This window comes from Actibacterium ureilyticum, assembly GCF_002285435.1.
Taxonomy (GTDB): Bacteria; Pseudomonadota; Alphaproteobacteria; order Rhodobacterales; family Rhodobacteraceae; genus Actibacterium_C; species Actibacterium_C ureilyticum.
The window spans coordinates 556,300-610,987 of sequence record NZ_NSBT01000026.1 but is presented as its reverse complement, the minus strand read 5'-3'; the positions used below and the strand labels follow the sequence as shown (position 1 = coordinate 610,987).

The following is a 54,688-nucleotide window of genomic DNA, read 5'->3' as shown; positions in this document are numbered from 1 at the left end:
CTTTTTCGGAAGTCGAAGTCGATGGCGGCGATTGGCTCTGGACAAAGTACTGACACGAGGGGGCAAGGCCCCCCTCAACTCCCTTAGAATTCTCAAGGTGACCCATGCGACAGCAATTTCGCGTGTCAAAACTGATGCGCTCTCAAAAGACCCTGACGGCCGCCAAGGCACAGATAGGCGCAGGTCGGAAGGTCGTCCTGACATACGGCATTGGAAAAGACGGGCGCTGCTCCTGCAAGCGGAAAGATTGCGCATCTCCGGGCAAGCACCCCTTGTCCAAGTTTTTTCCAAACGGCGTCCACAGTTCGACCGATGACATCGATCTAGTTCTGAAAGCTCTGCGCAGACATCCAGATGCTAATCTCGCGATATCTCTCGCCGGACTGACGGTGGTCGATGTTGACGGCGATGACGGGCGTGCAGCCGTAGAGCAACTTGGGTTGGGCGCAACCGTCAAGGTGTTCACCGGGCGCGGCTACCACTTGTACTACCAAGGCGAATGTTCTGGTGGTGCGTTCAAAGGTGACGAGATTGACGTCCTGACCGGCGCGAACAGGATGGCGATGGTGCCGCCCAGCATGCACCCGACGGGCAAGCGCTATCGATACTCCGCGAGGTCTCCTTCCGGTATGGCCCATTTGCCCAACAATCTGAGCAAACTCAGACCGGATCGAACGCAGAAAAGGAATGAGCGGTCGCAAACCGAGTCGTCTGACCTCGTCATAAAAAGTGGGAAACGCAACGATTTCTTCTTTCACACGGCCTGCTTCCTGCGCCGAAGGTTCGATGACGAAGATGCGGTTGAGGCCATGCTGGAAGCTCTGAACGACGATTTCACAGAAGCACCTTTGTCGCCAAGCGAATTGCGCTCCGTGATCCAGAGCAGCGGGAACTACGTCGAGGACATAGATGCGCTTTTCGGCCCGCCCAAGACGACCGAACCCCTTCCAATGGAGTTCCTGTACTACCCATACATCCCATTTTTCGGCGTGACCCTTCTCGCGGGCAATCCCGGTATGGGCAAGTCGCTGTTGGTGACCAAGCTGATCGCAGCGGTGACCTCAGGTGGCCCATGGCCGCTTACCGATGAACGTGCGCCGAAGGGCAAAGTGCTCATGCTGTCGGCTGAGGATAATTGGCAAAGGGTGACATTGCCCAGATTATTGGAGAGCGGCGCGGACATCAGCCAAATCCGGGTCATGACACGGTTCAAAATCCTATCCCCAGAGAACCTTGAAGCGATGGCACGCTACATTGAACAGGAGCGGCCCAAGCTGGTCGTGATCGACACGCTGACCGCCTATATGGGCAGTGGGCGTGACATGAACCGGCAAAACGAGGTCGGGGAATTCTTAGGGCGTTTGACGGAAATCGCCGAGGATGCCGGGTGCGCGGTACTGGCCATTGGTCACTTGAACAAGCAGTCGGCGGAGCACCCCCTGTTCCGGATTGTCGGTTCAATCGGCTTCGCCGCCAGCATCCGATCCGCGCTTTTCTACGGTACGGACCCGACAGACCGAACGCGCTTCGCATTGGCGCACGGCAAGGCCAATACCAGCGAACTCGGCAAGACGATCATTTTCCAGCGTTTCGGTGGCGGGCGTGACGGGACGCCGGTTCTGCACCCAGTCGAGTTCTCGGACGCGAACGAGGCCGAGGTTTGCAGAGTCGAGACAAATTCCGTCGGCAGGCCCGCGTCAGCGACCGACGCCGCGCGAGAGTTCATTCTCGAATTTCTATCCGAGCAGCCGGTCAGGTGGGAGAAAGTCGAAAGCGCTGTGACGAGCCGCAGCCTCGCGTCTGTCGGCACTTTGAACGCGCTTCGGGCGGAAATGGCGAAAACCGGCGAGATCGTGCAGGTCGGCAAGGGGAAAAGCGCTCGCTGGAAACTCGGACAGCCCCAAGCTGACGAATGATCGTTATAATAATTCGTGTACTAAAATTTTTATATCGAATGAGAGGCGGGCTTCGGCCCGTCTTTCGCTTTTCCGGCGGTCGGCACGCGGTCGGACTGCGGAGCGGCTAGGGGCCAAAAACTTCGGCGGTACGTATGCCCGCTTGTCTGCCTGCGAGGCAGGCGCCGTTAAAAAAACGCTTCCCCCATCCCCCTGTTGTCGCCTTACGCCTGCACCCCGGCGAGACCATCTAGGGCGACACGGTGACTATCTATCAGTCTGTCGGATGCGAGCCGGGCATGAATTGCCGAGTGATTTCATACGGTCCGCATTCGCTAGGGGTTTCGGTATCGCGCGCCGGGTTCCACTCGGGTGGCAAACTGCTCGGGCGGTCATTTTTTCACCCATCCCTTGCGATGGTAATGGCGCAACACGATGGCGCGGTTGAACAGTGGGAAGCCGATCCACAGGCCGTTGGCCGTGATCAGCGACAAGATCGCCCACAGGAACATGCCCTTGAACAGGTAGTACAGCGGGCCGAACAGCAGGCACCACAGGCGATGCCAGTTGCCCAAGATGGTTTTCGTCTGGCCGTTGAAGGCCCACGTTGCGCGTATCGTCATTGCCGATTTCCTCGCTGGCTGGTTTCGATGCCAGCGGCGCAGCGCGCGAACCAGCCTTGAGTTCCGTCCACCGTCTCTGTGTCGCCGATCAGCCCCACCCGAACGGCTGTCGGGGCCCCGGTCTGCCCAGCGTCTAGTGGGCCGTAGTCCATCAGGCCAAACCGAATGTCGATGTGGCGATGCGCCTGCCCGAACTCCAACTCAGGTTCCGGAAGGTGGGACAGCTTCATCACAGCAGCAGGCCCTCCGTATCCGACGGGGTGGCGCGCACGGGTTTCCACAGGTCGTCGGGCACTCCGAAGTCTGCCACGAGCTTGTCTGCCGGGGCGAGGGTCAGGTACGGATATGCCTGTCGGAACAAGTCCTCCTGCTCGTCGGCGCAGAGATAAGCCCGCCACATGCCGAATTGGCGGCGCACGTCCGGGTTCCATTCCATGCGTTTGATCTTGGAAAGGTGCTCCCCTCCGAACTTGTCCTTTTGCCTACCGTCCCAAGTGAAGTGGTAGGTCGGAGTAATCTGCACGAACCACTCGTCGCCGATGCGGATGAACTGCCACTTGAACGCAGAGTGCCGCCAGAATTTCGTCTGCCCATCCTGCTTCTTGTACCGCTTGGCGACGAAACGGCCGGGGCTGTTCTTCTTCTCAGCGAAGTACGTTATCTTGCGGTCCCGCCGGCCGGGGTTCGGGAGGAAGTACAGGGCATGGTGGTTGCGGTCATAGCTCATATCGCGACGCACCATCTCCTTCATGGCACGGTTAAGCAGGTCCACGAAATCTCTTTCCCTGTCCGGGTCGCCCGACAGCGCCCATTCCTCAGTGTCGAACTCTTCCATAGCGCCCGTGTCACAGGCTTCTCGCCACGGCGCCTCGTCTAGATTGCGGAAAGACAGGACCGCCCCGCCGCGAAGGATTGCTTCGCCAGGCGGATAAGGGTCGTGTTCCTTCACCCTGCGCCAGAACTCGGCCGCGCTCTTGGCGTCGGTCGGTGCCCAGTAGAGCTTCGTCGCCATAGCCGAGACGCGCAGCAGATTGGTCGTCAATTCTTCGGTTCGACGTGGGGCCGAGTAGTAGCTGCCCGGGCGTGCAGTGGCAGCCACCTCGCGCAGCGCCCTCGCGGCGTCGGCGGTGAACAGGTCGGCTGACTTGTCGAACTGCACCTTGCGGCTGGCTCTGTTCTGCGCGTCGCTGAACCAAGTGCGCACATCCTTCCAGTAGGCACGGTCTGCGGTCAGATCGACTACGATCAGGACCACCGGCGCGGTGCCGAACGTCCAATAGTCGATGTCGCGCTCGTCGCAGGGCCAGTGAAATCCGCCGCTGCTATTCCCGGGCAACCGATTGCCGGTTGCCTTGCTCTGAAACTGGACAATCTGGTTGGCAACCTCACCCGTTTCCGGGTCGCGGATTTCAATGGAACCGTCAATACCAGCTTCGACCCCACCGGATTCGTAGAACAGGTACTCCATCGCGGCCACAACCTTGCGGATGTGCGCTATCCCTTGTTCACCTTTTATCCCCGACGCATGGATTTTCTTGACCAAGACACGGCACCACTAGTTCTCGTTGTTGCTAGACAGGTGAGCACCATAGGCTGTGCTCCCGACAATTTCAATCTCATCAGTCGGCCACCGTCAAATCAAGGCTACACCAAGAGCGCGCTCGCAACTACTGCAACTCACTGATATTCATTCTATTTCGAGTTGAATGTCACAAACTATTGCGCAACGATGCTCTCACGAGGTTTCCCCTCGCAAACGCGCTGTCGTAACTGCGGCGTAAGAGCAAATGTCTGCACAAGAATCGTGCGCCCCACATGAGCTTCGTGCACATGGGGTGATTGGAGGGGGAGCCTCGTGCCTAGCGCTTTCTATTTATTCGGCGGCACGAGCCGGACAATAATCCCGGCTGAACTGTCAACAAAGAGTGAACTTCTCAAGCACCTTGGCGTTTCCCCAGCAGAGCTAAAGAAGATCTGGTGGTTTCGCGGCCGGATGTACTCCCACTTCAACATCTCAAAGAGGTCTGGAAAAGTTCGACTAATCAGTGCCCCTGATTACCGCTTGAAAATGCTGCAACAGAAGATCGCTCGCAGCCTTTCTGGACTATACAATCCACGCAATCCTGTTCATGGGTTTGTCCCCGATAGGTCCGTAAGGTCAAATGCCGAAGCGCATTTGCGTCGCCGGTTCATCCTCAACGTTGACATAAAGAATTTTTTCCCGGCGATCACAGAAGCGCGCGTGCAAGGTTTGCTTGAGAGTATTGGCGTTGATACAGACGTGGCGGAAACTATTACCCGAATTTGCACGAATAACGGCTGCCTGCCGCAAGGAGCGCCCTCTAGCCCGGTGATCTCCAACATGATCTGCTTCCGGCTTGATAAGTCCCTAATGAATTTCTCCAAAGAACATCGACTGCTCTATACACGATACGCTGACGACATCACGCTTTCGAGTTTTCAACCTCCGACGGCTTTGTTCGAGGGCGACCGCCCCGACTCCGGAAGATTGCCACCCGAAAAGTTGTCGGGCGAGCTTCTTTCGATACTCGGAAACAACGGGTTTGAGTTGAACCCTGAGAAGATTCACTACGCTGACAAAAACTCGCGTAGGATGGTGACTGGGATCAAGATCAATGAAGGTCTCAACGTGGACCGAAGATATGTCCGCAAAATCCGTTCAGCGTTGTTCAAGGTTGAAAGCGCTAGTGTGGCCGCCGCAGAGGCCGAGCTAAAGACGCGCTTCGGAAAGTCATGCAAAATTCAAGCACACCTTCAGGGCAAGATTTCGTGGGTTGGCTTTGTAAAGGGGCAGTCCGATCCTGTTTTCCGTGGCTTAGCAGAGCGCTACAACGCTTGCTTTCCCGCAAGTCCGATTAAGGTGCATCCCACCCAAGCTGAACTCTTGGACAGGTCGGTTTGGGTGCTGGAAACCGAGAAAAATACGGGAACGGCGTTCTTCCTAAGGGGCGTTGGTCTTGTAACCGCCGCGCACTGCGTCAATGGCGCATCCAGCATTGAAGTCTTCCACCCCGGAAAGCCAGCCAACACTTTCATGGTAGGTGTCCAACACATATGCACGCATCGAGACCTAGCGCTGCTCAGCCACTCGATCCCTTCAACAGATTATTTTGAACTTGAGGAGTTCGGTGGTTTTCCTGCCACGGGAGCCAACACTATCGCGGCTGGGTTCCCGTCCTACGGGCCGGGCGATAGGCTGAACATAAGACCCGGAACGATCAGCAGCTTGACTATCAAACATGCGGTCAACCTGATTGAAGTGACCCAGAAGCTGAGCCAAGGGATGTCTGGTGGGCCATTGATGACTCAGGACCATGCTGTGATGGGTGTCATCCACAAAGGCGGCCCGGACGAACCACGGGACTTTGCTGTCACGCTTTCCGAGATGAAGAGCTGGATCGCCACCCTCCCATAGCCGCTGCAGGGTGCCAACATGAAACAGGTGACGATGGCGGGTGTAGCATTCTGAATGCTACCCAAATGATACCCAGGTGCTACTTCGCGCGCTTCGCAAAGTTGAGATAATCACTCAAACAACTGTTTTTATTAGGTTTTTGTGGTGCCCGGGGGCGGAATCGAACCACCGACACGAGGATTTTCAATCCACTGCTCTACCCCTGAGCTACCCGGGCACGGGTGAACGTCTGACGTTCGGGTTGCGGTGTTCTAGGCGGAAGGTGGGGCGGTGTCCAGAGGCATTTGAAAGATTTTTAATGCGGTTTCGCGGGGGGCTCGGACAGGGCCTCGGCGGCCTTTTCCAGATCCTCGGGATCGTCCGACGGAATGGCGTAATTGCCCGACATCCAGCGGCCCAGATCGATGTCGGCGCAGCGCTTCGAACAGAAGGGCCGGTATTTCGCATCGCTCTTGCGGGAACAGATCGGGCAGCTCATGCGGACAGGCTTTCGCTCAACGGTTGGCGTTCGCGTTTGCGGGTCAGTTCATAGTGCCCCAGCGGCGTCCAGCCCAGCAGGGTGCTGTCGATGCTGTCGGACTTGAACGCCGCGCGCAGCACCTGTTCCAGCTGGCGGCGGTCCTTTTTCGCCATCGGCGCGAAATCCACCACGATCTGCCCACCCAAGCCCCGCAGCCGCAGCTGGCGCGGCAGGTCACGCGCCGCGGCAATATTCGCCTTCAGCCCCGCGGCGGGCGAGGTATCGGCGCCGGTATTCACATCCACGGCAACCAGCGCGCGGGTGGGTTCCACGAACATCGCCCCACCCCCGGGCAGCGGCGCGGGGTCCTGCAAGGCGTCGATGGCATCCAGCACGCCCAGATCCTCGAAACAGCCGGGGTGATCGGCCACCTGATCGGGCGCGGGATCGGCCCAGTCGCGCCAGGCCATCAGATGCGGATCGGGCGCATCGACCAGCAGTTCGGGCACGCCCGCGACCTCGGCCATCACATGGCCCGCCAGATCGCGCATCGCCTCGATATCGGCGAAAACTTCGTCCGGGTCCGCCTGCCCCGCGGCGGATCGCAGGATCAGGCCGAACCGCTCGGGCACATCGGCCATTGCCTCATGCGCGATCTCCAGCAGCCCGTCGCGCAGATCCTCATCGCGGATCCGGCGCGAGATGTTCAGCCCCGGCGCATCGGGCGTGACGATCGCATGGCGGCTCTTGAACAGCACGCGCGACGTGACCGGCACCGCCTTGCCCGGCTCGGCATACCCCGTGACCTGCACCAGCAGCGCCTGCCCCGGCGCCAGCCCCTTGGCCTGACGCAGGAACCCGCTCTGCCCCTCGGGCAGCTTCAGGAACACGCCCCCCTGCCCCTTGACCGGCCGATCCACCACGGCGCGAAAGATCGCACCGGGGGCCGGCGGGCCATCGGCGGGGTGCAGCAACAGATCCTCCAGCCGGCCATCCTGCATCAGGGCGGCGGCGGGCTGACCTTCGATGTGGTCCAGAACGATGATACGGCCTTTCATGCGCCCACGCGGTACACCGGATACCCGGCCGCGTCCAGCAATGCCGCGGTTTCCGCCACCGGCAGGCCGACAACCCCGGTGAAAGAGCCGTTGATCCACGGGATGAACGCCCCGGCAGGCCCCTGAATGGCATAGGCCCCGGCCTTGCCCTGCCAATCGCCGCTGTCCAAATAGAATTCCAGCTCGGGGTGCGACAGGCGCTTCATCCGCACCGTGGTCACCACATCACGCTCCCACACCCGGTCGCCCAGGCGCAGCGCCACGGCGGTGATCACCTTGTGCCGCCGCCCCGACAGCGCCGTCAGAAACCGCGCGGCCTCGGCCCGGTCGGCGGGCTTGCCCAGAATGCGCCGCCCCAGGGCGACGGTCGTATCGGCGCACAGCACCAATTCATCCGGCGCGGCGGGCACCGCGCGGGCCTTCTCGATCGCCATCCGGGCACAATAGGGGCGCGGCAATTCCCCCTTGGCGGGGGTTTCATCGATATCGGGCGGCCTGATGTCATCGGCCACAACGCCGATCTGCGCCAGAAGCTCTTTCCGGCGCGGGCTGCCCGAGCCCAGAACCAGCCGCATGGGCGGGCCTTACTTGAAACGATAGTTGATCCGACCCTTGGTCAGATCATAGGGGGTCATCTCGACCTGCACCTTGTCGCCGGCAAGAACACGAATCCGGTTCTTGCGCATCTTTCCTGCCGTATGTGCGATGATCTCATGGCCGTTCTCAAGCTCGACCCGGAATGTCGCATTGGGCAGGAGTTCCTTCACGACGCCGGGAAATTCGAGCAGTTCTTCCTTGGCCATGGTCACTCCATCATTGATTACCCGCCAAAGTGCGGGCGTGCCCTTAAATGGCCTCATGCCTTGGGATTTTCAAGGGCAGATCGGCGTTTTCGCCGCAAACTGACGTATTGTTGCACAGCAGGTTCCCGGCCCCCTGCCCCGCATGCCCCCTTCATCTTGGCATTAAATACCTCCGCCGGAGGCACCCTGAGGCCAGCCCCCGGGGCTGGCCGAGATATGCAGCGCGCGCGCCAGCGCGCACCGCTTGAAAACACCTCAGACCGATACCGCCTCTAGCAAGGCCTCGCGCGACACCTCGCCCTTGGAACCCGAAAGCATGATCTGCCCACGCCGCATGGCGTAAAACCGGTCGGCCAATCCGAAAGCGAAATCGAAATACTGCTCGACCAGGATGATCGCCATGGTCTTGCGGTCGCGCAGATGTTCGATCACCCGGCCGATCTGCTGGATGATATTAGGTTGGATGCCCTCGGTCGGCTCGTCCAGCAGCAACAGGCTCGGGCCCGTCACCAGCGCGCGGCCGATGGCCAATTGCTGCTGCTGCCCGCCCGACAGGTCACCGCCCCGCCGCCCGCGCATTTCCTTCAATACCGGGAACAGTTCGAAAATCTCGTCCGGCACCATCCGCGCCCCGTCGGAAATGCAGTTGAAGCCGGTTTCCAGGTTTTCCTGCACCGTCAGCAGCGGAAAGATCTCGCGCCCCTGCGGGACATAGGCAATGCCGCGTTTGGCCAGCGCATGGGCGTGCAACCGGCCCAGACTGTCGCCGTCCAGCGTTACCTCGCCCTCGCTGCGCGGATGTACCCCGGCCAACGCCTTCAGAAGCGAGGTCTTGCCGACCCCGTTCATCCCCATCAGACAGGTGATCTGCCCGGTCTCGGCCCGCAGCGACACGTCATAGAGAATCTGGCTTTGGCCGTAATGCAGGCTCAGGTCTTTAACTTCCAGCATCGCTTACCGCCCCAGATAGACGTCGATGACGTCCTGATTGCTTGTCACATGGTCCAGGCTACCCTCGGCCAGGACCGAGCCTTCGTGCAGCACCGTGACCTTGCAGTTCAGCCGCCGCACGAATTCCATGTCATGTTCCACCACCACGACCGCGCGGGTCTTGGCGGCCTCGACCAGAATATCGGTCGTATGCTCGCGTTCCTCGGGCGTCATGCCCGCGGCGGGTTCGTCGACCAGCAAAAGCTTCGGCTCCTGCGCCAGCAGCATGCCGATTTCCAGCCATTGCTTCTGGCCATGGCTCAGCTCGCCCGCGATGCGCGGCAGCTGATCGGTCAGGCCGATCTCTTCGGCAATCGCCTCGAGCCGGGCCGCGCCATCGGCGTTGCGCTTGTAAAACAGAACATCGAACGGCCCGCGCTTGTTCTTCAGCGCCATCGACAGGTTTTCGCGCACGGTCTGGGTTTCGAACACCGTGGGGCGCTGGAACTTGCGGCCCACCCCCGCCCGCGCGATCTGGCTTTCCGACAGTTTCAGCAACGACACCGATTTGTCGCCCCAGATCACGCGGCCCTCATCGGGTCGCGTCTTGCCGGTGACGATATCCATGAAGGTCGTCTTGCCCGCGCCATTGGGGCCGATGATCGCCCGCATCTCGGCCGGGCCGATCTGGAACGACAGGTTGTTGATCGCCTTGAACCCGTCAAAGCTGACCGAAACGCCCGAAACCTCCAGCAGCGTGCTCATGATTTCCTCACCAGCTTGTCGATCAGCCCGCCGATGCCCTGCGGCGCAAAGAGCGTGACCGCGACGAAGGACAGCCCCAGCAGCACCAGCCACCAGTCGGTCCATTTGATCGTGTAAAAGCCCAACGGCACATCGGGCGCGCCGCCTCCGGTGAACCACGACGACAGAAGCGACACGAAGGCCGCGCCGATCACGGCCCCATAGATCCGCCCCCGGCCCCCGATGGCGACCCAGACCGCCAGATAGATCGAGGCAATCGGCGCGATCTCGGCCGGGTTTATGATGCCCGCTTGCGGATAATAGAGCGCGCCCGCGATGGCGGCGATGACGGCGGTGCCGGTGAAGACGACCAGCTTGTAGCCTTCGACGTTATAGCCCAGGAAGCGCACCCGCGCCTCGTCATCGCGGATGCCGCGGATGACGCTGCCGAACTTGCCATTGGTGACGAAGACCGCCAGCAGATATCCCAGCGCCAGCGCCACGGCCGAGGCCCAGAAGAACCAGATCGACAGGGTGGCCTGGCTGATGTGGGACAGGCCCGGGATATTCTGCAGCCCCGACAGGCCGTTATTGCCGCGCAATCCGCTGTCGTTCTGGAACAGGTAGAGCGACAGCGCCAGCGTCATTGCCTGGGTCAGAATCGACAGGTAAACGCCGGTCACGCGCGAGCGGAAGGCCAGCCAGCCGAAGACCAGCGCCAGAAGCCCCGGCACCAGCACCACCAGTGCCAGTTGGGCAAACAGGCTGTCGGCAAAAAGCCAGATCGGCGGGATCTCGGCCCCGCCCACGACGCCGAAGATCTGGGTGCCGATGGCGTCGCGCACCTCGTCCGCAGTCGGCGGCAGCGTCGCATTTTCCAGCGAATTGGTGACGATGGTCTTGGTGCGTTCATACATCAGCCACATGCCGATCATGTAGCCACCCAAACCGAAGAAGGCGAAATGGCCCAGCGACAGGATCCCGCAATAGCCCCAGACCAGATCCATCGCGATGGCGATCAGGCACAGGCACAATGTCTTGCCCAGGGTCTTGACGAACGAGGTCGAGATGAAGGTGGCGCCCGTCGCCTCGGACAGAAGCGTCACGGCCAGGGTGAAGGCCGCAAGGCAGCCGATGAAGATCAGCACCGAGGGGTTGCGGGCCAGGAAGGATTTCTGCATCAGCCCGCCCCCGCCGTTGCGCCGCGGGGGGCCAGCCCCCCGCACCCCCCGGAGTATTTGTACCAAGAAGAAAGGGTCATTTTTGATCAATCCCCCGCCGCGCGGCCCTTGAGCGCGATGATGCCGCGCGGCCGGATCTGGATAAACAGGATGATGAAGAGGATCATGTAGGTCTGTGCCGCCAGCGTGTTGGACGGGTTGAACCATTCGATCCCCTTTTGCAGCGAACCGACCAGCCCCGCGCCCAGAAGCGTGCCCCAGATATTGCCCACCCCGCCCACGACGACGGTCATGAAGCTTTGCACGATATAGTCGGCGCCAAGCTCCGACGTGACCTTGGCGTAAAGACCGATGGCCACGCCCGCGATGCCCGCGATGCCCGAGCCCAGGCCGAAGGTCAGCATGTTGATGCGGTCTGGGTTGATGCCCATGGAGGCCGCCATGCGCGGGTTCTGGGTGACGGCGCGCACCTCGAGCCCCAGCCGTGTGCGGTTGAGGATGAAGAGCAGCAGCGCCAGGAAGATGAGCGACAGCACGAAGATCGCGATGCGGATATAGCTGATCGAGACCACGTCATTCAGCACCCAGGCGCCATCGAGCCAGCCGGGGCTGGTCAGCGGGCGGGCCTGGGTGCCGAAGATGTTCTTGGCCAGCTGTTGCAGCGCGATGGAAATCCCGAAGGTCGCCAGCAGGGTTTCCAGCGGCCGGTTGTAAAGCCAGCGGATCACCAGCCGTTCCATCGCCACGCCCGCGGCAAAGGTCACGGCAAAGGCCACCGGCACCGCCACCAGGATCGAGACCGTGTAATCGGGGATGATCTGCTGGATCACATAGCCGGTATAGGCGCCCATCATGATGAACTCGCCATGCGCCATATTGATCACGCCCATCACGCCGAACGTGATCGCCAGCCCGATGGCCGCCAGGAAATAGATCGACGCGAGCGACAGCGCGTCGAGCGACAGATCGAGCATCTGGTTCAGCCCCACCGCCCGGTTGATCGAGGCCAGCGTCGCGGCGGCGGCATCGGTGATCGCGGGATCGGGTTCTGCATAGACCTCGGTGAAGGTCAGATCGGCGATGGCGGCGGCCTTGGTCAGGCCGGGCTGCCAATCGGGGACGGTGCCTGCATGGGACAGCGCGGCATAGGCGCGGTCGCGCCCCTCTTGCGTGTTCAGCAGATCCAGCCGCACACCGCCCACGGTGCCGTCGGTGATATTGGCCTCGAGCGCGGCCTTGCGTTCGGCGACGGACGGGATCGGCGCAACCTTGTCGGCGGCCAGGGCCAGGTCGAAAGCGGTGTCGATATCCAGATCGTCGCCGGGTTTCAACGCCCGCGCGATATTGGCGCCATCGGGCGCGTCCAGCACCGGGGTGCTGGCCAGGATCGGGTTCAGCACGCTGCGCGCATCGACGCCCAGATCGCCCGCGAAGCTTTCGATGGCGGCAATGCGCGTTGCCGGATCGGGCGCGTATTGCACCGCCAGCAGCCGCACCAGCCGTTCCTTGCGCGCGCGCAGGGTGGCGTCCCCCTCGTCCGCGACCGAGGCTTGCAGCGGCGCGTAATGGCTTTCGTCAGGCGCGCGCTCGATGGCGGTCAGCGCATCGGCGCGGCGGGCGGGATCGGGATCCGACAGCTGGAACTGCACCAGATAGCTGGCCAGCACGCTGCGCACGCCGGAATTGGGTTTGAGCTGTTTCAGCGCCCGTTTGTCGGCGGTGCCGGCGGGGTCGCGTGTGGCGAGGTCCAGCAGCGTATAGGTCTGGTTGTCGTCGGTCACGACATAGAAGAACAGCTTGTCGTCCTTGCGCATCCAGACCCGTTTGTCGCCCCAGGCTTCGATGAATTCAAGCGTGCCGGGGGCCTGGGCGTCGACCAGCGCCGCAAGCACCTGATCGACGGTCTTGCGCGAGGCTTTCTCGACCGCATCCTGCTGGGTTTGCAGCACATCCTGCAGCGAGGGCGCCTGTGCGAAGGCGGCCAGGGGCAGCAGGCACAGCAGCGAGAGCAGTCGTCGAAACATCGGGGGAATTCCAAGTGGTCAGAGGGGGGAACCCGGCGCGCCGCTAGCGCCGGGTTCCAAGATCGGGATCAGTAGTTCGACTTGATCTGGACGCAAGTGCTGGTTTCGGTGTTGTACATACCGCAGCCCAGGTCCTTCCAATCCGATTTCAGCACCGCCGATTCCGGCAGGAAGTCGGTCCAGGCGTCGCCCGGGACCTCTTCGGTCTGGCTGATGATGTCGAACTGGCCGTCTTCCTGAATCTCGCCGATCAGCACCGGCTTGGCCAGGTGGTGGTTCGGCAGCATGACGGCGGTGCCGCCGGTCAGGTTCGGGAATTCCTGGCCATACATGGCGGCGCGCACGGCGTCGACATCGGTGGACCCTGCGGCCTCGACCGCGTTCACCCACATGTTGAAGCCGATATAATGCGCCTCCATCGGGTCGTTGGTAACGCGCTCGTCGCCCATCTTGGCCTTCCACGCGGCGATGAATTCCTCGTTGGCATCCGATTCAGCCGACTGGAAATAGTTCCAGGCCGCCAGGTGCCCCACCAGGTTCGCGGTATCGAGGCCCGAGAGTTCCTCTTCCCCGACCGAGAAGGCCACGACCGGGATATCGTCGGCCGAGATACCGGCCGCGGCCAGTTCCTTGTAAAAGCCGATATTGGCGTCGCCATTGATGGTGCTGATCACGCCGACCTTCTTGCCATCGGCGCCAAGCGCCACGACATCGGCCACGATCTTGGACCAGTCGGAATGGCCGAAGGGGGTATAGTTGACGAAGATGTCGCTTTCCGCGATGCCCTTGCCCTTCAGATACTGCTCAAGGATCTTGTTCGTGGTCCGGGGATAGACATAGTCGGTGCCCAGCAGCGCGAATTTCTCGACCCCCAACTCGTCCAGGAAATAATCCGTGGCCGGGATCGCCTGTTGGTTGGGCGCGGCACCGGTATAGAACACGTTTTTCGAGCTTTCCTCGCCCTCGTACTGGACCGGATAGAACAGCAGGCCGTTCAGCTCCTCGATCACCGGCAGAACCGATTTCCGGCTGACGCTGGTCCAGTTGCCGAAGATCACGTCGACATCATGCACGGTCAGCAGCTCGCGCGCCTTTTCGGCGAACAGCGGCCAGTCCGAGGCCGGGTCGACCACGACGGCCTCAAGCTGCTTGCCCATCACGCCGCCTTTTTCGTTCTGCTGATCGATCAGCATCAGCATCGTATCTTTCAGCGTGGTTTCCGAAATCGCCATCGTCCCCGACAGCGAATGCAGGACGCCCACCTTGATCGTGTCGTCAGCGGCCAGGGCAGAGCCTGCCATCAGGCCGCTCGCCACTGCGCAAAGGGCGGTTTTCTTCAAAATGTTCATGTCATCCCCCACGGTAGATCTTGCTGAGGCTGCCGCAAAGGACTAGCGAAGATCCACCGTAATCAAGTTACGGATTTGCGGTGGCCGCGTTTGCTGCCAGGCCCTCGTGGTCACCGCGCTGCGTTTCAGATCAGTCGATCCGCTCTTTGCTTCGGGGATCGGGGGCGCCGGTTCAATGAAGCGCTGGCTCACAAAGCCGCAAATGACCAAAAGAGCGCTGATTTAAGCCATCCAAATCATCGTTCGATCATTTATTGTGCAGATTTTGAAATGACGTGGGGTAGATCCTGTCTTTGTTCTGTGCGCCGGGCGCTGAATAAAAGTGCGCGTTGCCTGCAAGTTCAACACCACATAATGAGCATCCGCGGCGCATCTTTGCCCATCGTCCGGCCAAGCCCGGCGCGGAATTTCGGACAAGTTTTATCTGTTAACCCGATGCTGGGAACATGCCGCGACAGTGCCCTTCCGAACAGGAAAGGGGCAGCATGTTACAGATTTTCCGACGCAAGACCTGGGGCCGCTATGGCCCGTGGCTGATCCTGGCGGCGTTGCTGCCGGTCATGGCCGACCGCATCGCCGAGGTGCAGTGGCAGGGTGTCGCCCGCGCCGTTCAGGCGACCACCCCCGCGCAATGGGCCATCGCGCTGGCCGCGACGCTGGTCAGTTTCTGGGCGATTGCGCGGCATGAACGGCTGGCGCTGGCGCTTCTGGGGGCCGGTGGCAGCCCCGGGCGCTGCGGGGCGGCGGCCATTGCGATCAGCCAGACCACCGGGTTCGGGCCGATGGTCAGCGCGCTTGTGCGCTGGCGCCTGCGCCCCGATCTGGGCGTGGTCGGGGTTGCGCGGCTGACCAGTGTCGTGACGGTCAGCTTCCTGATCGGTCTGGCGGTCACCGCCGCGGCGGCGCTGCTGGTCGCGCCCACGCCCCTGCCCGGGCGCGGATTGGCGGCGCTGATCCTGGGTCTGGCGCTGGCCGGGCTGGCGCTGTCGCTTTGGCCGCCGCGGGCGCTGCGCGGACGGATGCCGCCGCTGCGGGCGCTGCTGGGGATGTTCCTGCTGGCCGCCATCGACAGTGTTTGTGCCGCATTGGCGCTTTATGCGGTGCTGCCGCCCGGCACAGGGATCGCTTTTCTGCACCTGTTGCCGGTCTTTCTGCTGGCGCTGGCCGCCGGGCTGATGTCGGGCGCGCCGGGCGGTGTCGGCGCGTTCGAGCTGACATTGCTGGCATTGCTGCCGCTGGCGCCGGAAACCGCCCTGTTGGGTGGCGTGCTGGCCTGGCGCGTGGTCTATTACCTGCTGCCGGCGCTGGCGGGCGCGGCGCTGTGGCTGCGCGGACCGACCGCGGATGTGCCCCGCGATTGGTCGCTGGCACCCGCCGACGATCTGGACGCCGCCGACCGGATCGCCCTGCACGGCGCCCCCCAGGCCGAGGCGCAGCTGTTTCACCAGGGCCCGTTCCACCTGTTGCGTGGCGCGCAGGATCGCGGCGCCTGGGTTGCCGCGCGCAGCGGTCAAAGCCTGATCCTGCTAGGCGATCCGCTGATCGGCGCCCCGGCGACCACGCTGCGGCTGGCGCGCACGGCGGGCACCGGCGTGGCCCGCGCGCCGATCCTGTACAAATGCGGCGGCCCGATGGCCCGCGCTGCCCGCCGCGCCGGGTTCCGCGTGCTGCCGATTGCCGAGGACGCGGTGCTGGACCCCACCGGCTTCACGACCGAGGGCGCGGCGTTCCGGCAATTGCGCCGCAAGCTGCGCAAGGCCGCGCAGAACGGCATCTGTTGCGGTCCCGCCGAACGCCCGGACACGGACCGCATCGCCGGGATCGCCCGGGCCTGGACGACCGCCCGCGGGCGCGAGCTGGGATTTTCCACCGGGTGCTTTGCCCCGCAGCATCTGGCGCGGCAACGGGTCTTTGTTGCGCGGCGGGCGGGCCGGACCGTGGGTTTTGCCAGCTTTCACGTCAATCACCGCGAATGGGTGCTGGACCTGATGCGGGTCGAACCCGACGCGCCCGATGGCACGATGCACGCGCTGGTCATGGCCGCCATCGACAGCGCGGCGGTGGCGGGGCTGCGGCGGCTGTCACTGGCCGCGACGCCCTGTGACGCCGATGCCTTCCCGCCGCTCTGGCGGCCCTTCGGGCGGCGTCTGGCCGCGCGCCGCAGCGGCCTGCGCCAGTTCAAGACCGCCTTCGCCCCGGTGTGGGAGCGGCGCTATGTCGCCGCACCGGGCTGGCCATCGCTGGCCCTGGGCCTTATCGACATCTGGCGGGAAATCACCGATCCGCGTCGGCAGGTCACCGCGCGCCCGGGCGACATTCGGATTGCGCGCCGCCCCGGTTCGTGGCATCCGTCTGGCGACGTTTCGGCGGGGCCTGTTGCCGTGCCGGCGACCGAGAGGACCGATCATGACCGACGCGCTGAGCCGCCTGTTTGAAACCCGTGACTGGCTGTTGGCCGATGGCGCCACCGGCACGAACCTGTTCAACATGGGGCTCAGTTCCGGCGACGCGCCCGAGCTTTGGAACGTGGACGCGCCCGACAAGATCCGCGCGCTCTATGCCGGGGCGGTCGATGCGGGATCGGACCTGTTCCTGACCAACAGCTTTGGCGGCAATGCCTCGCGGCTGAAACTGCATGACGCACAGAACCGCGTGGGCGAGCTGAACCGCGCCGCCGCCGAGCTGGGCCGCGAGATCGCCGACAAGGCGGGCCACCCGGTGGTGGTTGCCGGCTCCGTCGGCCCCACGGGCGAGATCATGGAGCCGATGGGCGCGCTGTCCTACGCCGACGCGGTCGAGATGTTCCACGAACAGGCCGAGGCGCTGAAAGAGGGCGGCGCGGATGTGCTGTGGGTCGAAACCATCAGCGCGCCCGAGGAATACAAGGCCGCGGCCGAGGCCGCCGCCCGCGCCGACATGCCCTGGTGCGGCACCATGAGCTTCGACACCGCCGGGCGCACCATGATGGGCGTGACATCGGCCGCGATGGTCGATCTGGTGGAAAAGCTGCCGAACCCGCCGCTGGCCTTCGGTGCCAATTGCGGCGTGGGCGCATCCGACCTGCTGCGCACGGTGCTGGGCTTTGCCGCCGCGGGCACCGAACGGGCGCTGATCGCCAAGGGCAACGCGGGCATCCCGAAATATGTCGACGGCCACATCCATTATGATGGCACGCCCGACCTGATGGCCGATTACGCCGTGCTGGCCCGCGATTGCGGCGCCAAGATCATTGGCGGCTGCTGCGGCACCACCCCCGAACACCTGCGCGCCATGCGCGCCGCACTGGAAACCCGGCCCAAGGGCCCGCGCCCGACGCTGGACCAGATCACCGCGGCGCTTGGCGCGTTCTCGTCGGCTTCGGACGGCACGGGCGAGGATGCGGATGCCCCCGCCCGGACGCGCCGCCGCCGGCGCGGTTAAGACCACCCGCACCGCAGCGGGCGTTCGACGCGCGCCGCGGCGCGGGGCACGGGCGCGCCCTTAACCCGGCTTGCGCGCCACCAGATCGACCAGCGCCGACCGGCCCTTGTGGCCAGTGCCCTCGTCAATCTCGGCATCATAGTCGGACAGGCGCAGGATCTGCCACCCGGCAAACGCGTCGCGCAACATATCCTCGGTATACATGTGGCGTGGATCGGGCGGCCCGCCGGTTCCATAGCCCACCTGGCGCGGGGCATAGCCGTGCAGCAACAGCAGCCCGCCGGGGCGCACCGCCTGCCGGAACCCGTCGAACATCCGCGCCCGCATTTCCGGCGCGGCGAATTGCACGAAGATCGCCACCACCGCGTCAAAAACCTGCGTCCAGTCCCAATCCTGAACCGCCGCCCGGTGATAGTCGATCTGCAGGCCCAGCTCCGCCGCCCGCCCCCGCGCCTTGTCGACCGCGACGGGCGAGAAATCGAATGCCGTGACCCGGTGGCCCAGCCCGGCCAGATAGGCCGAATTGCGCCCCTCGCCATCGCCCACGGACAGCACCGCCGCGCCATCGGGCAGATGCCCCGCCTGTGCGGTCAGGAAAGCCGCCGGATCGGTGCCGAAATGGAACCCGGCCTTGTCGAACCGCGCGTCCCAGAAGGCCGACGCCTGATGCGGGGCATCGGCGGATTTGTCATCGCTGGACATCACATCCTCCTGTCACGCACAGGCTATCCCGGCGCGGTCAGAAAAGCGACAGCTGATCGCCGGGCCGGGGCGGCCGGGCGAACAGATCGCAGCGCAGGGGCGGCAGCTCGCGGCCCAGCCCAAAGCGCTTGCAGGCCACCCGGAACCGCGCCGCCAACAGGTCGGCATGCTGCCCCTGCCCGCGCATCCGGCGCCCCCATTCGGCGTCGTATTCGGCCCCGCCGCGCATCTCGCGCATGCGGTTCATCACATGGGCGGCGCTGTCGGGGAAATGCGCCTGAAGCCAGTCCTTGAACAGCGGCGCGACCTCCAGCGGCAGGCGCAGCAGGATCCAGCTGGCGGCCTGCGCCCCGGCGTCGGCGCCCGCTTGCAGGATCGCCTCCAGCTCGTGATCGGTCAGCACCGGGATCAGGGGCGCGGCCATCACCCGCAACGGCACGCCCGCATCCGCCAGCGCCCGGATCGCCCGCAGGCGCGTTTGCGGGGCCGGCACGCGCGGCTCCATCCGGCGCGACAGGTCGGCGTCCAGCGTGGTGACGGAAATGCCCACATGCACCAGCCCGCGCGCGGCCATGTCCGACAGGATATCCAGATCGCGGGTGATCATCGCGCCCTTGGTCACGATGCCGACGGGATGGTTGAAATCGCTCAGCACCCGCAGGCAGCCGCGCATGATTTCATGGCGCCCCTCGATCGGCTGATAGGGATCGGTATTGGTGCCGATCGCGATCACGCGGGGGGTGTATTTCGGATGGGACAGCTCACGCGCCAACAGCTCGGGCATACCGGGCCGCGCGACCAGACGGGTTTCGAAATCCAGCCCCGGCGACAGGCCCAGATAGGCATGCGTGGGCCGGGCAAAGCAATAGATGCAGCCATGCTCGCACCCGCGATAGGGGTTGATCGACCGGTCGAAGGGCACATCGGGCGAGGTGTTGCGCGTCAGCGCCTTGCGCGGAACCTCGGTCCTGATTTCGGTCCGCAACAGCCGCGTCTCCTCGGGGATGTCCCAGCCGTCATGCACCGGCTCGCGCCCATAGGGTTCGAACCGGCCGGTGACATTGGTGGCGGTGGCACGGGCACGCAGGCGCAGATTTGGGTCAACCGGGGGCAAAGACATGGCAGAAGGTTAGAACATTTAGCGAACACTTGCCAAGCAGATTGCAACCGCGCGAAGAAACGGCATAAGGACAGCCAGTTACGCGCAGCTTGGTCGGTTGCGGCGCACTCCATGTCGGATTTCGCCCAGTCGCGCCCTATGTTTTCGCGCACACAGGAAAAACAATCGCGTTCGCGCCCTGATGGAGACCAAGGCATGGCCGAGGAAGAAGACGACATCATCCTCTCGGAACTACCGGATGAAGAGCTGGTTCCGCAGATGCATGACGACCTGTATGACGGTCTGAAGGAAGAGATCGAGGAAGGCGTCAACATCCTGCTGGAACGCGGATGGGCGCCCTACAAGATCCTGACCGAGGCGCTGGTCGCGGGCATGACCATCGTCGGCAAGGATTTCCGCGACGGCATCCTGTTCGTCCCCGAGGTCCTGCTGGCCGCCAATGCGATGAAGGCGGGCATGGCGATCCTGAAGCCGCTGCTGGCCGAAACCGGCGCCCCGCGCATGGGCAAGATGGTGATCGGCACCGTCAAGGGCGACATCCATGACATCGGCAAGAACCTGGTGGGCATGATGATGGAAGGCGCGGGTTTCGAGATCATCGATCTGGGCATCAACAACCCGGTCGAGAATTATCTGGACGCCGCCGCGCGGGAAGAGGCCGACATCGTCGGCATGTCCGCCCTGCTGACCACCACGATGCCCTATATGAAGGTCGTGATCGACACGATGGTCGAACAGGGCATCCGCGACAATTACATCGTGATGGTGGGCGGCGCGCCGCTGAACGAGGAATTCGGCAAGGCCATCGGTGCCGACGGGTATTGCCGTGACGCTGCCGTGGCGGTGGAAATGGCCAAGGATTTCATGTCGCGCAAGCACAACCAGATGGCGGCGGGTTAAGCCCCGATTGGTCAATCCCATTCGGAACGCCGCCCCCGCCGGGGCGGCGTTTTTCGTTGCAGCCCCGCCGCCCCGCCCCCACATTGGAAGAAACCCCGGAAAGTGGAGAGCCCCTTGCCCCTGCCCCGTTTCATTCTGTTGCTGACTGTCGTGATCGCGCTGGCCGGCGCGACGGTGCTGCTGTTCGCGCAAGTGCCGGGCGCGCTGGGTCTGTCGGGGCTGGCCGTGGTGATCGCGCTGCTGATGGGGCTGCGGCTTGTGCTGGGGCGCGGGCGATGACCGGGCTGCCCAGCGACGAGGCGCTGACCGAAACCGGCCTGGCCCCCGATGCGCGGACCGGGCGCATCCTGCTGCTGGCCTGCGGGGCGCTGGCGCATGAGATCCTGGCGCTGAAATCGGCCAATGGCTGGGATCACATGGACCTGACCTGTCTGCCCGCCAAGCTGCATCTTTACCCCGACCGGATCGTGACCGAGGTCGAGAAGGCAATCGAAAAGCACCGCGCCGATTACGATCAGGTCTTTGTCGTCTATGCCGATTGCGGCACCGGGGGGCAGCTGCGCGCGGCCTGTGACCGGCTGGGGGTCGACATGGTCGAAGGCCCCCATTGCTACAGCTTTTTCGAGGGCAACGCGGCCTTCGCCGCCAAGGCCGAGGATGAGATGACCGCGTTCTATCTGACCGATTTTCTGGTCAAGCAGTTCGACGCCTTTGTCTGGAAACCCATGGGGCTGGACCGCCACCCGGAACTGCGCGACATGCTGTTCGGCAATTACACCAAGCTCGTCTATCAGGCCCAGACAGACGACCCGGCCCTGACCGACAAGGCGCGCGCCTGTGCCGACCGGCTGGGTCTGACGTTCGAGCGGCGCCTGACCGGCTATGGCGATCTGGCCGTGGCGCTGCGCGCCCTGCGCTGATCCCTCGACCCGCCCCGGCGAAGGGCGTATGCAGATCACATGAGTCGCCCCATCCCGTTCACGATCCTGCTGTTGACCATCGGCACCCTGGGCGGCGAGGCCGCCTTTGCGCTGTCGCTTCCCCTGCCCTTCATGATCGGATCGCTGCTGGCCTCGGCCTCGGTCGCGATCCTGGCCCCGATGCGGTTTCCGGCGGGCTATGTGTTTCCCAACCGGTTCCGCACCTGGGTGATCACGCTGGTGGGCGCGGCCATCGGCGCGCAGGTCTCGCCCCAGGTCCTGAGCGGCGCGGCGATCTATATCCCCAGCCTGCTGGCGATCCTGCTGTTCGTGCCGCTGTCGCACATGATGGGCTATCGGATCCTGCGCCATGCGGGCGGTTATGACCGGGCGGATGCGTTTTTCGGCGCCGCGCCGGGCGGGTTCGTGGAAAGCATCGCCCTGGCGGAAGAGGCCGGTGCCGATATCCGCCATGTCACCATGCTGCATTTCCTGCGGATCATCCTGGTGATCGTGATCGTGCCCTTTCTGATGTCGCTTTACCTGGGCCATGCGGTGGGCAGCGCCCAGGGCGCGCGGCTGGGCAACGGCGGCTTCGATGCGCCGGGGCTGGCGATTGCGGTCGGGGCGGCGGTCGCGGGCTATGGGCTGGGGCAGCTGCTGCACCTGCCCGCGCGGCATATGATCGGACCGATCCTGGCCGCCGCGCTGCTGGCAGGCAGCGGGCTGGCCCAGCCGCAGGTGCCCGGCGCGCTGGTCGCGGCGGCGCAGATCGTGATCGGCACCTCGCTGGGCGCGCGCTTTGCCGGGGCGTCGCTGCGGATGTTGTGGCGTGCTTTTGGCCTGTCGCTGCTGCTGGTCACGGCCAGCCTGTTGCTGGGCCTGCTGATCGCCTGGATCCTGCACATGGCGACCGGGCTGGCGACCGAGGCGCTGATCCTCAGCTTCACCCCCGGTGGCGTGACGGAAATGGCCCTGATCGCGCTGGCGATCAGCGGCAATTCGGCCATCGTCGTGGCCCATCACGTGTTGCGGATCATCGCCACGGTGCTGATGATGAGCACCTTCCTGCGGCGCACCGATTTCCTGAAGAAACCCGGCTAGGCGGCGGCCTGCGCGGTCTGGCGGATGCGTTCGACCATCGCCCGCAGCCCGTTCGAGCGTTGTGACGACAGGTGATCGTTCAGCCCCAGCCGCCCCAGTTCGGCCGCCGCATCGGTGGCCAGCACATCGGCGACCGTCTGGCCCGAATACAACAGCCTTAGGATCGCGATCAGCCCCCGCACGATCATCGCATCGCTGTCGCCGTCGAAGGTCAGCACCGCCTGCGGCCCCTGCCCGTCGATCTGCGGCACCAGCCAGACCTGGCTGGCGCAGCCGTCGACCTTGGTCGCGGGCACGCGGAACGCGTCGTCCAGCGGCGCCATCGCCTTGCCCATGTCGATCACATGGCGATAGCGGTCCTCCCAATCGTCGAGGAATTCGAAGGTTTCCACCAGATCTTCAAACGCTTCGGTGCACACGGGGCGGCCTCTTTCAGACGATTGCCCTTTCAGTTAGGCGCAATCCGCGCCAAGGTCCAGCAAGCGGGCGGAAAATCATCCGCGCGCGGCGGGTTTTCAACGCCACCGCTTTCGGCTAACCCAAGAGTGCAAGACGAGGGAGCACCATGAAAAGACCGCTGATCGCCGCTTTGATCTGTACCCTGATGGTAGCCGGGTGCGCGCGCGTGCGCGACTCGCGCATCAACCCGTTCAACTGGTTCGGCCAAAGCGAACAGTCGGTGAATGTCGCCGTGGTGCAGCAGCAGCCCGCCGACCCGCGCCCGCTGGTTCTGCAGATCACCGATCTGCGCATCGACCGCGCGCCGGGCGGGGCCATCGTGCATGCCGTGGGCCTGCCGCCGCGTCAGGGCTATTGGCAGGCCGAACTGGTCCGCGCCCGCAATGTCCAGGCAGAGCCGGGCGTTCTGGTCTATGATTTCCGCGCCTGGCAGCCGGTGACGCCCACCGGCACCGGCACGCCCTTCTCGCGCGAGCTGACGGCGGCGCGGTTCCTGTCCGATCAGGATCTGGCACAGGTCACGACCATCGTCGTGCGCGGGCAGGAAAATCAGCGCCTCAGCCGCCGCTGATCGGGGTCACAGCTCGACCACATCCACAACGTTGCCGCGGGCGACCAGCGCCAGCTCGCCCCGGCAAAGCCGCAGCGCATCGTCGCCGAACACCTCGGCCCGCCAGCCCTGCAACGCCGCACCGTCGCGCTTGCCCGCCGCGATGGCGTCCAGCTCGGACGCGGTCGCGATCAGCTTTTGCGCCACACCGGCATTTTCGGCCTTGGCCTTCAGCAGCACCCGCAGCAGATCGGCCAGCGCCGGGTTAACCTGCAGCTTGTCGTTGCTGTTGTCGGGTTTGGGGTAATCCTCGGGGGCGACATCCTGCGCGGTCTGCACCGCGGCCAGTATGCCATCGGCGATCTCGCCCCGACGCGCCTCGCGCAGCAGCAGGCGCGAGCGCGACAGGTCCTGCATGGATTTCGGCTTGGTCGAGGCCAGTTCCAGCAGCGCATCGTCCTTGAAGACGCGGTTGCGGGGGATGTTGCGCGACTGGGCGTACCCCTCGCGGAAGCGCGCCAGTTCGCGCACCACAGCCAGGAACTTGCCCGAATGGGTGCGCGTCTTGACCCGTTTCCAGGCCTGCGACGGCTCGACCGTATAGGTCGCGGGATCGGTCAGGATCTTCAGCTCTTCGGCCACCCATTTGTGGCGGCCGGACTTGGCCAGCTCGTCCCGCAGATATTCATAGATCACCCGCAGATGCGTGACATCGGCCAGCGCATAGTTCTGCTGCGCATCGGTCAGCGGACGGCGCGACCAGTCGGTAAAGCGCGAGGTCTTGTCCAGCGACGCTTTGGCGATCTTGCGCACCAGGGTCTCGTACCCCACCTGCTCGCCAAAGCCGCAGACCATCGCCGCGACCTGGGTATCGAACAGCGGTTCGGGGAACACGTCGCCTTCGACAAAGAAGATTTCCAGATCCTGCCGCGCGGCGTGGAATACCTTGACCACCGATGTGTCGCGGAACAGCTCATAGAGCGGCTCCAGCGACAGATCCTCGGCCAGCGGGTCGACCAGCACGGCCTCGCCATCCCCGGCCTGTGCCAGCTGCACCAGGCACAGCTTGGAATAATAGGTCCGCTCGCGCAGGAATTCGGTATCGACGGTTACATAAGGGCCCTTGCGCGCGGCTTCACAAAAGGCGGCAAGGTCATCGGTCTGTGTCAGTATTCGCATTCAGGGTGGTGTCTTTTCGTCTTGTTCTTGTTTTTTGCCGGTCCGCCCCCCGCATTCCCTGTTTTAGGAAATTATCCACAGGTTGAAAAGAGCCTAGGGCAGAAAGACCGGGGTTCTGTCGCCGGTTACGAAACGTCGCAGCACGTTGGGATATAATTGATGCTCCATCGGCAGCACCCGCGCGGCCAGCGTGTCGGGGGAATCACCTGGCAGCACCGGCACACGCGCCTGGCCCAGAATCGGTCCGCCATCCAGCTCGGCGGTCACTTCGTGTACCGAACAGCCCGCCTCGGCATCGCCCGCCTCGATCGCGCGGGCATGGGTGTTCAGCCCCTTGTATTTCGGCAGCAGCGAGGGGTGGATGTTCAGCATCCGCCCCTGCCAGCGGGTGATGAAGCCCGGCGTCAGGATGCGCATGAACCCCGCCAGACAGATCACATCCGGCGCGGCCTGTTCCAGCGCGGCGGTCAGGGCGCCCTCGAACGCGGCGCGATCTTTGGCAAAGGGTTTGTGATCCACGACCGCCGTGGGAATGCCCCGCGCGGCGGCCTTGGCCAGCCCGCCCGCATCCGGCACGTTCGACAGCACCAGACAGGGCCGCGCCGGGTGGTCGCCCACCATGCTGTCGGCCAGCGCGACCATGTTCGACCCGCCGCCCGAGATCAGGATCGCAACCCGTTTCACTTCAGCGTGCCGAAGTAATCGACGCCCGCGCCCTGAACGACCTGGCCCAGAACGGTGACGGTCTCGCCCGCGTCCTTCAGCAGCGCGGTCAGCTCGGCCGCGCGGGCCTTGTCGACCACAACGATCATGCCGATGCCACAGTTGAACGTCTTCAGCAGTTCGGGCGTGGCGATGCCGCCGGTTTCGGCCAGCCAACGGAAGACGGGCGGCAGCATCCAGCTGTCCAGATCGATCGTTGCGCCCAGCCCCTCGGGCAGCACGCGCGGCAGGTTCTCGGTCAACCCGCCGCCGGTGATATGGGCCAGCGCGTGCACGCCCCCTGCCCGCACCGCCGCCAGCGCCTGTTTCACATAAAGCCGCGTCGGCGTCAGCAGCGCCGCGCCCAGCGAACCGTCGGCCCAGGGGCAATCGGCATCCCATCCCAGGCCCGACAGCTCGACGATCTTGCGCACCAGGCTGTAGCCGTTGGAATGCACCCCGTCGCTGGCCAGACCCAGCAGCACGTCGCCCTCGGCCACGCCCGCGGGCAGGTCCGCGCCGCGTTCCATCGCGCCCACGGCAAAGCCCGCCAGGTCGAAATCGCCATCGCTGTACATGCCCGGCATCTCGGCGGTTTCGCCCCCGATCAGCGCGCAGCCCGAGCGCACGCAGCCCTCGGCAATGCCTTCGACGACGCTGGCGCCTTCGTCCACCGACAGCTTGCCGGTCGCGAAATAGTCCAGGAAGAACAGCGGCTCGGCGCCCTGACAGACCAGATCGTTGACGCACATCGCCACCAGGTCGATGCCCACACCGCCCAGATTGCCGGTGTCGATCGCAATCCGCAGCTTGGTGCCCACCCCGTCGGTCGCCCCCACCAGGATCGGGTCGGTGTAACCCGCAGCCTTCAGATCGAAAAGCGCACCGAAGCCGCCCAGCCCCGCCATCACCCCGGGCCGGTTGGTCCGCTTGGCGGCGGGCTTGATCCGGTCGACCAGCGCATTGCCCGCGTCGATATCCACGCCCGCATCGGCATAGGTCAGACCGTTCTTTCCATCAGTGCTCATCGGGTGCCCTTTCGTTGGTTTCCGACCCGATAGCCGATCCGCCCGCCCCCGTCCATCAGCCGGACCGCCCTGTGGCCAAATTTTTCCCGCCCCAATGGCCCGCGCGGGCTTGGCCCCGCCCCCGCGCAAGCCCTAGGATCGGGTCATGCCCGCCGCCCGGACCGGACCCCGCGATGCCCCGATACGATCAGGACCACGAAGACGCCAAACGCTGCCCGCATTGCGACGGGCCGGTGACGTTCATGCATGTGCTCTACGAGGTCCGGTATCGCAGCGGCTGGCACCATTTCTGCAAAAGCTGCGGCGATCTGGGCTATCTGCCCGACCCGCCCAAGGACGCCGCCACGCGGATGCGCGAAACCCTGACACAGATGAAACGGCAATTGCTGTGGATTTCGGAAAACGGGAACCGCTGGCCGCTGAATTCCGAACACCGCCGGATCGTGCGGTTTTCCGAGCTGCAGAACCCGCGATCCGATGACTGGAAGGACGGCCAGCGCCTGGCCTTCGATACGCTGTGGCACCATTTCTGCGCGCTGGAGGCGCAGGCCATCGAACTGGGGGTGATCGACGGCCCGATTCCCGTCGCCCCCGAACAGGAAGATCAGATCCCGTTCTGAGTGCGCGTTGCGGATTGGCAGCCCCGATACCCTGTGCTATGGACCGGCTCTGGCGGGCCTGTAGCTCAATTGGTTAGAGCAGAGCGCTCATAACGCTTTGGTTGCGGGTTCAAGTCCTGCCGGGCCTACCAGATCGCCGCCAGCCCGCCCTAGCGCGCCAGAACCAGCTCGGCTTTCAACCCGCCCAGATCGGCACTTTCGCCCAGCCGCAACAGCCCGCCATGGCTGCGCGCCACATCCGACGCGATGGCCAGCCCCAGCCCCACGCCCGATCCCTTGTCCTGATTGCGCGCGGCGTCCAGACGGCTGAAAGGCTTCATCGCCTCGTCGCGCTGATCGGCGGGGATGCCGGGGCCGTCATCCTCGACCACGAAGCGCACCACACGGTCGGTCAGGTCCAGCCCCAGCCGGGCATGCGTGCCATGGCGCAGCGCGTTGTTGGTCAGGTTCTGCAAGGCACGTTCGACCGCCAGCGCCCGCAGCGGCACCGTCTGGCCCGCCGCCGGCAGCGTGCCCAGCGTGACATCGCCCCCCATGCGCCGGGTCTGTTCGGCCACCGATTGCAGCAGCGCCACCGGATCGGTGTCGTCGACATCGCCCATCGCATCGGAGCGGGCGAAATCCAGGAACGTGTCCAGGATCCGCTCCATGTCGCGCACGTCGCGGGCCATCGCCTCGGTCTCGGGGCCCGGCTCGGTCAGCGACAGGCTCAGCTTCAACCGCGTCAGCGGCGTGCGCAGGTCGTGGCTGACCCCCGACAGCATCATGGTGCGCTGTTCCATCTGACGTTCGATGCGGGCGCGCATGTCCAGGAACGCGTTTCCGGCAGCGCGCACCTCGGTCGCGCCGACGGGGCGGTATTTCATGTGCCGCCCCTTGCCGAAGGCCTCGGCCGCGCGGGCCAGACGGCGGATCGGGCGCAGCTGGTTGCGCAGGAAGATAAACGCGATCAGCGTCATCAGCAGCCCGGTCACGATCATCAGCACCAGCAACTGATGCGGGTTCGATGCCGACATTCGCCGCCGGTCCACCAGAAGCCGCATGCCGCCATGTTCGGTCTGCAACAGGATCGTCACCTCACGCGTGCTGCTCGCCAGATCGATCGCCTGAACCGTGGGCACCTCGTCGCGCAGGGTGGCCATGATGGTACGCCCCGACAGGTCATAGAACAGCCGTTCGTCGCCCATCCCAAGCGGCGCGGGCAAGGTCAGCACGATGCGCAGATCACGGGTCAGCGGCGCAGTCTGCGCCAGCGCGGTTGCGACATCGGGCGCGGTATCGACCACATCCTGCAGCAGCTTGACCTCCAGCGCGACATTGCGTGTCATCTGCCGCGTGACACCGGCGAAATGGCGCTGAATGAACACCACCGACACCACAAGCTGCAGCGTCAGGATCGGTAGAATCAGGATCAGCGCGGCCCGGCCATACAGCCCCCGCGGCAACAAGCGTTTGATCCAGCCGTTCTCCATGCGCTAGGACCGTATCGGGCGATGGCCGCCGAAGAAAGGGCTAGATGACACACGCATCCCAGGACAGGCCGCAACCGGGGCACTGCACGCCGCTGGCCCCCGGCATCCGCCGGGTTCTGGCGCCGAACCCCTCGCCCATGACCTTCTGGGGCACCAACAGCTATATCGTGGGCACCGGAACGGTCGCGATCATCGATCCCGGCCCCGATGATATCGGCCACCTGCGGGCGCTGCTGGACGCGCTCGACCCCGGCGAGGCTGTGGCCGCGATCCTGGTCACCCACAGCCACCGCGACCATTCCCCGCTGGCCCGCCGCCTGTCGGCCGAAACCGGCGCGCCGATCCATGCCTTTGGCGACAGCCTGGCCGGCAAGGACCCCGAGATCGCGGCGCTTGCCGATATCGGCGGGGGCGAAGGCGTCGACCCCGGTTTCCGCCCCGACCATTGCCTGACCGATGGCGAGACCATGTCTGTCGGGGACGTGAACCTCACCGCCCTCTGGACGCCCGGCCATATGGGCAACCACCTGTGTTTCGCGATGGGTGACGTGGTGTTCAGCGGCGATCACGTCATGGGCTGGGCCACCTCCATGGTCTCGCCCCCCGATGGCGACCTGGGCGCGTTCATGGCGTCGCTCCAGGCGCTGTCGGCGCGGTCGGACCGGGTGTTCTATCCCGGCCACGGCGCCCCGGTCGAAACCCCACAGGCCCGGGTGCGCGACCTTATCGCCCACCGCCGGATGCGCGAGGCACAGATCCTGACCGCCCTGTCCGCCGCCCCCGGCAGCGCCGCCGACCTGGCCGCCCGCATCTATACCGACGTGGCCCCCGCCCTGCTGCCCGCCGCCGCCCGCAACGTGCTGGCCCACCTGATCGACCTGGACCGCCGCGGCCTGGCCACCCGCGACACGACCCTGTCCCAAACCACCGTCTTCCACCCGCGCTGAGCGGGGATGAAAAAAATGTCACAAACTGCATCAACCCCTCTGGACGGCGGCCAGAGCCGTTGCTATATCGCCCCCCGTGTTCCGGCGTAGCTCAGCGGTAGAGCAGTTGACTGTTAATCAATTGGTCGTAGGTTCGATCCCTACCGCCGGAGCCAAAAAATCCCCAAAGATTTGAGCTACTTGCCAAGACCGCCGCTGGCGGTTTTTGTGGTTCTTGGATACTGTATGAGCTTTGCTTAAGACCTGTCGATAGGTCTGCGGGTGCGTAAGCTGCTGAAACAGCGCACCAACGAAAAGCGTACCGGGACGCATGTCCCGAGGCGCTCACAGGCGCGGCGCGGAGTAGCTAGATAGCGCAACTCTCCTGACGCTGTAGCCGCGACTCTGCACGCGCACTACATCGTGTTATTCGGCATAGAAAACTTTGCACATTTGGATTATTTTTTGACTTGTGTGTAATTTCGGACCTTTCGATGACAGAAGACGCATTGGTAACTACTGACCGCAAGCCGGTGGGCTGGTATGAAGAGGTGATACCTGTGCGCGGCTGTCGGCTCTCGTTGGAGAACATCAAGGACGTTTATCGCGATCTTCACGCCATCAATAGGAAGTTTGGCGAGCAAGTAATATCAACATTATCGCGTGAGCCGGACTTGACCGATGAGCAGTGGGAGGCGCGGAAGGCTTTTCTTCTTGATGATGCGTTTTGCCTCACCATCACTGTGAACGGTTTGCGGGATCAGCAGCTCTACGGCGAGTCTGCCGCAGTCTTTGACGACCCGAACCTTCCTGAGCCCATCAAGTCCATCTTTTTCACCAATAGCACCGCATTTCAACGACACGCCAGCGGCAACACCCCGAAGAACCGAATTTCAGTCTTCTTGGACTTTGGCAAACCCGAGGTGTTTGACCCGAACCCCTTGGTATCAGCGGCCACCCCAAACGAGGGTAACGTGACCGTCAACGCACAGGACATTACCTTTTTCAACGCTGTTCAAAAGGCTGTTGAGAAGAAAGTGACGACGCATAAAACTTGGTATGGCGCGATCCACCGGAACTTTGCATATGACATTGGCATGTGGTTTGTCGCCCTGCCGGTGTCGCTCTACTTCTCTACCTACTACATGGATCAGCTAATACCGGTAGGTGCGAAGTTTGAACTTTTTCGCTGGCCGCTGTTCATCTACTTCGTGGGTCTCTCCTTAATCCTCTACCGGGCGCTCACATCCTACGCGAAGTGGGCTTTTCCCGTGAACGTTCTCGAGGAGAATAAGGATCGGGCGCTAAAGCATCGCCTCGCTTTGGGCGGGTTTGCGTCATGGCTATTCTATAAGGTCGCCAGTACGGTCTATGGCATCATTCTAGGGTAGTTCTTACGCACGCCTCGCCCCTCGCCATTACCCCACCACTCCCGGCGCGCCGAAACCCTGTTCCAGCAACTCGCCGGCGTCCAGACACAGGTCTTCGCGCCAGGGTGGGGTGACCAGTTGGACGCCGCTGGCGCGGCCGTCGATCACGCCGCTGCTGATCGAGATCGCGGGCAGGCCCAGAAGCGGGATGGCGATCTGGGGCAGTTGGGCGTCCCAGATACGGTGCAGGGCAGCGTCGCCGTCCAGATCCTCGTCCTGGCGAAACGGCAGTTCGGCCGAGACCGGCATCAGCACCACCGGGTAATCCTGCAGGAACGCACGCCAGGCGCGGATCAGGGCCGAGCGGCGCTGGAACAGGGCGCTGAAACGGGCGACGGTCAGCGCCTCGGCCCGGCTTTGATAGAACCGCAGAAGCGCCAGCGCGCCGGCATCGCCCTCGGCCTCGGCCTGGGCCAGCTTGCCGGGGTGGTCGTCCGACAGCCACAGGTCGATCTGCAGTTCGACGGCCTCGCGGATCTCGGGGATTTCGGGCGTATCGACGGTCCAGCCCGCGGCGCGGAACATGGCCGCCGCGCGGTCCAGATCGTCGAGGATCCGCGGATCGGGGCTGATCCCGCCGGGGCGGCGCACCAGCGCCACGCGCCGGGGCGTGTCGGGGCCGCGCAGCGGGGCGGGTGTGCTCCACGGGTCGTCGGGGGCATAGCCCGACATCGCCTGCAACCCCAGCCGCAGGTCGTCGACCCGGCGGGCCAGCGGCCCCGAGACCGCCATCAGCTGCGGGCCGATCCCGCGATCGCCGCCGGTGGCGTTGAACATCGGGATCCGCCCCGGCGTGGGGCGCAGCCCCTGCACCCCGCAGGCATAGGCCGGATAGCGCACCGATCCCGCGATATCCGTGCCATGGGCGATATGGCCCAGCCCGGCGGCGGTGGCGGCCCCGGCCCCGCCCGACGAGCCGCCCGGCGTCAGCGTCGGATCATGCGGGTTCAGCGTCGTGCCATGCTGCGCGTTCGACGTGAACCAGCGATATGAAAACGCGGGCGTGTTGGTGCGCCCGACGACCACAGCATCCTGCGCGCGCAGATGGCGCAGGAACGGGCTGTCGACCGTCGCGATCAGATCGGCGGCCAGCGTCGTGCCGTTGGTGGTGGCATGGCCAACCTGATCGGCGATAACCTTGATCGTGACCGGCACCCCGGCCAGCGCGCCCACCGGCCGCCCGGCGGCCAGCGCGGCGTCGATGCGCGCGGCGTCTGCCAGCGCCTCTGGCCCGCAGTCCTGCACGATGGCGTTGATCGCGGGATTGACCCGGGCGATGCGGTCCAGCGTGGCTTCGGTCACCTGTTGCGCGGTCGTCTGGCCGCTGCGCACGGCAAAGGCCAGTTCGCGCACCGACAGGCTGTTGGGGTCGAGATCGGTCATTGCGGGCTCTTTTCTTCGGCGGGAAGGCGGCTGATCACCGAATGCACCACGGCGGCGGCTTCGGGGATACAGGCCACATGGGGGGTGATCACGACGCGCGGGTGCGACCAGAGCGGATCGCCCGGCGGCAGCGGCTCGGTCGCGAACACATCGAGCGAGGCACCCGAAAGCTGCCCGCTGTCGAGCGCGTCGATCAGCGCGCCCTCGTCCACCTGCCCGCCCCGTCCCAGATGGATCAGCGCCGCGCCCTGCGGCAGGCGGGCCAGGAAATCGGCGTCGATCAGGCCTTGGGTTTCGGGGGTCAGCGGCAGCACGTTGATCAAGATGTTGCTGCCGGCCAGAAACGGCTCCAGCGCGGCTTCGGTGTAATGGGTGACGCCCGGTTCGGGCGGGTCTGGCATCCGGCGGGCATAGGCCGCGACGGGATATCCCAGCGCCACCAGCCCGCGCGCCACGGCACGGCCCATCGGGCCGAACCCCATGACCCCCACCCGGCAGCGTTTGGGTGACAGATCGCGGATCCGCTGCGCCCATTCGCCCCGCGCCTGACTGGCCAGATAGCGGCCCATGTCGCGGTGGTGCCAGACCACGTGAAAGGCGGCGAAACCGGCCATCTGGCTGGCCTGATCGGGGTCCTCGACCCGCATGACGGGCACATCGGGCGGCAGCGACGGACAGGCCAGGATCGCATCCATGCCCGCGCCCGCCGAAAACACCGCCCGCAGGTTCGGATAGGGGGTAAAGGCATCGTCATCGGGGATGAAGGTAAAGACGAAGCTGACCGCCGCGGGGTCCGTCACCTGATCGGGGCGTAGCAGGGTCAGGTCCGGTGCCTGGCGCGCGAATTCCGCGCCCAGAAGGTCGATCAGATCCAGCCGGGTACAGGTTGCAACGCCGATCATGCGCCTGCCGCCTGCTGTTGCCAGCTATCGGCCCAATCGGCCCCCGGCACCGCCGCCAGAAGCTGGCGGGTGTAATCCTGCTGCGGTGTCAGGAAGATCTGGTGCACCGTCCCGATCTCGACCAGACGGCCCTTTTGCATGACCGCGATCCGGTCGCACAGCTGTGCTGCCACCCGCAGGTCATGGGTGATGAACAGGATCGACAGCGACAGCCGTTCGCGCAGATCGCGCAACAGATCCAGCACCTGCGCCTGGATCGAGACATCCAGCGCCGACACCGCCTCGTCCGCGATGATCAGCTCGGGGTCCATGGCCAGCGCACGGGCGATGCCGATGCGCTGCCGCTGGCCGCCGGAAAACTCGTGCGGATAGCGTTCGGCGGCATCGGCACCCAGACCCACGATCTCCAGCAGCTCGCGCGCGCGGGACTGTGCCTGTGCCCGGGGCACGCCCTTGGCGATCGGGCCGTCGGTCAGCGCGCCCATGATCTTTTGCCGCGGGTTGAGCGAGGCATAGGGATCCTGGAACACCATCTGTACCTTGTGGCGTTGCGCGCGCAGGTCCTGTTCGGACAGCGCCGCCAGATCGGTGCCGCCCACCAGAACCTGGCCGCCATCGGGGTCGACCAGCCGCACCGCCGTGCGGCCCAGCGTCGATTTGCCCGAGCCGCTTTCACCGACCAGGCCCAGAACCTCGCCCCGCGCCACGGTCAGCGACACATCGTCGACCGCGCGCACCTCGCGCACGGGTTTGAACAGCCCGCCGCCGGTGCGATAGGTCTTGCGCAGCGCCTTGATCTCCAGCGCGGGTTCCTGCGGCACGGCGCGGGCCTGTGGCAGCTTGCCGGTCGGGATCGCCTCGAGCAGGCGCTGGGTATAGGGGTGTTCGGGCTGTTCCAGCACCCGTGCGGCGGTGCCGCGTTCCACCACCCTGCCCTCGCGCATGACGATCACCTGATCGGCGATCTCGGCCACGACACCGAAATCATGGGTGATGAACATCACCGCCATACCACGCCGGTCGCGCAGATCCAGGATCAGTTTCAGGATCTGCGCCTGGGTTGTCACGTCCAGCGCGGTGGTGGGTTCGTCGGCGATCAACAGCTTGGGTTCCAGCGCCAGCGCCATGGCGATCATCGCCCGCTGGCGCTGCCCGCCCGACAGCTGGAACGGATAGGCGCGGATGATCTTTTCGGGGTCCGGCAGGCCGACCTCGGTGATCAGCGCCAGCGCCTTCTTGCGCCGTTCGGCGGTGGTGAAGCGGTCATGGGCGGCGAAGACCTCGGCGATCTGGTCGCCGATCCGCATCAGCGGGTTCAGCGCGGTCATCGGCTCCTGGAAGATCATCGCGATCCGGGCACCGCGCAGGGCCTGTTTCTCGGCCTCGGGCAGTTTCAGGATATCGCGGGATTCGAACAGCGCCCGGCCCGCGCGCACCTTGACCCCCGGTGGCAGCAGCCCCATCAGCGCATTGGCCGTCATCGACTTGCCCGAGCCGCTTTCGCCGACGACACACAGAATCTCGCCCTTGTCGATGGCAAAGCTGACATCGTCGACCGCATGCGGCCGGTCGGCGCCGGGCGGCAGGTCGATCGTCAGATGTTCGATCGAAAGCGTGGTGCTCATGCCTTTTCCTTTCCGGCCCGGGCGCGGCGCCGTGACAGATGCGGGTTGAACGCGTCGTTCAGCCCCTCGCCGATCAGGTTCAGCGCCAGAACGGTGATGACGATGGCAATGCCGGGAAAGAAGCTGAGCCACCAGCTGGTGCGGATGACCGTGCGCGCCGCCCCGATCATGTAGCCCCAGGACATCGCGTTGGGATCGCCCAGCCCCAGAAAGGACAACGAGCTTTCCAGCAGGATCGCGGTGGCCACCATGAGCGAGGCCATGACGATGATCGGCGACACGGTGTTGGGCAGCACCTGTGTCAACAGGATGCGCGGCCGGGTCAGCCCCGCCAGACGCGCGGCATCCACAAACTCGCGCTTGCGCACCGACATGACCTCGGCCCGGACCAGCCGGGCGACGGGCGGCCAGCTGACGATGGCGATGGCGATGGTGATCGATGCCAGCGACGGCTCGAAGATCGCGACCAGCACGATGGCCAGCGCAAAGTTGGGGATGGTCTGGAAGAATTCGGTGAAGCGCATCGCGCCCTCGTCCACCCAGCTGCCATAGAACCCCGCCAGCGCCCCCAGCGGCACCCCGATCAGCAGCGCCACCAGCGTCGACACCAGCCCCACCAGCAACGACACCCGCGCGCCATAGGCCAGCTGTGCCGCCACGTTGCGGCCCAGCGTATCGGTGCCCAGCGGCAGACCGTCGACGGCCATCGGTGCAAGGAACGGGCGCTGCACCATCTGCCAGGGGCCGTTGGGAAACAGCAGCGGCGCGGTCAGCGCCACCACGATCACCGCCAGCAGCAAGACAACCCCCACCATGGCGCCCATGTTCGAAGAAAAGCGTTTCCACATGGCTCAGGCCCTCGCGCCGATACGGGGATCGACGATCCGATAGACGATGTCGGTCACGATGTTGAACAGGATGACCATCGCCGCCGACACCAGAAAGACGCCCAGGATGGTGTTGTAATCGCGCGCCGCCAGGCTTTCGAACATCAGCCGCCCGATACCCGGCCAGGCAAAGACGGTTTCGGTCAGCACCGCGCCGCCCACCAGTTGCCCCGCCTGAAGCCCCGCCAGCGTCACCACCGGCAGAATCGCGTTGCGCAGGATATGCCGCCGCCGGATCACCGCATCCGACAGGCCCTTGGCCCGCGCGGTCTTGACGAAATCCAGCTGCGAAACCTCAAGCATCGAGGCGCGCGTCATCCGCATGTAGACGGCCATGAAGAACAGCCCCAGCGTCAGCGCCGGCAGCACCAGATGCCGCCCGATATCCAGCGCCCGCGCCAGCCCGGTCAGATTCGCGCCGACGGTCTCGTACCCGAAGCCCGGCAGCCAGCCCAGCCAGACCGAAAACACCAGCACCGCCATCAGCGCCAGCCAGTAAAGCGGCGTGGCATAGAACAGAAGCGCCAGCGTCGTCAGCAGCGAATCCGACGCCCGCCCGACCCGCGCCGCCGCACCGACCCCCAGGGCAATCCCGAAGACCAGCGAGATGACGAAAGCCGTCAGCGTCAGCAGCAGCGTCGCGGGCAGCCGGTCCATGATCAGCTGCGACACCGGCGCGCCCTGCCGGAACGAATAGCCCAGGTCGAATTGCAGGATCGATCCCACGTATTTCCCAAGCTGCACATAGAAGGGCTGGTCCAGCCCGAACCGTTCGCGCAGCTGGGCGATCATCTGCTCGTCGGCGGCGCCCGCCTCGCCCGCCAGCACCAGCGCCGGATCGCCCGGCGCGGCATGCAGCAGCAGAAAGTTCAGGATGGCAATCGCAAGCAGCGTCAGCGCGGCCTTGGCCAGCCGCGAGACGATCACGATAAAGACTGACATGCGTTTCCTCTTGTCTTGTCGCACCCGCCCGTTCGCGGGTCAGGGGGCCGATGCGCGACCGGCCCCCGACGATGGGTCAGGCCCGCGTCACTTTTCGATCCAGGCGTTGCGCGGCCCGTCATTTACACCGATGCCGGTGGTCACCAGGTCCTTGATGTCGCAGCGATAGATCGTCGGAAACTCCAGCTCCAGCAGCCAGGCCACGGGCACGTCGTCGATGATTTCCTTCTGGATATCCAGATAGGCGGCGGCGCGTTCCTCGGGCGTGACCATGGTGGCGGCGGCGGCCCATTTCGCATCCAGCGCGGGGTTGTCATAGCCCTCGACGTTGTTCCACGGGCTGCCCTTCTGGATCCGGTCGGCGGTATAGTTCCGCGACACGCCCAGCGCGGGATCGCCATACTGATAGAGGTACGTGAACGCCATGTCGTAGTCCCACTGCGACGTCTTCTCGTTCCAGCCGGCGACATCGGTGCTTTCGATTTCGACATTGATGCCGACCTCGGACAGGTTCTGGCGCACCGCCTCGGCCCAGCGCTGCCAGGTCTCGCCATAGGGCAGCGGCAACAGGCGGACGGGGGTGCCGTCATAGCCCATCTCGGCCAGCAGCTCCTTGGCCTTGTCGGGGTTGTGGTCATAGATCGTGACATCGTCGGAATAGAAATTCGTCTTGGACGAGATCGGACCCGTCGCCACCTTGCCATAGCCGTTCCAGACCACGTCCTTCACGAATTCGCGGTCCATGGCATACATCACCGCCTGGCGGAATTTCGCGTCGGCGGTCGGCCCCTCGCGGTTGTTCAGCCACATCCAGGCGTGCGGGGCGAAGAATTCCCAGCCATTCCCGGTCGAACAGACATTGTCCATCTGCGTCAGCCGCGGCACGTCCCAGTTTTCGACCGACCCGCCGGGCAGCACGTCGACCTCGCCGGTCTCGAACGCAACGGCGCGGGCGGCGGCATCGGGGATCACGCGATAAAAGACCTCGTCCAGATACGGCAGGCCGTCGATATAGTAATCCTCGTTCTTGACCAGATGGATATAGCTGCCCTTTTCCCAGGCTTCGAACTTGAACGGCCCGGTGCCGATGGGCGTGGCATTGGCCGGGTTGTTGGCGTAATCGGTGCCGTCATAGATATGCTTTGGCACGATCGGCATGGTGCCGGTCTCGAACGCGTTGATGAAGGGGCCGAAGGGCTCTTTCAGGGTGAAGACCACGGTCAGGTCGTCGGGCGCGGTGATGCTGTCGACATAGGCCAGCGAGCTGCGCAGGCGGGCATGGGTCTCGCGCAGGAAGACATCGGCCGAAAACACCACATCGGCGGCGGTGAACGGCGTGCCATCGTGCCAGGTCACGCCTTCGCGCAGCGTGAAGGTATAGACCAGCCCGTCATCCGAGATCGTCCAGCTTTCCGCCAGGCTGGGTTGCGGCACCAGATCGGTGTCATAGCGCAGCAGGCTTTCATAGATGTCACCGGCCACCAGCTGGGTCGGGCCGTTCTGCACCAGCCCCAGCATCAGCCCCGGCGGCTCGGGCTGCACGACGATGTCGAGCCGGCCACCGGCTTGTTGTGCCGCCACCGGTGCGGCCAGCGCCGCGGCGATCAGGAATGTTGTCGCTTTCAAGTAAGTCATGGTTTCCCTGTTGGCTTTCAGTTGGTTTTCAGGCGGACCCGGTTCGTGCCGGGCCTTCGGGTCTTGGGTTATGTCAGGTAGTCGGGTTGCAGCTTGTCCAGCCGCCGCAGCATCGCCGCCCATTCCGGGTCGGGCTTGCCGCCCAGCTCGAACGGGTCATAGCCGGCCTCGTACTGGCGGGCGGTGTGTTCGGCGACCGCATCGTCCAGCACGATCGGGGTCAGCCCCATGCCAAGTGCGGCGATCTGCGCCTGGCAGGAGCGTTCCAGGTTCAGGGCGTATTTCACCGCCTCGGCCACTGACCGGCCCAGCACGAGCGTGCCGTGATTGCGCAGGAACATGATCTGTTTGCTGCCCAGATCCGATACGATCCGCGCGCGTTCCTCCAGATCCAGCGCGATCCCCTCATAGTCGTGAAACGCGATCCGGTCATGGAACTGCGCCGACCATTGGTTCAGCGGCAGCAGCCCCTCTTTCACCGACGACACCGCCACCCCGGCGACGGTGTGGTTGTGCAGGACGCAAACCGCATCATGGCGCGCCATATGCACCGCCGAATGGATGGTGAACCCCGCCGCGTTCACCCCCGCGCCATGGGGGTCGTCGATGACCGCGCCGGTTTCGTCGACCGTCACCAGATTCGCGGCCGTCACCTCGTCGAAGCGCAGGCCATAGGGATTCAGCAGGAACCGCTTGGCGCCGCCGGGGCCATCGGGCAGCCGGGCCGAGATATGGGTATAGATGCTGTCATCCATCCCCTCCAGCGCGATCAGCCGATAGGCGGCGGCCAGATCGCGGCGCAGATCGGATACGGTATGGGCGGGCGCGCCATCGGGCATGAGCTTTCCTTTCGTCGCTTGCCCCAAGCTAACGGCAAGCAGGCGACTCGGGTCAAGTAAATTGTCGACAATCGACAAATTTACAAATACGGTGATCGGGAAAGCAGCGAATTCGGACCCCATGACAACAGACACAGCACATTCGACCGGCTTGCAGCCCCTGGACCGCGAAGGCCTGGTGGAACGGGTCGCCAAATTGCTGAGCAAGGCCATCGTGACCGGCCAGCTTGGCCCCGGCGCGCGGCTGTCGGAATCGGTGATCGCGCGTGATCTGGGTGTCAGCCGCGCCCCCGTGCGCGAGGCCGCCCGCCTGTTGGAAAATTCGGGGCTTGTGACCTATGAGCCCAATCGCGGGTTCTTCGTGCGCAAGGTCTCGGCCAAGGCGCTGGACGATCTTTACGAATTGCGGCTGGTGATCGAAATCGCCGCGATCCGGCGGCTGATCCGCGAACAGATCAACGGCCCCTGCGACGATCTGCGCGCACAGATCGAAACCCTGCACCAGGTCGCCACCCCCGGCACCGATATGCTGACCCAGGTCGAGGCCGACATGCAGTTCCACCGCCTGCTCTGCCGGGGCTGCGGCAATCCCAAGCTGCTGTCGGTGTTTGAACAGATCGCGACCGAGACCGAGTTTTCGATCATGGTGATCGGGCGGCTTTACGACGACCCGCAGCGCATCGCCGAAACCCACGAGCCGATCCTGCAGGCGATCTGCGACGGGGACGAGGCGACCGCGGTCGATGCCATCACCTATCACATCGACGTGGCGCGGCAGCTTGTGACGCAACAGTTCCAGACCATCGAAGACGACGAGACCCCCAGATGAAGTGCTTCTATGCCCCGGAAACGGCGGCGCATGACCCGATCTTTCGGCTGACCCACGGGCGGCTTGCCCGCAATGCCGAGCTGGCCGAGCGGGCCGAGTTGCTGATGGCGGGGCTGAAGGCGCTTTCGCTGACCACCAGCGCCCCGCCCGAAGCGCCGGTCGAGGCGCTGACCGCCGTGCATACCCCCCGCCTGCTGGCGTTTCTGGAAACCGCCTGGGCAGAATGGCAGAAGCTGCCCGATGCGGGGCCCGAGGTTGTGCCGAATGTCTTTCCCCCGCCCGACCATGCCACATACCCCGACAGCATCGTGGCACGCGCGGGCTGGCATATGGGCGACACATCCGCCCCCATCGGCGAACACAGCTGGCAGGCCACGCGCCGTGCCGCCGATTGCGCCGTGGCGGCGGCGGATGCGGTGCTGGGCGGCGACCGGGCGGCCTATGCGCTTTGCCGTCCGCCGGGACATCACAGCAGCGCCGAGGTCGCCGCCGGGCATTGCCTGTTGAACGGGTCGGCCATCGCGGCGGCCCGGATGCGGCAGGGGCACGCGCGCGTTGCCACGCTGGATATCGACGTGCATCACGGCAATGGCACGCAGGCGATATTCTATGAACGCGACGACGTGCTGACCGTGTCGATCCATGCCGATCCGACCGGCTATTACCCGTTCTTCGTGGGATACGCCCATGAAACCGGCGCGGGCCCCGGGACGGGATACAACCTGAACCTGCCCCTGCCCCGCACCACCACCGACGACACCTGGCTCGCCACCATCGGTCAGGCGCTGGACCGGATCGCGTCGTTCGACCCCGGCGCGCTGGTGGTCAGCCTGGGCCTGGATGCGCATGAAAACGACCCGCTGATGGGCATGAAGATCAGCTTTGACGGGTTCCGCCGCGCCGGGCGCGCCATCGCACAGGCGGGCCATCCCACCGTGCTGGTGCAGGAAGGCGGCTATCTGTCGCCCGACCTGACGACCTCGCTCTCCTCGTTCCTTTCCGGCTTTCTGGACCGCCCCGCATGACCGAGCTTTCCCCCGAACTGACCCAACGCATCCTGGACGCGGTCGCCGCCGGTTTCGAAGACCAGATCGCCTTTACCACCACGCTGGGCCGGTTCCCGTCGCTGCGCGGGCAGGAACACACCGCGCAGGATTTCCTGCACGACCAGCTTCAGGCGCGCGGCTATGCGATGGACCGCTGGGCCATCGATGTCGACGATATCAAGCACCACCCGGGGTTTTCGCCGGTCACCATCGACTATTCCAACGCGATCAACGTGGTGGGCACCCTGCGCCCGCGCGCCGAAACCGGGCGGTCGCTGATCCTGAACGGGCATGTCGACGTGGTGCCCACCGGCCCGGTCGACATGTGGACCACCCCGCCCTTCGAGCCGCACCGCGACGGCGACTGGCTTTACGGTCGCGGGATCGCCGACATGAAAGCCGGGATCGCGGCCAATATCTTTGCCGTCGATGCGCTGGCGCGGCTGGGCTATCGGCCCGCGGCGACGCTTTATCAGCAATCGGTGGTCGAGGAGGAATGCACCGGCAACGGCGCGCTGGCCTGTCTGCAACGGGGCTATCGCGCCGATGCCGCCATCATCCCCGAGCCCGAGGATGACATGCTGGTGCGCGCCAATACCGGCGTGCTGTGGTTCCGCGTCCGGGTACAGGGCGCCCCGGTCCATGTGCGCGAGGCCGGGACCGGCGCCAATGCGATCGAGGCGGCCTACGAGTTGATCCGCGGCCTGCGCGAGCTGGAAGCCGCCTGGAACGCGCGCAAGGGCGATCACCGCTATTTCGAGGATCTGGATCACCCCATCAACTTCAACGTGGGCAAGATCGCGGGGGGCGACTGGGCCTCGTCCGTGCCGGCCTGGTGCGAATTCGACTGCCGGATCGCGATCTATCCCGGCATCTCGGCCCAGGACGCCGCGCGCGAGATCGAGGACCATCTGCGGCGCGTGTCCGACCGGATCCCCTTCCTGGCCAACAACCCGCCACAGGTGATCTATAACGGCTTCTACGCCGAAGGCTATGTGCTGGAGGAAGGCACACAGGCCGAGGCGACGCTGGCCCGCGCGCATATGTCCAGCTATGCCGAACCGCTGCAAAGCTTCGTGACGCCCGGCTATCTGGATGGCCGCGTCTTCGTCATCTATGCCGATACGCCCTGTCTGGTCTATGGCCCCTATTCACAGGCGATCCACGGCTTTGACGAGCGGGTGAAACTTTCCTCTGTTCAGCGGGTGACGGGCACGATTGCGCTGTTCATCGCCGAATGGTGCGGGCTGGAGGAGATATGACCGAAATCTGTCGATGACCTTGGCGGCCAACTGGCCTAAGACTGATCCGTAACGGGGCCCGGCCCCGCCCTTTTTTCCAGAACACATCCGGCCCCAGGCGGCCGGCACCAGAACGGAGACCCCCATGAACGAGCGCCCGAATTCCCTGCACGCGTCCGACATCGCCCATTCGATGCACCCCTATACCAACATGCGCCGGCACGAGGAAACCGGCCCGATGATCATGACCCACGGCGATGGCGTGCGCGTCTATGACAGCGAGGGCAAGGAATATATCGAGGCGCTGGCGGGCCTGTGGTCCGTCGCCGTGGGCTTTTCCGAAACCCGGCTGGCCGATGTCGCCTATGAGCAGCTGAAGAAGCTGCCCTATTACCACAGCTTCGCGCACAAGGCGCACGAGCCGTCGATCCGCCTGGCCGAGAAGCTGGCCGAGATGACGCCCGAGGGGCTGGACCGCGTGTTCTTCACCAATTCCGGGTCCGAGGCCAACGACACCGTCATCAAGATGGTCTGGTTCCTGAACAACGGTCTGGGCCGTCCGGAAAAGAAGAAGTTCCTGTCGCGCAACAAGGCCTATCACGGGATCACCATCGCGTCGGGCTCGCTGACCGGCCTGCCCGCCAACCACAAGGATTTCGACCTGCCCGCAATCCCGGTCACGCATCTGACCTGCCCGCATTACTGGAAATGGGCGCATGAGGGCGAGACCGAGGCCGAATTCACCGCCCGCCTGCTGAAAGAGCTCGAGGATACGATCCTGGCCGAAGGCCCCGAAACCATCGCCGCCTTCATCGGCGAGCCGGTGATGGGCGCGGGCGGCGTCATGACCCCGCCCGAGGGCTATTGGCCGGGCGTCGCGGCGATCTGCGCGAAATACGACATCCTGCTGGTCTCGGACGAGGTGATCAACGGGTTCGGGCGCACCGGCGCGCGGTTCGGCTGTGAACGCTATGGCTTCACCCCCGACATTCTGGTCACGTCGAAACAGCTGACCTCGTCCTATATGCCGCTGGCCGCGATCGTGGTGAATGACAAGGTCTATGACGCCATCGCCGATCACACCGCGCGGCTGGGCACGTTCGGCCACGGCTTTACCGCGTCGGGCCATCCGGTGGCCTGCGCCGTGGGGCTGGAGAACCTGAACATCATCGAAGAGAAGGACCTGATGGGCAACGCCGCCCGGCTGGAAGCCCCGTTCCAGGACGGGCTGAGCAAGTTCGCCGATCACCCGCTGGTGGGCGAGGTGCGCGGCGTGGGCCTGATCGCGGGGATCGAGCTGGCCAAGGACAAGGCCAAGCGCCAGTCGTTCGAGCCCGCCGGCACCATCGCGCCCAAGGTCGCGGCGCTGGCCGCGGAAGAGGGGCTGATCTGTCGTGCGGTCTATGAAACCGTGGCGCTTTGCCCGCCGCTGATCGTGACCGAGGATGACATCGCACAGATCCTGGAACGCATGGGCCGCGCGCTGGATCGCGCGCTGGACTGGGCCAAGGCCGAAGGTCTGGTCTGACGCCCTAGCGTCCGGCTTCGGGAAAGAACCGGGCCAGCGCGGCCGCGCCCGCGCTGGTCACATCGACCACCCGGCTGCCCTGCGCCCGGCGCAGCCAGCCCTGCCCCTGCATCCGGTCGAACAGCGCTGCCCCCAGGGCACCGGCCAGGTGATTGCGGCGTTCCGACCAGTCCAGACAGATCCGGCAGAGCGGCCGCCGTCCGGCCCGCAGCGGCGCCAGATCGACCCCCAGACCGTCCAGAAAGACCACCCCCGCATCGGTCGGCGCGACCGTATCGCCCGATAGATGCAGGAAACCCCGGCCGGTCATTGACTGGAACACCTGCACGCCCACCGCGCCCGCCAGATGGTCGTAACAGACCCGCGCCCGGCGCAGCGCGGCGTCGCGCGGACCGGGCCGGGTGCGGCGGTGGCCCTGCGCCTCGGCCAGGCCGATCAGGGTTTCCAGCACCTGCGCGATCTCGGGCCCGGCCAGCGTGTAATACCGGTGGCGGCCCTGCTGGCGCGGCACGATCAGCCCCGCCTCCGCCATCTGGCGCAGATGGCCCGACGTGGTGGCGGGGCTGACCCCGCCCTCGACCGCCAGCTCGCCCGCGCTCAACGCCTGCCCACCCATCAGCGCCTGCAGCATGTTGGCACGTGCGGGTTCGCCGATCAGCGCGGCGATGCGGGTGATATCGGGGCCATGTCGCATCCCCCGATCCTGCGCCCCGCCCGCGCGGCGGGTCAAGCACCGACATTTCGGCCCGGCCCGAAACATCCGCGCCCCATCCCGTGGCAGAACCGGTCTCAGCACGCAAAAGGAGCCCACATGCTGACCTGTTTCATCCGCTACGAGATCGACCCCAACCGCCGCGAATTGTTCGACCAATACGCCCGCACCTGGGGCCAGTGCATCCCGCGCAACGGCGCCGACCTGATCGGCTATTTCGCCCCGCATGAGGGGTCCGCGACCCTGGCCTATGGCGTCTATACCATCCCCTCGCTGGCGGAATACGAGGCCTATCGCGCCCGGCTGGCCGCCGATCCGCTGGGGCGGCAGAATTACGACTTCGCCCGGGCCGAGAAATTCATCTTGCGCGAGGAACGCACGTTCCTGAAACTGGCCTCTGCCCCGCATGGAGAGCCCGCATGATCGCCATCATCTTCGAAGTTACCCCGGCCAAGGGGCAGACAGACGCCTATCTGGACATCGCCGCCGGGCTGAAGTCAGAGCTGGAAACCATGCCCGGTTTCATCTCGGTCGAGCGGTTCCAAAGCCTGACCGACCCCGAAAAGCTGCTGTCGCTGTCGTTCTGGAAGGATGAAGAGGCCGTGCGCCACTGGCGCAACCGGGCGCATCACCGCAGCGCACAGGCCGCCGGGCGCGGCGGGGTCTTTGCCGATTACCGGCTGCGGGTGGCGCATGTGCTGCGCGACTATGGCCTGACCGACCGCGATCAGGCGCCACAGGACAGCCTGGCGCAGCACGGCTAGCGGCCCTCAGAACACGCCCATCGCCAGCCCCGCCGCCAGCGCCTGACCCAGATCGCGACACCGCGCCAGATCGGCATCCGGGATCACCTTGTCGGCCAGGATCGCCTCGGCGCTTTGGGCATGGGTGCAGACGATCAGCGGCGGCTGCACCTCTTTCAGCCGCCAGCCGGTGGCGATCCGCGCCAGTTGCCGCGCGGCGCCCGCGCCATCGGACCCCGCACAGATCATCTGGGCATAGGGGCGCCCCTCGACCCGGCCCAGGACGGGATAATAGCAGCGGTCGAAAAACTCTTTCATCAGCCCCGACAGCGCGGCCAGGTTTTCCGGCCCGCAGAACAGATAGCCATCGGCGCGCAAAAGGTCCTCCGGCCCCGCCGCATCGGCCGTTCGCAGCGACACGCCGCATTCCCCGCGCGCCGCATCCGCCGCCGCCTGCGCCATCTGGCGGCTGCCGCCGGTGCGCGAATGGTAAACGATCAAAAGCTCTGTCATCGCGGGCCACTATGGGCACCCGCCGCCATTTGCGAAAGAAGATTCCAAAATCTATGCCGATTGCGAACTTTTCTCCAGAATGCGTGTTGACGCCCCTTTCGGCCCTGCATAAAGTCCGCCCACCTGAAGGAAGGAATCTCGGGAATGAACGGCGTTGTCGTACTTGTAGGGAATTGGCGCATGGGCCGGTAACGGTTTACCCAAAAGGTTTCCCATGCGCCCCCGATTGACCCCGGGGGTTTTTTTATGGCCGAAGCAGGCCCGCGCGAAGCACGGAGAGAGAGATGACACAGGCGATGACCGGTGCGAAAATGGTGGTTCAGGCCCTGAAGGATCAGGGGGTCGAGGTGGTCTTTGGCTACCCGGGCGGCGCCGTGCTTCCGATCTATGACGAGATCTTTCAGCAAAACGATATCCGCCACATCCTGGTGCGCCACGAACAGGGCGCGGTTCATGCCGCCGAAGGCTATGCCCGGTCGACCGGCAAGCCCGGTGTCGTTCTGGTGACCTCGGGCCCCGGGGCCACGAATGCGGTGACCGGCATCACCGACGCGCTGCTGGATTCGATCCCGCTGGTCGTGCTGACGGGCCAGGTGCCCACCTTCATGATCGGCACCGATGGCTTCCAAGAGGCCGATACCGTCGGCATCACCCGCCCCTGCACCAAGCATAACTGGCTGGTCAAGGAAACCGACAAGCTGGCCGCGACCCTGCACGAGGCGTTCCACGTCGCCACATCCGGCCGCCCCGGCCCGGTGCTGATCGACATCCCCAAGGATGTGCAGTTTGCCAGCGGCACCTATACCCCGCCCAACGGCGCGGGCCGCAGCCATTACCAGCCCAAGGTCAAGGGCGACATCGACACGATCACCCAACTGGTCGAGGCGATGGAAAAGGCCGAACGCCCGGTGTTCTATACCGGTGGCGGCGTCATCAACTCTGGCCCCGCCGCCAGCCAGCTGCTGCGCGAACTGGTCGAGGCGACGGGCTTTCCGATCACCTCGACCCTGATGGGGCTGGGCGCCTATCCGGCGTCGGGCGACAAATGGCTGGGCATGCTGGGCATGCATGGCCTGTACGAGGCCAACCTGGCGATGCATGGCTGCGATCTGATGATCAATATCGGCGCGCGGTTCGATGACCGGATCACCGGGCGCATCGCCGATTTCAGCCCCAACTCGATCAAGGCGCATATCGATATCGACCCCAGCTCGATCAACAAGGTGATCCATGTCGACATGCCGATCATCGGTGACGTGGGCCATGTGCTGGAGGACATGCTGCGGATCTGGAAATCGCGCGGGCGCAAGACCAACAAGCCGGGCCTGAAGAAATGGTGGGGCCAGATCGACGCCTGGCGTCAGGTCGATTGCCTGTCCTTCGACCCGTCGCCCAAGACGATCAAGCCGCAGCACGCCCTGCAACGGCTGGAGGCGCTGACTAAGGACCACGACCGCTACATCACGACCGAGGTCGGCCAGCACCAGATGTGGGCGGCACAGTTCCTGGGCTTCGAGGATCCCAACCGCTGGATGACATCGGGCGGCCTGGGCACGATGGGCTATGGCTTCCCGGCGTCGATCGGGGTGCAGCTGGCCCATCCCGAAAGCCTGGTCATCAATGTCGCGGGCGAGGCATCGTGGCTGATGAACATGCAGGAAATGGGCACCACCGTGCAGTATCGCCTGCCGGTGAAACAGTTCATCCTGAACAACGAACGTCTGGGCATGGTGCGCCAGTGGCAGGAGCTGCTGCATGGCGAACGCTATTCGCACAGCTGGTCCGAGGCGCTGCCCGATTTCGTGAAACTGGCCGAGGCGTTCGGCGCCAAGGGCATCTATTGCGACAACCCCGACGATCTGGACGACGCGATCCTGGAGATGATCAATCACGACGGGCCGGTGATCTTCGACTGTCTGGTGGAAAAGCACGAAAACTGCTTCCCGATGATCCCGTCGGGCGAGCCGCATAACAAGATGCTGCTGGGCGACGCGTCCACCTCGGATGTCATCGGGTCCTCGGGCGCGGTGCTGGTCTGACCATGACCCCGCAGGGCGCAGCCAGCGCGGCAAGATGACCCCACAGGCCGACATAACGCGCGGCGACCTGCGCCTTGCGCCGTTCGACACGGAACGGGCCCGCAGCCTGTGCCTGTTCGTGGCGCTGGCGACGCTGGTGTTCTTTGCGGGCTATGTCTATGGCGCGCTGGACCAGGCGCGCGCCGAGGGCAACCCGGCGGTCGCCAATGATTTCCGCGTCTTCTGGGCGGCGGGCAAGCTGGCGCTGGCGGGGACGCCGCTGGATGTGTTCGACAACGCCAAACTGGCCGCCGTTCATGCCACCGAAACCCACCGCTGGATGCCCTGGCTTTACCCGCCGGGCTATCTGCTGGCGGTCACGCCGCTGGGCGCACTGCCCTATGCGGTGGGCTGGATCGGGTTCAGCCTGATGTCGCTGGTGGTTCTGGGCTGGGCCTATCGCCCGTTTGTGGCGACGGTTCCCGCGCTGTGGCTGGGGCTGACCCTGGCGCCAACCTGTCTGGCGGCGCTGTTTACCGGCCAGAACAGCCTGTTGTGGCTGGCCGCGATGCTGGCGACGCTGGCGGCGCTGCGGGCCGAACGCTGGGTGCTGGCTGGGATCATCATCGGCCTGATGACGCTGAAGCCGCAGCTTGGCCTGCTGATCCCCGTGGCGCTGCTGGCGATGGGCGCCTGGCGGACGATTGCCACCGCGACCGCCACGGCGGCGGTTCTGGCCATCGGGCCGACGCTGATCTATGGCGCGGATTACTGGTGGAAGCTGAAGGACATGATGGCGGCCCATGGCGCGCGCGTCTTTCAGGCGATCGACAGCGTGCCCGCCATGGTCAGCCCGTTTTCGCTGCTGACCAGCCTGGGGCTGAACCCGGCGCTGGCGCTGAACCTGCAATGGGCGCTGACGCTGGCGCTGATCGTCATCGTCTTCCTGTGCTGGCGGACCCCGCGCTGCAGCTTCGATCTGAAGGCCGCGGTGCTTCTGATGGCGACCGCGCTGGCCACACCCTATTTCTGGGTCTACGAAAACGCCTGTCTGGCGGCCGTGGCGCTGTTCATGCTGCGCGCGGGCGTGCTGGACGGCCGCCCGGCGGGGCTGGCGCTGTTTGGGCTGCTTTGCGCCGGATCGGGTCTGACCACGGTGGTCAACACGATCTTTGCGTCCGAAAACACGATCCCGGCCCGCTATCTGATCACCCCGGTGATGCTGTTTGCGATGTTCCTGTGCGCCCGCGCGGTGCTGCGGGACATGCAGGCTTCCACACCGGCCCCCGAAACACGGGCCCGGCCCGAACCAGAGCAATGAAACGAGGACAGAGACATGTCGCCACTCCAGATCCAAAAAGGCACGTCGCGCCATTCCGCCTATGACCTGCGCGATCCGCATTCGGATGTCGAAGAGGTGCACACACTGGCGGTGCTGGTCGATAACGAGGCCGGCGTGCTGGCCCGCGTGATCGGGCTGTTTTCGGGGCGCGGCTATAACATCGAAAGCCTGACCGTGGCCGAGGTCGACCACGAGGGCCACCTGAGCCGCATCACCATCGTCACCACCGGCACGCCTGCGGTGATCGAACAGATCAAGGCCCAGCTGGGCCGGATCGTGCCGGTGCATGATGTGCATGACCTGACCGTCGAAGGCCCCGCGGTGGAACGCGAACTGGCTCTGTTCAAGGTCAAGGGCAGCGGCGACAAGCGGGTCGAGGCGCTGCGCCTGGCCGATATCTTCCGCGCCAATGCGGTCGACAGCACGCTGGAAAGCTTCGTCTTCGAGCTGACCGGCACCAGCGCCAAGATCGACGCCTTCGCCGAGCTGATGCGCCCGCTGGGCTTGATCGAGATGGCCCGCACCGGCGTCGCCGCCCTGTCGCGCGGCGTCTGAAACCGACCCGCGCCGCCCCGGACAGGTCGCTGTGGGACAAGAAGCGCCGCCCGCGCGGCCCCTAGGCTGGTCACCAGAACCACAGGTGACCCATGCCCGACACATCCCGCAGCGACGATCTGGGCGCGGTCCGGCAGCCGGTAAACCGCGCCCGCGGGCTGCCCAACGCGCATTACACCGACCCCGCCACCTTTGATCGGGAACGCACCGCGCTGCTGTTCGGCGCCTGGGCGGGGCTGGACGTGGCGGCCGCCATCCCCGAACCGGGCGACGCGAAACCGGTGGATTTCCTGGGCGTGCCACTGCTGCTTGTCCGCGACAGGGCGGCCCGGGTGCGGGTGTACCAGAACACCTGCCGCCATCGCGGGATGATCCTGGTCGACACGCCCCGCCGGGTCGAGGGCGCGATCCGCTGCCCCTATCACAGCTGGTGCTATGGCACCGATGGCCGTCTGGTCGCGACCCCGCATGTGGGCGGCCCGGGCCGGAACATCCACCCCGATATCGACCGCGACCAGCTGGGCCTGATCGAGATCCCGTCCCATGTCTGGCGCGACGTGATCTTCGTGAATGTCGACGGCACCGCCCCGCCGTTCGAGGTCGCCATGGCCGATGCGATGACCCGCTGGGCCGATTTCGACCGCCCGCTGCACCATGGCGGCGCGGGTTCGCAGTTCGACCTGCGGGTGCGCTGCAACTGGAAACTGGCGGTCGAGAATTACTGCGAAAGCTATCACCTGCCCTGGGTGCATCCCGGGCTGAACAGCTATTCCCGGCTCGAGGATCACTATAACATCGAAGCGCCCGGCGCCTTTTCCGGTCAGGGCACACGGGTCTATCGCCAGCTGACCGGCGCGGAGGGCGGCACATTCACCGATTTCGCGGACCTGTCCGCGCAATGGGACACCGCCGCAGAATATCTGGCGATCTATCCCAATGTGCTGATGGGGGTGCATCGCGACCATGCCTTCGCGATCCTGCTGATGCCCCAGGGCCCCGAGGAAACGCTGGAACAGATCCACCTGTATTACGCCACACCGGACGAGGACCCGGCGCTGAAACACGCCAACAGCGCCCAGTGGAAAACCGTGTTCAAAGAAGACATCTTCGTGGTCGAGGGGATGCAGCGCGGCCGTCACGGCCCGCATTTCGACGGCGGGCGGTTTTCGCCCGCGATGGATGGGCCGACCCATTGCTTTCACGCCTGGGCGGCAGCGCGCATCGACGCCCATCGCGACGGGGCATGAGCCGGGCGCTGGATCAGGCCATTCTGGACGCCCACCGGGATCGCGACCGCAGGGCGCTGGTCACACTTTACACCGAAGCAGCCCAGGCCGCGCCCGACGCCGATGCGCGGGCCTATTTCCTGACCTTCGCCTATGTCTATGCGCTGGAAACCGGTACGCCCCAGGCCGGGGCGCTACATGCGCGGCTCAGAGGGTTGGGGAGAGAGACCTGAGCCGCGCAATAGAAGAAGGCCCCGTCTGGGGGGCGGGACCTTCTATCCCTGTCGCGACAGGGATCAGCCGTTGGCGGGCACGAGGCCGGCCTCGACAGCGGCTGTCAGCTCAGACTCGCTGACCATGCCATCGGCATCGGTGTCGATCGTGGCAAAGGTTTCCGCGGTCGTGTCGGGATAGACCGCCAGCATCTCTTCGAAGGACACGCTGCCATCGCCGTCGGCATCCAGCGTTGCCGCCGATGCGGTCACGGCAGTTGCCAGCAGGGCTGCGGTCATAGCGATCATGGATTTCATATCTCAATCTCCTGTTTCAGGTTGAGAAGACGGGAAAACCCGCGCCTTCAGGAAACAAGAGCGCTCAGCGGGCCGAAAAATCCCGCCGCCGCGGCCCGCGCCGCGAACGCGCGGCGCCTTGCCGAAATGGCGAATGCGGGCGGGCGGCTTCCCGCCGGGATTGCACAGAATTTGTGCAGACCCCCTTGCCGCCCGCCGGGCCGATGCAGACATTCCCCCCACGCGCGATTGGAGGGTATCATGACCCATGACGCCGAGGCGCTGATGCGTCTTCTTCCGGATCTGCAGAAACTGGCCCGGATCCTGGCCCCGGACCGCGACAGCGCCGATGACCTGATGCAGGACGCGCTGTTGCAGGTGCTGCGCCAGATCGATCGCGGCGCGCCCATCGGGGCGCTGAGGCCCTATGTGATGACGACCTTGCGCAATGCCAGCCGCCGCCCGTGCCAGCGCGACACGCCGCTGGACCAGGCCCCGCCGGTCGCGACGCCGGGCGCCGCCCTGCCCCGCATCGCCTGCGCCGAGGTTCTGGCCGCCATCGACCGGCTGCCGCCGGAACAGGCGGTGCTGCTGCGCGCGTGGCTGGACGGGGCCGACAGCTATGCCGCGCTGGCGCAGCGGATGCATCTGCCGGTGGGCACCGTCACCTCGCGGCTGGCGCGGGCGCGGGCACGGCTTCGGGCGGAATTCGACCTGCCCGATGGCGGCGCGGTACAGGCGCTGGTCGAACCCGACCCGGCGCCCGCCACATCACGCTGAGGGCAGATCGCGAAAGCCCGTGGCGACCACGAATTTCTCCGAACTGTCCGACCGGCTGGCGGGCGGCTTGACGTTGGCGACCTTGGCAAAGCGCTGTTTCAACAGCTTCTGCAACTCGCCCTCGGCCCCGCCGGCCAGCACCTTGGCCACGAATGTGCCGCCCTCTTCCAGCACGTCGAAGGCGAAATAGGCCGCGGCCTCGCACAGCGCGATGATGCGCAGGTGGTCGGTCTGCTTGTGACCGGAACTGGCGGCGGCCATGTCGCTCATGACCACATCGGCCTTGCCGCCCAGCCATGCCTTGACCTTCTCGTCGGCGTCGTCTTCCATGAAATCCAGCTGATGGGTCTCGGCCCCGGCAATCGGTTCGACCTCTTGCAGGTCGACGCCCAGAACGGTACCCACGGCCTTGCCCGGCTTTTCGCCCAGGGCATTCACCCGCTTGACCGCGACCTGACACCAGCCGCCGGGCGCACAGCCCAGATCGACCACCCGCGCGCCGGGCACCAGAAAGCGGTACTTGTCGTCCAGCTCCAGGATCTTGAACGCCGCGCGCCCGCGATAGCCCTCGGCCTGGGCGCGTTTCACATAAGGGTCGTTCAACTGCCGTTCCAGCCACCGGGTCGAGCTGAGCTTGCGCCCCCGCGCCGACTTCACCTTGACCCGCAAATCGCGCTGTCCGCGCCCGGATGTCTTCTTTGTCATCTATCCGCCCCGGCCGTTGACGATCGTCAGCCCCTCATGGGCGATCTCGATGCTTTCAACGGCAATCTCGTTGCCTTCGGCCTTCAGGTCGGTGCCCGTCACCTTGACCGGGAACGCATTGTCGACCTGCCAGACCATTGTCGGACTGCCCCTTTCATCCATCAGGGAAATGGTCAATGCCTTGCGTTTGATCCTGTTCATCTTGATGTCGGCAAACCAGTCGAAAATCGCGGCACCCCTGGTGCAGATCCCGCGCCTCATCGTGAGGTTTCCGGATTGCTTCATCCCGGGCATCCTGACCTTGGAAAACGCCGGCGCATCGCCTGCGCGGTATTCTACCGGATGGCTCTCAGCGTCCAGCCCGCTGACCTCGCTGAACTGCATTTCGACATCATCCCAGGACACGACGAAATGAAATCTGGGCTTGGGCCAGACCGGCGCGGCCTGCGATGTCCCGTCATCGCCCATCAGAACGGCCCGTCCTCCAGCACGCCATCGGCGGTCATCTGGGCGTAAAGCAGCCCCTCGCGCAGGCCGCGATCGGCGACCGACAGGCGGTCGGTGGGCCAAACCCGCATCAGCGCCTGAAGGATCGCGGCGCCCGACATGATCAGCGCATGACGGTCGCGCCCGATGCGCGGGTCGTTGCGCCGCCCCTCGGGGCCCATCATCAGGTAACCGCGGATCACCTGGTCGATCTGGTCGCTGGTCATGCGCAGCCCATCGACCTTGTTCCGATCATAGCGTTTCAGCCCCAGATGGCTGGCGGCCACGGTGGTGACGGTGCCGCTGGTGCCGATGATCTGGAACCCCTCGCGCGCCTGTTCATGGGCGTAAGGAGAGAAATCGGCCAGGTTCTCCTCGAAAAACCAACTCATCAGGGCAAAGCGGGCCGCGTCATCCTCGACATCGCGGAACTGGTCCTTCAGCGTCGCCACACCCAGCGGCACGCTGATCCAGTCCACGACCTTGGCGGCGGGAAACGGGCTTTCGGGCGGGTGGAACCCCGCATGCAGCCGCATGATCGCGCGCGGGCGGTCGGAACGCGGCACCGCGCTCAGGTCGATCCAGACCAGCTCGGTCGAGCCGCCGCCGATATCGACCACCAGCAACTGTTCGGTCCGCGTGCTCACCAGCGGCGCACAGGACACCACGGCCAGGCGGGCCTCTTCCTCGGGCTCGATGATGTCCAGCTGCAGGCCGGTCTCGCGCTTCACCCGGTTCAGGAAATCGGCCGAGTTACGCGCGCGCCGACAGGCCTCGGTCGCGACAAGGCGCATCCGCTTGACCCGGTGCTTTTCCAGCTTGCCACGACAGATCCGCAAGGCCTGAACCGAGCGTGAGATCGAGGTCCGGCTCATCCGGCCGGACGTTTCCAGCCCCGCGCCCAGCTGGACCGAGCGCGAAAAGCTGTCCACCACATGAAACTGACTGCCCTTGGGTTGGGCGATCAGCATGCGGCAACTGTTTGTGCCCAGATCCAGCGCGGCATACAGTTCCGCCGGATCGGGGCTTTTCGGTGCAGGGGTCTCAACCGGTTTCGGGAACGCGCCCGCACCTTTGGGACGCTTGGGCGCCATTGTCACGCCCTCCATCTGAACTTGGGATAAAGAGTAATCTCGGATACCGGTTCTGACAAGGGCGCGCGCCGCCGATCCCGGCATTCTGCATAATGATCTTGAGAAGATTTCAG

The 54,688-nt window shown here is 65.0% G+C and carries 56 protein-coding genes and 3 tRNA genes (1 of these 59 cut by a window edge); 27 read left to right on the top strand and 32 right to left on the bottom strand.

All coding sequences use genetic code 11. From position 1 onward, the window contains the following. Together CLM60_RS11690 and CLM60_RS11685 are read left to right on the top strand one after the other, a co-directional pair. Nucleotides 1–53 carry the 3' end of a hypothetical protein gene (locus CLM60_RS11690; protein ID WP_095589301.1) on the top strand. The gene continues 646 nt to the left of window position 1, outside the view, so 53 of the gene's 699 nt are visible here — the last part of the coding sequence; the start codon falls outside the window, past its left edge; it ends in the stop codon at nt 51–53. Nucleotides 54–104: 51 nt separating this feature from the next. Then, a complete protein-coding gene (locus tag CLM60_RS11685; protein WP_095589300.1) occupies nt 105–1,916 on the top strand; it encodes an AAA family ATPase in 1,812 nt (603 codons plus the stop codon). A 371-nt stretch (nt 1,917–2,287) separates the two neighbouring features. Here the strand turns inward: CLM60_RS11685 and CLM60_RS11680 are convergent, their stop codons facing one another. Together CLM60_RS11680 and CLM60_RS11670 are read right to left on the bottom strand one after the other, a co-directional pair. Beyond that, nucleotides 2,288–2,518 carry a hypothetical protein gene (locus tag CLM60_RS11680; protein ID WP_095589299.1) on the bottom strand — a complete coding sequence of 77 codons (231 nt, stop codon included), beginning with the start codon at nt 2,516–2,518 and terminating at the stop codon, nt 2,288–2,290. 229 nt (nt 2,519–2,747) lie between these two features. Then, entirely contained in the window at nt 2,748–4,061 is a 1,314-nt protein-coding gene (locus CLM60_RS11670; RefSeq protein WP_095589297.1) for a DUF4365 domain-containing protein, read from the bottom strand. 312 nt (nt 4,062–4,373) lie between these two features. On the opposite strand from CLM60_RS11670, the gene CLM60_RS11665 reads away from it, so the two are divergent. Then, nucleotides 4,374–5,954, top strand: coding sequence for a reverse transcriptase domain-containing protein (locus CLM60_RS11665; RefSeq protein WP_217983286.1), 1,581 nt, complete (start codon nt 4,374–4,376; stop codon nt 5,952–5,954). A gap of 142 nt (nt 5,955–6,096) precedes the next feature. On the opposite strand, the gene CLM60_RS11660 is transcribed toward CLM60_RS11665, so the two are convergent. The 10 genes from CLM60_RS11660 to urtA form a co-directional block, all read right to left on the bottom strand. After that, a tRNA-Phe gene (locus CLM60_RS11660) sits at nt 6,097–6,171 on the bottom strand. Nucleotides 6,172–6,249: 78 nt separating this feature from the next. Continuing rightward, entirely contained in the window at nt 6,250–6,432 is a 183-nt protein-coding gene (locus CLM60_RS11655) for a DNA gyrase inhibitor YacG (protein ID WP_095589296.1), read from the bottom strand. Then, complete coding sequence (locus CLM60_RS11650; RefSeq protein WP_095589295.1) at nt 6,429–7,472, bottom strand: ribonuclease E/G; 1,044 nt, start codon at nt 7,470–7,472, stop codon at nt 6,429–6,431. Before CLM60_RS11650 ends, CLM60_RS11655 begins: the two co-directional genes overlap by 4 nt. Continuing rightward, a complete protein-coding gene (locus tag CLM60_RS11645) occupies nt 7,469–8,047 on the bottom strand; it encodes a Maf family protein (RefSeq protein WP_095589294.1) in 579 nt (192 codons plus the stop codon). Before CLM60_RS11645 ends, CLM60_RS11650 begins: the two co-directional genes overlap by 4 nt. A 9-nt stretch (nt 8,048–8,056) precedes the next feature. Then, complete coding sequence (gene infA / locus CLM60_RS11640) at nt 8,057–8,275, bottom strand: translation initiation factor IF-1 (RefSeq protein WP_007205486.1); 219 nt, start codon at nt 8,273–8,275, stop codon at nt 8,057–8,059. 255 nt (nt 8,276–8,530) lie between these two features. Further along, complete coding sequence (urtE, locus tag CLM60_RS11635; protein WP_095589293.1) at nt 8,531–9,226, bottom strand: urea ABC transporter ATP-binding subunit UrtE; 696 nt, start codon at nt 9,224–9,226, stop codon at nt 8,531–8,533. Between the two features lie 3 nt (nt 9,227–9,229). Further along, nucleotides 9,230–9,970, bottom strand: coding sequence for an urea ABC transporter ATP-binding protein UrtD (gene urtD / locus CLM60_RS11630; protein WP_095589292.1), 741 nt, complete (start codon nt 9,968–9,970; stop codon nt 9,230–9,232). Then, nucleotides 9,967–11,130 (bottom strand): urea ABC transporter permease subunit UrtC, encoded by a 1,164-nt coding sequence (gene urtC / locus CLM60_RS11625; protein ID WP_095589291.1) that lies wholly within the window; start codon nt 11,128–11,130, stop codon nt 9,967–9,969. Before urtC ends, urtD begins: the two co-directional genes overlap by 4 nt. 86 nt (nt 11,131–11,216) lie before the next feature. Beyond that, a complete protein-coding gene (urtB, locus tag CLM60_RS11620; RefSeq protein WP_095589290.1) occupies nt 11,217–13,154 on the bottom strand; it encodes an urea ABC transporter permease subunit UrtB in 1,938 nt (645 codons plus the stop codon). 68 nt (nt 13,155–13,222) lie between these two features. Further along, complete coding sequence (gene urtA / locus CLM60_RS11615) at nt 13,223–14,503, bottom strand: urea ABC transporter substrate-binding protein (RefSeq protein ID WP_095589289.1); 1,281 nt, start codon at nt 14,501–14,503, stop codon at nt 13,223–13,225. Nucleotides 14,504–14,988: 485 nt separating this feature from the next. Here urtA and CLM60_RS11610 point away from each other — a divergent pair, with 485 nt between their 5' ends. Further along, on the top strand, nt 14,989–16,938 hold the full coding sequence (locus CLM60_RS11610) for a phosphatidylglycerol lysyltransferase domain-containing protein (RefSeq protein WP_141246500.1): 1,950 nt from the start codon (nt 14,989–14,991) through the stop codon (nt 16,936–16,938). Then, nucleotides 16,910–17,923, top strand: coding sequence for a betaine--homocysteine S-methyltransferase (gene bmt / locus CLM60_RS11605; protein ID WP_095589287.1), 1,014 nt, complete (start codon nt 16,910–16,912; stop codon nt 17,921–17,923). The genes CLM60_RS11610 and bmt overlap by 29 nt, the downstream gene beginning before the upstream one ends. Before the next feature lie 60 nt (nt 17,924–17,983). On the opposite strand, the gene CLM60_RS11600 is transcribed toward bmt, so the two are convergent. Together CLM60_RS11600 and CLM60_RS11595 are read right to left on the bottom strand one after the other, a co-directional pair. Next, nucleotides 17,984–18,625, bottom strand: coding sequence for an SAM-dependent methyltransferase (locus CLM60_RS11600; RefSeq protein ID WP_095589286.1), 642 nt, complete (start codon nt 18,623–18,625; stop codon nt 17,984–17,986). Nucleotides 18,626–18,662: 37 nt separating this feature from the next. After that, the gene (locus tag CLM60_RS11595) at nt 18,663–19,745 is read right to left on the bottom strand and encodes a PA0069 family radical SAM protein (protein WP_095589285.1); all 1,083 of its coding nucleotides are present in this window, start codon (nt 19,743–19,745) and stop codon (nt 18,663–18,665) included. A gap of 195 nt (nt 19,746–19,940) precedes the next feature. On the opposite strand from CLM60_RS11595, the gene CLM60_RS11590 reads away from it, so the two are divergent. The 4 genes from CLM60_RS11590 (at nt 19,941) to CLM60_RS11580 (ending at nt 22,669) form a co-directional block, all read left to right on the top strand. Continuing rightward, a complete protein-coding gene (locus CLM60_RS11590; protein WP_095589284.1) occupies nt 19,941–20,645 on the top strand; it encodes a corrinoid protein in 705 nt (234 codons plus the stop codon). 114 nt (nt 20,646–20,759) lie between these two features. Then, nucleotides 20,760–20,924, top strand: coding sequence for a hypothetical protein (locus tag CLM60_RS20935; RefSeq protein WP_176473861.1), 165 nt, complete (start codon nt 20,760–20,762; stop codon nt 20,922–20,924). Then, nucleotides 20,921–21,565, top strand: a complete 645-nt coding sequence (locus CLM60_RS11585; RefSeq protein ID WP_095589283.1) for a DUF1638 domain-containing protein — start codon at nt 20,921–20,923, stop codon at nt 21,563–21,565. Before CLM60_RS20935 ends, CLM60_RS11585 begins: the two co-directional genes overlap by 4 nt. A 39-nt stretch (nt 21,566–21,604) precedes the next feature. Continuing rightward, a complete protein-coding gene (locus CLM60_RS11580) occupies nt 21,605–22,669 on the top strand; it encodes an AbrB family transcriptional regulator (protein ID WP_095589282.1) in 1,065 nt (354 codons plus the stop codon). On the opposite strand, the gene CLM60_RS11575 is transcribed toward CLM60_RS11580, so the two are convergent. Then, nucleotides 22,666–23,088: a SufE family protein gene (locus CLM60_RS11575; RefSeq protein ID WP_095589281.1), complete on the bottom strand. Its 423-nt coding sequence runs from the start codon at nt 23,086–23,088 to the stop codon at nt 22,666–22,668. The genes CLM60_RS11580 and CLM60_RS11575 overlap by 4 nt on opposite strands. Before the next feature lie 146 nt (nt 23,089–23,234). Between CLM60_RS11575 and CLM60_RS11570 the strand changes: the two genes are divergently transcribed. Continuing rightward, the gene (locus CLM60_RS11570) at nt 23,235–23,699 is read left to right on the top strand and encodes a hypothetical protein (RefSeq protein WP_095589280.1); all 465 of its coding nucleotides are present in this window, start codon (nt 23,235–23,237) and stop codon (nt 23,697–23,699) included. Between the two features lie 6 nt (nt 23,700–23,705). Here CLM60_RS11570 and rnd read toward each other — a convergent pair whose 3' ends face one another. From rnd to purM, 3 genes are all read right to left on the bottom strand, one after another. Continuing rightward, entirely contained in the window at nt 23,706–24,857 is a 1,152-nt protein-coding gene (gene rnd / locus CLM60_RS11565; protein ID WP_095589279.1) for a ribonuclease D, read from the bottom strand. A gap of 93 nt (nt 24,858–24,950) precedes the next feature. Then, nucleotides 24,951–25,541: a phosphoribosylglycinamide formyltransferase gene (gene purN, locus CLM60_RS11560; protein WP_095589278.1), complete on the bottom strand. Its 591-nt coding sequence runs from the start codon at nt 25,539–25,541 to the stop codon at nt 24,951–24,953. Continuing rightward, the gene (gene purM / locus CLM60_RS11555; protein WP_095589277.1) at nt 25,538–26,587 is read right to left on the bottom strand and encodes a phosphoribosylformylglycinamidine cyclo-ligase; all 1,050 of its coding nucleotides are present in this window, start codon (nt 26,585–26,587) and stop codon (nt 25,538–25,540) included. Before purM ends, purN begins: the two co-directional genes overlap by 4 nt. Nucleotides 26,588–26,760: 173 nt before the next feature. Between purM and CLM60_RS11550 the strand changes: the two genes are divergently transcribed. Next, nucleotides 26,761–27,207 (top strand): hypothetical protein, encoded by a 447-nt coding sequence (locus CLM60_RS11550; RefSeq protein ID WP_095589276.1) that lies wholly within the window; start codon nt 26,761–26,763, stop codon nt 27,205–27,207. A 54-nt stretch (nt 27,208–27,261) separates the two neighbouring features. Beyond that, nucleotides 27,262–27,338, top strand: a tRNA-Ile gene (locus CLM60_RS11545). Nucleotides 27,339–27,356: 18 nt separating this feature from the next. On the opposite strand, the gene CLM60_RS11540 is transcribed toward CLM60_RS11545, so the two are convergent. Next, a complete protein-coding gene (locus CLM60_RS11540) occupies nt 27,357–28,679 on the bottom strand; it encodes an ATP-binding protein (RefSeq protein WP_095589275.1) in 1,323 nt (440 codons plus the stop codon). 44 nt (nt 28,680–28,723) lie between these two features. Here CLM60_RS11540 and CLM60_RS11535 point away from each other — a divergent pair, with 44 nt between their 5' ends. The 3 genes from CLM60_RS11535 to CLM60_RS11525 all read left to right on the top strand — a co-directional run bounded on the left by CLM60_RS11535 (nt 28,724) and on the right by CLM60_RS11525 (nt 30,996). Continuing rightward, complete coding sequence (locus CLM60_RS11535; protein WP_095589274.1) at nt 28,724–29,626, top strand: MBL fold metallo-hydrolase; 903 nt, start codon at nt 28,724–28,726, stop codon at nt 29,624–29,626. Nucleotides 29,627–29,706: 80 nt separating this feature from the next. Then, nucleotides 29,707–29,781: transfer RNA gene (locus CLM60_RS11530), tRNA-Asn, on the top strand. A 318-nt stretch (nt 29,782–30,099) separates the two neighbouring features. Next, nucleotides 30,100–30,996 carry a hypothetical protein gene (locus tag CLM60_RS11525; RefSeq protein ID WP_141246499.1) on the top strand — a complete coding sequence of 299 codons (897 nt, stop codon included), beginning with the start codon at nt 30,100–30,102 and terminating at the stop codon, nt 30,994–30,996. 27 nt (nt 30,997–31,023) lie between these two features. On the opposite strand, the gene CLM60_RS11520 is transcribed toward CLM60_RS11525, so the two are convergent. The 7 genes from CLM60_RS11520 to CLM60_RS11490 form a co-directional block, all read right to left on the bottom strand. After that, complete coding sequence (locus CLM60_RS11520; RefSeq protein ID WP_095589272.1) at nt 31,024–32,418, bottom strand: amidase; 1,395 nt, start codon at nt 32,416–32,418, stop codon at nt 31,024–31,026. Then, nucleotides 32,415–33,320, bottom strand: coding sequence for a 2-hydroxyacid dehydrogenase (locus tag CLM60_RS11515; protein WP_095589271.1), 906 nt, complete (start codon nt 33,318–33,320; stop codon nt 32,415–32,417). The genes CLM60_RS11520 and CLM60_RS11515 overlap by 4 nt, the downstream gene beginning before the upstream one ends. Continuing rightward, nucleotides 33,317–34,945, bottom strand: coding sequence for an ABC transporter ATP-binding protein (locus tag CLM60_RS11510; protein WP_095589270.1), 1,629 nt, complete (start codon nt 34,943–34,945; stop codon nt 33,317–33,319). The genes CLM60_RS11515 and CLM60_RS11510 overlap by 4 nt, the downstream gene beginning before the upstream one ends. Beyond that, nucleotides 34,942–35,793, bottom strand: a complete 852-nt coding sequence (locus CLM60_RS11505; protein ID WP_095589269.1) for an ABC transporter permease — start codon at nt 35,791–35,793, stop codon at nt 34,942–34,944. The genes CLM60_RS11510 and CLM60_RS11505 overlap by 4 nt, the downstream gene beginning before the upstream one ends. A 3-nt stretch (nt 35,794–35,796) precedes the next feature. Further along, the gene (locus tag CLM60_RS11500) at nt 35,797–36,774 is read right to left on the bottom strand and encodes an ABC transporter permease (protein ID WP_095589268.1); all 978 of its coding nucleotides are present in this window, start codon (nt 36,772–36,774) and stop codon (nt 35,797–35,799) included. A gap of 87 nt (nt 36,775–36,861) precedes the next feature. Next, a complete protein-coding gene (locus CLM60_RS11495; protein WP_095589267.1) occupies nt 36,862–38,409 on the bottom strand; it encodes an ABC transporter substrate-binding protein in 1,548 nt (515 codons plus the stop codon). A gap of 68 nt (nt 38,410–38,477) precedes the next feature. Beyond that, the gene (locus tag CLM60_RS11490; RefSeq protein WP_095589266.1) at nt 38,478–39,248 is read right to left on the bottom strand and encodes a class II aldolase/adducin family protein; all 771 of its coding nucleotides are present in this window, start codon (nt 39,246–39,248) and stop codon (nt 38,478–38,480) included. A gap of 121 nt (nt 39,249–39,369) precedes the next feature. Here CLM60_RS11490 and CLM60_RS11485 point away from each other — a divergent pair, with 121 nt between their 5' ends. The 4 genes from CLM60_RS11485 to CLM60_RS11470 all read left to right on the top strand — a co-directional run bounded on the left by CLM60_RS11485 (nt 39,370) and on the right by CLM60_RS11470 (nt 43,892). Then, a complete protein-coding gene (locus CLM60_RS11485) occupies nt 39,370–40,077 on the top strand; it encodes a GntR family transcriptional regulator (RefSeq protein ID WP_095589265.1) in 708 nt (235 codons plus the stop codon). Then, a complete protein-coding gene (locus CLM60_RS11480) occupies nt 40,074–41,102 on the top strand; it encodes a histone deacetylase family protein (RefSeq protein ID WP_095589264.1) in 1,029 nt (342 codons plus the stop codon). The genes CLM60_RS11485 and CLM60_RS11480 overlap by 4 nt, the downstream gene beginning before the upstream one ends. Further along, nucleotides 41,099–42,385 (top strand): ArgE/DapE family deacylase, encoded by a 1,287-nt coding sequence (locus CLM60_RS11475; RefSeq protein WP_095589263.1) that lies wholly within the window; start codon nt 41,099–41,101, stop codon nt 42,383–42,385. The genes CLM60_RS11480 and CLM60_RS11475 overlap by 4 nt, the downstream gene beginning before the upstream one ends. Before the next feature lie 124 nt (nt 42,386–42,509). After that, nucleotides 42,510–43,892, top strand: a complete 1,383-nt coding sequence (locus CLM60_RS11470; protein ID WP_095589262.1) for an aspartate aminotransferase family protein — start codon at nt 42,510–42,512, stop codon at nt 43,890–43,892. Between the two features lie 4 nt (nt 43,893–43,896). Here CLM60_RS11470 and CLM60_RS11465 read toward each other — a convergent pair whose 3' ends face one another. Beyond that, nucleotides 43,897–44,586 (bottom strand): ArsR/SmtB family transcription factor, encoded by a 690-nt coding sequence (locus CLM60_RS11465; RefSeq protein WP_095589366.1) that lies wholly within the window; start codon nt 44,584–44,586, stop codon nt 43,897–43,899. 117 nt (nt 44,587–44,703) lie between these two features. On the opposite strand from CLM60_RS11465, the gene CLM60_RS11460 reads away from it, so the two are divergent. After that, on the top strand, nt 44,704–45,027 hold the full coding sequence (locus CLM60_RS11460; protein WP_095589261.1) for an NIPSNAP family protein: 324 nt from the start codon (nt 44,704–44,706) through the stop codon (nt 45,025–45,027). Continuing rightward, on the top strand, nt 45,024–45,368 hold the full coding sequence (locus CLM60_RS11455) for an antibiotic biosynthesis monooxygenase family protein (RefSeq protein ID WP_095589260.1): 345 nt from the start codon (nt 45,024–45,026) through the stop codon (nt 45,366–45,368). The genes CLM60_RS11460 and CLM60_RS11455 overlap by 4 nt, the downstream gene beginning before the upstream one ends. A 6-nt stretch (nt 45,369–45,374) precedes the next feature. Here the strand turns inward: CLM60_RS11455 and CLM60_RS11450 are convergent, their stop codons facing one another. Then, nucleotides 45,375–45,860, bottom strand: a complete 486-nt coding sequence (locus tag CLM60_RS11450) for a flavodoxin family protein (protein WP_095589259.1) — start codon at nt 45,858–45,860, stop codon at nt 45,375–45,377. A 284-nt stretch (nt 45,861–46,144) separates the two neighbouring features. Between CLM60_RS11450 and CLM60_RS11445 the strand changes: the two genes are divergently transcribed. The 5 genes from CLM60_RS11445 to CLM60_RS11425 all read left to right on the top strand — a co-directional run bounded on the left by CLM60_RS11445 (nt 46,145) and on the right by CLM60_RS11425 (nt 51,234). After that, entirely contained in the window at nt 46,145–47,899 is a 1,755-nt protein-coding gene (locus CLM60_RS11445) for an acetolactate synthase 3 large subunit (RefSeq protein WP_095589258.1), read from the top strand. Nucleotides 47,900–47,933: 34 nt separating this feature from the next. Next, complete coding sequence (locus tag CLM60_RS11440) at nt 47,934–49,199, top strand: glycosyltransferase family 87 protein (protein ID WP_176473860.1); 1,266 nt, start codon at nt 47,934–47,936, stop codon at nt 49,197–49,199. Between the two features lie 15 nt (nt 49,200–49,214). After that, nucleotides 49,215–49,775 carry an acetolactate synthase small subunit gene (ilvN, locus tag CLM60_RS11435; protein ID WP_095589256.1) on the top strand — a complete coding sequence of 187 codons (561 nt, stop codon included), beginning with the start codon at nt 49,215–49,217 and terminating at the stop codon, nt 49,773–49,775. Nucleotides 49,776–49,867: 92 nt separating this feature from the next. Further along, complete coding sequence (locus CLM60_RS11430) at nt 49,868–51,022, top strand: aromatic ring-hydroxylating oxygenase subunit alpha (protein ID WP_095589255.1); 1,155 nt, start codon at nt 49,868–49,870, stop codon at nt 51,020–51,022. Beyond that, nucleotides 51,019–51,234, top strand: coding sequence for a hypothetical protein (locus CLM60_RS11425; protein ID WP_095589254.1), 216 nt, complete (start codon nt 51,019–51,021; stop codon nt 51,232–51,234). Before CLM60_RS11430 ends, CLM60_RS11425 begins: the two co-directional genes overlap by 4 nt. A 63-nt stretch (nt 51,235–51,297) precedes the next feature. On the opposite strand, the gene CLM60_RS11420 is transcribed toward CLM60_RS11425, so the two are convergent. Further along, nucleotides 51,298–51,531: an EF-hand domain-containing protein gene (locus CLM60_RS11420; protein WP_095589253.1), complete on the bottom strand. Its 234-nt coding sequence runs from the start codon at nt 51,529–51,531 to the stop codon at nt 51,298–51,300. A gap of 240 nt (nt 51,532–51,771) precedes the next feature. Between CLM60_RS11420 and CLM60_RS11415 the strand changes: the two genes are divergently transcribed. After that, nucleotides 51,772–52,290 (top strand): RNA polymerase sigma factor, encoded by a 519-nt coding sequence (locus CLM60_RS11415; protein ID WP_176473859.1) that lies wholly within the window; start codon nt 51,772–51,774, stop codon nt 52,288–52,290. Here CLM60_RS11415 and CLM60_RS11410 read toward each other — a convergent pair. From CLM60_RS11410 to CLM60_RS11400, 3 genes are read right to left on the bottom strand one after another with little or no spacing between them, the layout of a single operon-like run. Continuing rightward, nucleotides 52,282–52,995: an RlmE family RNA methyltransferase gene (locus CLM60_RS11410; protein ID WP_095589251.1), complete on the bottom strand. Its 714-nt coding sequence runs from the start codon at nt 52,993–52,995 to the stop codon at nt 52,282–52,284. The genes CLM60_RS11415 and CLM60_RS11410 overlap by 9 nt on opposite strands. Then, nucleotides 52,996–53,463 carry a phage tail protein gene (locus tag CLM60_RS11405; RefSeq protein ID WP_095589250.1) on the bottom strand — a complete coding sequence of 156 codons (468 nt, stop codon included), beginning with the start codon at nt 53,461–53,463 and terminating at the stop codon, nt 52,996–52,998. It abuts the gene before it with no gap. Further along, complete coding sequence (locus CLM60_RS11400; protein WP_095589249.1) at nt 53,463–54,575, bottom strand: Ppx/GppA phosphatase family protein; 1,113 nt, start codon at nt 54,573–54,575, stop codon at nt 53,463–53,465. The genes CLM60_RS11405 and CLM60_RS11400 overlap by 1 nt, the downstream gene beginning before the upstream one ends. Between the last annotated feature and the right edge of the window lie 113 nt (nt 54,576–54,688).

Bases quoted from the DNA above. Each gene is read 5' to 3' on its own strand.
- CLM60_RS11490 (WP_095589266.1), bottom strand. From the start codon at position 39,248: ATGCCCGATGGCGCGCCCGCCCATACCGTATCCGATCTGCGCCGCGAT.
- CLM60_RS11610 (WP_141246500.1), top strand. From the start codon at position 14,989: ATGTTACAGATTTTCCGACGCAAGACCTGGGGCCGCTATGGCCCGTGG.
- CLM60_RS11415 (WP_176473859.1), top strand. From the start codon at position 51,772: ATGACCCATGACGCCGAGGCGCTGATGCGTCTTCTTCCGGATCTGCAG.
- CLM60_RS11485 (WP_095589265.1), top strand. From the start codon at position 39,370: ATGACAACAGACACAGCACATTCGACCGGCTTGCAGCCCCTGGACCGC.
- CLM60_RS11445 (WP_095589258.1), top strand. From the start codon at position 46,145: ATGACACAGGCGATGACCGGTGCGAAAATGGTGGTTCAGGCCCTGAAG.
- CLM60_RS11585 (WP_095589283.1), top strand. From the start codon at position 20,921: ATGACCGGGCTGCCCAGCGACGAGGCGCTGACCGAAACCGGCCTGGCC.
- CLM60_RS11450 (WP_095589259.1), bottom strand. From the start codon at position 45,860: ATGACAGAGCTTTTGATCGTTTACCATTCGCGCACCGGCGGCAGCCGC.
- CLM60_RS11520 (WP_095589272.1), bottom strand. From the start codon at position 32,418: ATGACCGATCTCGACCCCAACAGCCTGTCGGTGCGCGAACTGGCCTTT.
- CLM60_RS11510 (WP_095589270.1), bottom strand. From the start codon at position 34,945: ATGAGCACCACGCTTTCGATCGAACATCTGACGATCGACCTGCCGCCC.
- CLM60_RS11470 (WP_095589262.1), top strand. From the start codon at position 42,510: ATGAACGAGCGCCCGAATTCCCTGCACGCGTCCGACATCGCCCATTCG.
- infA (WP_007205486.1), bottom strand. From the start codon at position 8,275: ATGGCCAAGGAAGAACTGCTCGAATTTCCCGGCGTCGTGAAGGAACTC.
- urtC (WP_095589291.1), bottom strand. From the start codon at position 11,130: ATGCAGAAATCCTTCCTGGCCCGCAACCCCTCGGTGCTGATCTTCATC.
- CLM60_RS11680 (WP_095589299.1), bottom strand. From the start codon at position 2,518: ATGACGATACGCGCAACGTGGGCCTTCAACGGCCAGACGAAAACCATC.
- CLM60_RS11685 (WP_095589300.1), top strand. From the start codon at position 105: ATGCGACAGCAATTTCGCGTGTCAAAACTGATGCGCTCTCAAAAGACC.
- urtA (WP_095589289.1), bottom strand. From the start codon at position 14,503: ATGAACATTTTGAAGAAAACCGCCCTTTGCGCAGTGGCGAGCGGCCTG.
- bmt (WP_095589287.1), top strand. From the start codon at position 16,910: ATGACCGACGCGCTGAGCCGCCTGTTTGAAACCCGTGACTGGCTGTTG.
- urtE (WP_095589293.1), bottom strand. From the start codon at position 9,226: ATGCTGGAAGTTAAAGACCTGAGCCTGCATTACGGCCAAAGCCAGATT.
- CLM60_RS11475 (WP_095589263.1), top strand. From the start codon at position 41,099: ATGACCGAGCTTTCCCCCGAACTGACCCAACGCATCCTGGACGCGGTC.
- CLM60_RS11455 (WP_095589260.1), top strand. From the start codon at position 45,024: ATGATCGCCATCATCTTCGAAGTTACCCCGGCCAAGGGGCAGACAGAC.
- CLM60_RS11515 (WP_095589271.1), bottom strand. From the start codon at position 33,320: ATGATCGGCGTTGCAACCTGTACCCGGCTGGATCTGATCGACCTTCTG.
- CLM60_RS11550 (WP_095589276.1), top strand. From the start codon at position 26,761: ATGCCCCGATACGATCAGGACCACGAAGACGCCAAACGCTGCCCGCAT.
- CLM60_RS11410 (WP_095589251.1), bottom strand. From the start codon at position 52,995: ATGACAAAGAAGACATCCGGGCGCGGACAGCGCGATTTGCGGGTCAAG.
- CLM60_RS11600 (WP_095589286.1), bottom strand. From the start codon at position 18,625: ATGTCCAGCGATGACAAATCCGCCGATGCCCCGCATCAGGCGTCGGCC.
- CLM60_RS11480 (WP_095589264.1), top strand. From the start codon at position 40,074: ATGAAGTGCTTCTATGCCCCGGAAACGGCGGCGCATGACCCGATCTTT.
- CLM60_RS11500 (WP_095589268.1), bottom strand. From the start codon at position 36,774: ATGTCAGTCTTTATCGTGATCGTCTCGCGGCTGGCCAAGGCCGCGCTG.
- ilvN (WP_095589256.1), top strand. From the start codon at position 49,215: ATGTCGCCACTCCAGATCCAAAAAGGCACGTCGCGCCATTCCGCCTAT.
- CLM60_RS11405 (WP_095589250.1), bottom strand. From the start codon at position 53,463: ATGGGCGATGACGGGACATCGCAGGCCGCGCCGGTCTGGCCCAAGCCC.
- CLM60_RS11570 (WP_095589280.1), top strand. From the start codon at position 23,235: ATGAAAAGACCGCTGATCGCCGCTTTGATCTGTACCCTGATGGTAGCC.
- CLM60_RS11655 (WP_095589296.1), bottom strand. From the start codon at position 6,432: ATGAGCTGCCCGATCTGTTCCCGCAAGAGCGATGCGAAATACCGGCCC.
- urtB (WP_095589290.1), bottom strand. From the start codon at position 13,154: ATGTTTCGACGACTGCTCTCGCTGCTGTGCCTGCTGCCCCTGGCCGCC.
- rnd (WP_095589279.1), bottom strand. From the start codon at position 24,857: ATGCGAATACTGACACAGACCGATGACCTTGCCGCCTTTTGTGAAGCC.
- CLM60_RS11440 (WP_176473860.1), top strand. From the start codon at position 47,934: ATGACCCCACAGGCCGACATAACGCGCGGCGACCTGCGCCTTGCGCCG.
- CLM60_RS11430 (WP_095589255.1), top strand. From the start codon at position 49,868: ATGCCCGACACATCCCGCAGCGACGATCTGGGCGCGGTCCGGCAGCCG.
- CLM60_RS11540 (WP_095589275.1), bottom strand. From the start codon at position 28,679: ATGGAGAACGGCTGGATCAAACGCTTGTTGCCGCGGGGGCTGTATGGC.
- CLM60_RS11580 (WP_095589282.1), top strand. From the start codon at position 21,605: ATGAGTCGCCCCATCCCGTTCACGATCCTGCTGTTGACCATCGGCACC.
- CLM60_RS11420 (WP_095589253.1), bottom strand. From the start codon at position 51,531: ATGAAATCCATGATCGCTATGACCGCAGCCCTGCTGGCAACTGCCGTG.
- CLM60_RS11400 (WP_095589249.1), bottom strand. From the start codon at position 54,575: ATGGCGCCCAAGCGTCCCAAAGGTGCGGGCGCGTTCCCGAAACCGGTT.
- CLM60_RS11535 (WP_095589274.1), top strand. From the start codon at position 28,724: ATGACACACGCATCCCAGGACAGGCCGCAACCGGGGCACTGCACGCCG.
- CLM60_RS11525 (WP_141246499.1), top strand. From the start codon at position 30,100: ATGACAGAAGACGCATTGGTAACTACTGACCGCAAGCCGGTGGGCTGG.
- CLM60_RS11460 (WP_095589261.1), top strand. From the start codon at position 44,704: ATGCTGACCTGTTTCATCCGCTACGAGATCGACCCCAACCGCCGCGAA.
- CLM60_RS11645 (WP_095589294.1), bottom strand. From the start codon at position 8,047: ATGCGGCTGGTTCTGGGCTCGGGCAGCCCGCGCCGGAAAGAGCTTCTG.
- CLM60_RS11505 (WP_095589269.1), bottom strand. From the start codon at position 35,793: ATGTGGAAACGCTTTTCTTCGAACATGGGCGCCATGGTGGGGGTTGTC.
- CLM60_RS11590 (WP_095589284.1), top strand. From the start codon at position 19,941: ATGGCCGAGGAAGAAGACGACATCATCCTCTCGGAACTACCGGATGAA.
- CLM60_RS11650 (WP_095589295.1), bottom strand. From the start codon at position 7,472: ATGAAAGGCCGTATCATCGTTCTGGACCACATCGAAGGTCAGCCCGCC.
- urtD (WP_095589292.1), bottom strand. From the start codon at position 9,970: ATGAGCACGCTGCTGGAGGTTTCGGGCGTTTCGGTCAGCTTTGACGGG.
- CLM60_RS11595 (WP_095589285.1), bottom strand. From the start codon at position 19,745: ATGTCTTTGCCCCCGGTTGACCCAAATCTGCGCCTGCGTGCCCGTGCC.
- CLM60_RS11495 (WP_095589267.1), bottom strand. From the start codon at position 38,409: ATGACTTACTTGAAAGCGACAACATTCCTGATCGCCGCGGCGCTGGCC.
- CLM60_RS11425 (WP_095589254.1), top strand. From the start codon at position 51,019: ATGAGCCGGGCGCTGGATCAGGCCATTCTGGACGCCCACCGGGATCGC.
- CLM60_RS11465 (WP_095589366.1), bottom strand. From the start codon at position 44,586: ATGCGACATGGCCCCGATATCACCCGCATCGCCGCGCTGATCGGCGAA.
- purM (WP_095589277.1), bottom strand. From the start codon at position 26,587: ATGAGCACTGATGGAAAGAACGGTCTGACCTATGCCGATGCGGGCGTG.